The sequence below is a fragment of the Nonomuraea sp. NPDC048901 genome (assembly GCF_040649695.1).
In the GTDB taxonomy this organism is placed as follows: domain Bacteria; phylum Actinomycetota; class Actinomycetes; order Streptosporangiales; family Streptosporangiaceae; genus Nonomuraea.
The window spans coordinates 113065-166806 of sequence record NZ_JBEZFW010000023.1 but is presented as its reverse complement, the minus strand read 5'-3'; the positions used below and the strand labels follow the sequence as shown (position 1 = coordinate 166806).

61 protein-coding genes, 2 tRNA genes and 1 pseudogene (2 of these 64 cut by a window edge) are annotated in these 53742 nt (G+C 67.9%); 34 read left to right on the top strand and 30 right to left on the bottom strand.

Annotated features, from left to right (window positions below; genetic code table 11):
• Window positions 1-108, top strand: partial view of a MauE/DoxX family redox-associated membrane protein gene (locus tag AB0C30_RS49840; protein ID WP_357957664.1) — the final stretch only. 684 nt of this gene lie to the left of the window's left edge; 108 of the gene's 792 nt are visible here — the last part of the coding sequence; the start codon falls outside the window, past its left edge; the stop codon is at window positions 106-108.
• A gap of 99 nt (window positions 109-207) precedes the next feature.
• Here AB0C30_RS49840 and AB0C30_RS49835 read toward each other — a convergent pair whose 3' ends face one another.
• Window positions 208-1389, bottom strand: coding sequence for an ATP-binding protein (locus tag AB0C30_RS49835; RefSeq protein ID WP_357957662.1), 1182 nt, complete (start codon window positions 1387-1389; stop codon window positions 208-210).
• A gap of 218 nt (window positions 1390-1607) precedes the next feature.
• On the opposite strand from AB0C30_RS49835, the gene AB0C30_RS49830 reads away from it, so the two are divergent.
• The 3 genes from AB0C30_RS49830 to AB0C30_RS49820 are packed head-to-tail and all read left to right on the top strand — an operon-like array spanning window position 1608 to window position 3813.
• Window positions 1608-2093 carry a SigE family RNA polymerase sigma factor gene (locus AB0C30_RS49830; RefSeq protein WP_357957660.1) on the top strand — a complete coding sequence of 162 codons (486 nt, stop codon included), beginning with the start codon at window positions 1608-1610 and terminating at the stop codon, window positions 2091-2093.
• A complete protein-coding gene (locus tag AB0C30_RS49825) occupies window positions 2090-3325 on the top strand; it encodes a hypothetical protein (RefSeq protein ID WP_357957659.1) in 1236 nt (411 codons plus the stop codon). Before AB0C30_RS49830 ends, AB0C30_RS49825 begins: the two co-directional genes overlap by 4 nt.
• An 11-nt stretch (window positions 3326-3336) precedes the next feature.
• Window positions 3337-3813, top strand: coding sequence for a MaoC family dehydratase (locus AB0C30_RS49820; RefSeq protein WP_357957657.1), 477 nt, complete (start codon window positions 3337-3339; stop codon window positions 3811-3813).
• On the opposite strand, the gene AB0C30_RS49815 is transcribed toward AB0C30_RS49820, so the two are convergent.
• From AB0C30_RS49815 to AB0C30_RS49785, 7 genes are all read right to left on the bottom strand, one after another.
• A complete protein-coding gene (locus tag AB0C30_RS49815) occupies window positions 3794-4027 on the bottom strand; it encodes a hypothetical protein (RefSeq protein ID WP_357957655.1) in 234 nt (77 codons plus the stop codon). The two genes, AB0C30_RS49820 and AB0C30_RS49815, sit on opposite strands and share 20 nt — an antisense overlap.
• Window positions 4024-5601 carry a radical SAM protein gene (locus AB0C30_RS49810; RefSeq protein WP_357957653.1) on the bottom strand — a complete coding sequence of 526 codons (1578 nt, stop codon included), beginning with the start codon at window positions 5599-5601 and terminating at the stop codon, window positions 4024-4026. The genes AB0C30_RS49815 and AB0C30_RS49810 overlap by 4 nt, the downstream gene beginning before the upstream one ends.
• Window positions 5598-6329 carry a prolipoprotein diacylglyceryl transferase family protein gene (locus tag AB0C30_RS49805; protein WP_357957652.1) on the bottom strand — a complete coding sequence of 244 codons (732 nt, stop codon included), beginning with the start codon at window positions 6327-6329 and terminating at the stop codon, window positions 5598-5600. The genes AB0C30_RS49810 and AB0C30_RS49805 overlap by 4 nt, the downstream gene beginning before the upstream one ends.
• Window position 6330: 1 nt before the next feature.
• Window positions 6331-6621, bottom strand: a complete 291-nt coding sequence (locus AB0C30_RS49800) for a hypothetical protein (protein ID WP_357957650.1) — start codon at window positions 6619-6621, stop codon at window positions 6331-6333.
• Window positions 6622-6946: 325 nt separating this feature from the next.
• Window positions 6947-7219: a hypothetical protein gene (locus tag AB0C30_RS49795; RefSeq protein WP_357957648.1), complete on the bottom strand. Its 273-nt coding sequence runs from the start codon at window positions 7217-7219 to the stop codon at window positions 6947-6949.
• A gap of 52 nt (window positions 7220-7271) precedes the next feature.
• The gene (locus AB0C30_RS49790; RefSeq protein ID WP_357957646.1) at window positions 7272-7898 is read right to left on the bottom strand and encodes a response regulator transcription factor; all 627 of its coding nucleotides are present in this window, start codon (window positions 7896-7898) and stop codon (window positions 7272-7274) included.
• Window positions 7895-9109: a histidine kinase gene (locus AB0C30_RS49785; protein WP_357957644.1), complete on the bottom strand. Its 1215-nt coding sequence runs from the start codon at window positions 9107-9109 to the stop codon at window positions 7895-7897. Before AB0C30_RS49785 ends, AB0C30_RS49790 begins: the two co-directional genes overlap by 4 nt.
• Before the next feature lie 133 nt (window positions 9110-9242).
• Here AB0C30_RS49785 and AB0C30_RS49780 point away from each other — a divergent pair, with 133 nt between their 5' ends.
• The 3 genes from AB0C30_RS49780 to AB0C30_RS49770 all read left to right on the top strand — a co-directional run bounded on the left by AB0C30_RS49780 (window position 9243) and on the right by AB0C30_RS49770 (window position 10339).
• Window positions 9243-9788: a hypothetical protein gene (locus tag AB0C30_RS49780; RefSeq protein ID WP_357957642.1), complete on the top strand. Its 546-nt coding sequence runs from the start codon at window positions 9243-9245 to the stop codon at window positions 9786-9788.
• A 57-nt stretch (window positions 9789-9845) separates the two neighbouring features.
• Window positions 9846-9918: transfer RNA gene (locus AB0C30_RS49775), tRNA-Arg, on the top strand.
• Between the two features lie 73 nt (window positions 9919-9991).
• Complete coding sequence (locus AB0C30_RS49770; protein ID WP_357957685.1) at window positions 9992-10339, top strand: ATP-binding protein; 348 nt, start codon at window positions 9992-9994, stop codon at window positions 10337-10339.
• Window positions 10340-10480: 141 nt separating this feature from the next.
• Here AB0C30_RS49770 and AB0C30_RS49765 read toward each other — a convergent pair whose 3' ends face one another.
• On the bottom strand, window positions 10481-11122 hold the full coding sequence (locus AB0C30_RS49765) for a TetR/AcrR family transcriptional regulator (protein WP_357957640.1): 642 nt from the start codon (window positions 11120-11122) through the stop codon (window positions 10481-10483).
• Window positions 11123-11196: 74 nt separating this feature from the next.
• Between AB0C30_RS49765 and AB0C30_RS49760 the strand changes: the two genes are divergently transcribed.
• From AB0C30_RS49760 to AB0C30_RS49750, 3 genes are all read left to right on the top strand, one after another.
• Complete coding sequence (locus tag AB0C30_RS49760) at window positions 11197-11880, top strand: carboxymuconolactone decarboxylase family protein (RefSeq protein ID WP_357957638.1); 684 nt, start codon at window positions 11197-11199, stop codon at window positions 11878-11880.
• 240 nt (window positions 11881-12120) lie between these two features.
• On the top strand, window positions 12121-12612 hold the full coding sequence (locus AB0C30_RS49755; RefSeq protein ID WP_357957636.1) for a hypothetical protein: 492 nt from the start codon (window positions 12121-12123) through the stop codon (window positions 12610-12612).
• Window positions 12613-12969: 357 nt separating this feature from the next.
• Window positions 12970-13341, top strand: coding sequence for an MmcQ/YjbR family DNA-binding protein (locus AB0C30_RS49750; RefSeq protein ID WP_357957684.1), 372 nt, complete (start codon window positions 12970-12972; stop codon window positions 13339-13341).
• Window positions 13342-13508: 167 nt separating this feature from the next.
• Here AB0C30_RS49750 and AB0C30_RS49745 read toward each other — a convergent pair whose 3' ends face one another.
• Together AB0C30_RS49745 and AB0C30_RS49740 are read right to left on the bottom strand one after the other, a co-directional pair.
• Complete coding sequence (locus AB0C30_RS49745; RefSeq protein WP_357957635.1) at window positions 13509-14228, bottom strand: SDR family NAD(P)-dependent oxidoreductase; 720 nt, start codon at window positions 14226-14228, stop codon at window positions 13509-13511.
• Window positions 14229-14305: 77 nt separating this feature from the next.
• Window positions 14306-15304: an NADPH:quinone oxidoreductase family protein gene (locus AB0C30_RS49740; RefSeq protein ID WP_357957634.1), complete on the bottom strand. Its 999-nt coding sequence runs from the start codon at window positions 15302-15304 to the stop codon at window positions 14306-14308.
• A gap of 124 nt (window positions 15305-15428) precedes the next feature.
• On the opposite strand from AB0C30_RS49740, the gene AB0C30_RS49735 reads away from it, so the two are divergent.
• The 7 genes from AB0C30_RS49735 (at window position 15429) to AB0C30_RS49705 (ending at window position 25964) form a co-directional block, all read left to right on the top strand.
• A complete protein-coding gene (locus tag AB0C30_RS49735) occupies window positions 15429-16061 on the top strand; it encodes a TetR/AcrR family transcriptional regulator (protein ID WP_357957632.1) in 633 nt (210 codons plus the stop codon).
• Entirely contained in the window at window positions 16061-16624 is a 564-nt protein-coding gene (locus AB0C30_RS49730) for a YdeI/OmpD-associated family protein (RefSeq protein ID WP_357957630.1), read from the top strand. The genes AB0C30_RS49735 and AB0C30_RS49730 overlap by 1 nt, the downstream gene beginning before the upstream one ends.
• A 388-nt stretch (window positions 16625-17012) precedes the next feature.
• Complete coding sequence (locus tag AB0C30_RS49725; RefSeq protein WP_357957629.1) at window positions 17013-17996, top strand: sugar ABC transporter permease; 984 nt, start codon at window positions 17013-17015, stop codon at window positions 17994-17996.
• On the top strand, window positions 17980-18849 hold the full coding sequence (locus tag AB0C30_RS49720; RefSeq protein ID WP_357957627.1) for a carbohydrate ABC transporter permease: 870 nt from the start codon (window positions 17980-17982) through the stop codon (window positions 18847-18849). Before AB0C30_RS49725 ends, AB0C30_RS49720 begins: the two co-directional genes overlap by 17 nt.
• Before the next feature lie 35 nt (window positions 18850-18884).
• The gene (locus AB0C30_RS49715) at window positions 18885-20162 is read left to right on the top strand and encodes an extracellular solute-binding protein (RefSeq protein WP_357957625.1); all 1278 of its coding nucleotides are present in this window, start codon (window positions 18885-18887) and stop codon (window positions 20160-20162) included.
• Window positions 20163-20231: 69 nt separating this feature from the next.
• Window positions 20232-21512 (top strand): Gfo/Idh/MocA family oxidoreductase, encoded by a 1281-nt coding sequence (locus tag AB0C30_RS49710; RefSeq protein ID WP_357957623.1) that lies wholly within the window; start codon window positions 20232-20234, stop codon window positions 21510-21512.
• Between the two features lie 330 nt (window positions 21513-21842).
• The gene (locus AB0C30_RS49705) at window positions 21843-25964 is read left to right on the top strand and encodes a bifunctional nitrate reductase/sulfite reductase flavoprotein subunit alpha (protein ID WP_357957621.1); all 4122 of its coding nucleotides are present in this window, start codon (window positions 21843-21845) and stop codon (window positions 25962-25964) included.
• A 117-nt stretch (window positions 25965-26081) separates the two neighbouring features.
• Here AB0C30_RS49705 and AB0C30_RS49700 read toward each other — a convergent pair whose 3' ends face one another.
• The 4 genes from AB0C30_RS49700 to AB0C30_RS49685 all read right to left on the bottom strand — a co-directional run bounded on the left by AB0C30_RS49700 (window position 26082) and on the right by AB0C30_RS49685 (window position 29242).
• A complete protein-coding gene (locus tag AB0C30_RS49700) occupies window positions 26082-27113 on the bottom strand; it encodes an ABC transporter ATP-binding protein (protein ID WP_357957619.1) in 1032 nt (343 codons plus the stop codon).
• Between the two features lie 28 nt (window positions 27114-27141).
• Window positions 27142-27903, bottom strand: coding sequence for an ABC transporter permease (locus tag AB0C30_RS49695; protein WP_357957682.1), 762 nt, complete (start codon window positions 27901-27903; stop codon window positions 27142-27144).
• 108 nt (window positions 27904-28011) lie between these two features.
• Window positions 28012-28818: a molybdate ABC transporter substrate-binding protein gene (gene modA, locus AB0C30_RS49690; RefSeq protein WP_357957617.1), complete on the bottom strand. Its 807-nt coding sequence runs from the start codon at window positions 28816-28818 to the stop codon at window positions 28012-28014.
• A 10-nt stretch (window positions 28819-28828) separates the two neighbouring features.
• Complete coding sequence (locus tag AB0C30_RS49685; protein ID WP_357957616.1) at window positions 28829-29242, bottom strand: helix-turn-helix transcriptional regulator; 414 nt, start codon at window positions 29240-29242, stop codon at window positions 28829-28831.
• A 320-nt stretch (window positions 29243-29562) separates the two neighbouring features.
• Between AB0C30_RS49685 and AB0C30_RS49680 the strand changes: the two genes are divergently transcribed.
• From AB0C30_RS49680 to AB0C30_RS49665, 4 genes and pseudogenes are all read left to right on the top strand, one after another.
• Window positions 29563-29895: a YnfA family protein gene (locus tag AB0C30_RS49680; RefSeq protein ID WP_357957614.1), complete on the top strand. Its 333-nt coding sequence runs from the start codon at window positions 29563-29565 to the stop codon at window positions 29893-29895.
• A 350-nt stretch (window positions 29896-30245) separates the two neighbouring features.
• Window positions 30246-30500, top strand: a complete 255-nt coding sequence (locus AB0C30_RS49675) for a GntR family transcriptional regulator (RefSeq protein WP_357957612.1) — start codon at window positions 30246-30248, stop codon at window positions 30498-30500.
• A 393-nt stretch (window positions 30501-30893) separates the two neighbouring features.
• A pseudogene (locus tag AB0C30_RS49670) lies at window positions 30894-31097 on the top strand (ATP-binding protein); the annotation flags it as partial.
• A 120-nt stretch (window positions 31098-31217) separates the two neighbouring features.
• On the top strand, window positions 31218-32192 hold the full coding sequence (locus AB0C30_RS49665; protein WP_357957680.1) for a type II CAAX endopeptidase family protein: 975 nt from the start codon (window positions 31218-31220) through the stop codon (window positions 32190-32192).
• Window positions 32193-32270: 78 nt separating this feature from the next.
• Here AB0C30_RS49665 and AB0C30_RS49660 read toward each other — a convergent pair whose 3' ends face one another.
• Together AB0C30_RS49660 and AB0C30_RS49655 are read right to left on the bottom strand one after the other, a co-directional pair.
• The gene (locus AB0C30_RS49660; protein ID WP_357957610.1) at window positions 32271-33230 is read right to left on the bottom strand and encodes a CU044_5270 family protein; all 960 of its coding nucleotides are present in this window, start codon (window positions 33228-33230) and stop codon (window positions 32271-32273) included.
• A complete protein-coding gene (locus AB0C30_RS49655; protein WP_357957608.1) occupies window positions 33230-33916 on the bottom strand; it encodes an RNA polymerase sigma factor in 687 nt (228 codons plus the stop codon). Before AB0C30_RS49655 ends, AB0C30_RS49660 begins: the two co-directional genes overlap by 1 nt.
• An 88-nt stretch (window positions 33917-34004) precedes the next feature.
• Between AB0C30_RS49655 and AB0C30_RS49650 the strand changes: the two genes are divergently transcribed.
• Window positions 34005-34661, top strand: coding sequence for a response regulator transcription factor (locus AB0C30_RS49650; RefSeq protein ID WP_357957606.1), 657 nt, complete (start codon window positions 34005-34007; stop codon window positions 34659-34661).
• A 16-nt stretch (window positions 34662-34677) separates the two neighbouring features.
• Here AB0C30_RS49650 and AB0C30_RS49645 read toward each other — a convergent pair whose 3' ends face one another.
• Together AB0C30_RS49645 and AB0C30_RS49640 are read right to left on the bottom strand one after the other, a co-directional pair.
• Window positions 34678-35421, bottom strand: a complete 744-nt coding sequence (locus AB0C30_RS49645) for an ABC transporter permease subunit (RefSeq protein WP_357957604.1) — start codon at window positions 35419-35421, stop codon at window positions 34678-34680.
• The gene (locus AB0C30_RS49640; RefSeq protein WP_357957602.1) at window positions 35418-36302 is read right to left on the bottom strand and encodes an ATP-binding cassette domain-containing protein; all 885 of its coding nucleotides are present in this window, start codon (window positions 36300-36302) and stop codon (window positions 35418-35420) included. The genes AB0C30_RS49645 and AB0C30_RS49640 overlap by 4 nt, the downstream gene beginning before the upstream one ends.
• 130 nt (window positions 36303-36432) lie before the next feature.
• Between AB0C30_RS49640 and AB0C30_RS49635 the strand changes: the two genes are divergently transcribed.
• Window positions 36433-38010 carry a histidine kinase gene (locus AB0C30_RS49635; RefSeq protein WP_357957600.1) on the top strand — a complete coding sequence of 526 codons (1578 nt, stop codon included), beginning with the start codon at window positions 36433-36435 and terminating at the stop codon, window positions 38008-38010.
• Between the two features lie 37 nt (window positions 38011-38047).
• On the opposite strand, the gene AB0C30_RS49630 is transcribed toward AB0C30_RS49635, so the two are convergent.
• Window positions 38048-38248 carry a hypothetical protein gene (locus tag AB0C30_RS49630; protein ID WP_357957598.1) on the bottom strand — a complete coding sequence of 67 codons (201 nt, stop codon included), beginning with the start codon at window positions 38246-38248 and terminating at the stop codon, window positions 38048-38050.
• Between the two features lie 136 nt (window positions 38249-38384).
• Here AB0C30_RS49630 and AB0C30_RS49625 point away from each other — a divergent pair, with 136 nt between their 5' ends.
• Genes AB0C30_RS49625 through AB0C30_RS49615 form a run of 3 tightly spaced genes read left to right on the top strand, consistent with a single transcriptional unit; the run spans window position 38385 to window position 39728 of the window.
• Complete coding sequence (locus tag AB0C30_RS49625; protein WP_357957596.1) at window positions 38385-38756, top strand: DUF4267 domain-containing protein; 372 nt, start codon at window positions 38385-38387, stop codon at window positions 38754-38756.
• Between the two features lie 19 nt (window positions 38757-38775).
• A complete protein-coding gene (locus AB0C30_RS49620) occupies window positions 38776-39282 on the top strand; it encodes a cupin domain-containing protein (protein ID WP_357957594.1) in 507 nt (168 codons plus the stop codon).
• A gap of 32 nt (window positions 39283-39314) precedes the next feature.
• The gene (locus AB0C30_RS49615; protein ID WP_357957592.1) at window positions 39315-39728 is read left to right on the top strand and encodes a DUF2871 domain-containing protein; all 414 of its coding nucleotides are present in this window, start codon (window positions 39315-39317) and stop codon (window positions 39726-39728) included.
• 11 nt (window positions 39729-39739) lie between these two features.
• Here AB0C30_RS49615 and AB0C30_RS49610 read toward each other — a convergent pair whose 3' ends face one another.
• The 6 genes from AB0C30_RS49610 to AB0C30_RS49585 all read right to left on the bottom strand — a co-directional run bounded on the left by AB0C30_RS49610 (window position 39740) and on the right by AB0C30_RS49585 (window position 44509).
• Complete coding sequence (locus AB0C30_RS49610) at window positions 39740-40393, bottom strand: HNH endonuclease family protein (protein WP_357957590.1); 654 nt, start codon at window positions 40391-40393, stop codon at window positions 39740-39742.
• A gap of 132 nt (window positions 40394-40525) precedes the next feature.
• Window positions 40526-40942, bottom strand: coding sequence for a hypothetical protein (locus AB0C30_RS49605; protein WP_357957588.1), 417 nt, complete (start codon window positions 40940-40942; stop codon window positions 40526-40528).
• 162 nt (window positions 40943-41104) lie between these two features.
• Window positions 41105-43216: a transglycosylase domain-containing protein gene (locus AB0C30_RS49600; protein WP_357957586.1), complete on the bottom strand. Its 2112-nt coding sequence runs from the start codon at window positions 43214-43216 to the stop codon at window positions 41105-41107.
• 125 nt (window positions 43217-43341) lie between these two features.
• Window positions 43342-43413, bottom strand: a tRNA-Cys gene (locus tag AB0C30_RS49595).
• A gap of 14 nt (window positions 43414-43427) precedes the next feature.
• Entirely contained in the window at window positions 43428-43805 is a 378-nt protein-coding gene (locus AB0C30_RS49590) for a DUF4180 domain-containing protein (protein ID WP_357957584.1), read from the bottom strand.
• 314 nt (window positions 43806-44119) lie between these two features.
• On the bottom strand, window positions 44120-44509 hold the full coding sequence (locus AB0C30_RS49585; protein ID WP_357957583.1) for a hypothetical protein: 390 nt from the start codon (window positions 44507-44509) through the stop codon (window positions 44120-44122).
• Between the two features lie 145 nt (window positions 44510-44654).
• On the opposite strand from AB0C30_RS49585, the gene AB0C30_RS49580 reads away from it, so the two are divergent.
• From AB0C30_RS49580 to AB0C30_RS49560, 5 genes are all read left to right on the top strand, one after another.
• Entirely contained in the window at window positions 44655-45893 is a 1239-nt protein-coding gene (locus AB0C30_RS49580; protein ID WP_357957582.1) for a cytochrome P450, read from the top strand.
• 258 nt (window positions 45894-46151) lie between these two features.
• The gene (locus tag AB0C30_RS49575; protein ID WP_357957580.1) at window positions 46152-46598 is read left to right on the top strand and encodes a hypothetical protein; all 447 of its coding nucleotides are present in this window, start codon (window positions 46152-46154) and stop codon (window positions 46596-46598) included.
• Between the two features lie 156 nt (window positions 46599-46754).
• The gene (locus AB0C30_RS49570; protein ID WP_357957578.1) at window positions 46755-47825 is read left to right on the top strand and encodes a DUF6745 domain-containing protein; all 1071 of its coding nucleotides are present in this window, start codon (window positions 46755-46757) and stop codon (window positions 47823-47825) included.
• A gap of 10 nt (window positions 47826-47835) precedes the next feature.
• Entirely contained in the window at window positions 47836-48273 is a 438-nt protein-coding gene (locus tag AB0C30_RS49565) for a hypothetical protein (protein WP_357957576.1), read from the top strand.
• Between the two features lie 96 nt (window positions 48274-48369).
• A complete protein-coding gene (locus AB0C30_RS49560) occupies window positions 48370-49161 on the top strand; it encodes an SDR family oxidoreductase (protein WP_357957574.1) in 792 nt (263 codons plus the stop codon).
• 7 nt (window positions 49162-49168) lie between these two features.
• On the opposite strand, the gene AB0C30_RS49555 is transcribed toward AB0C30_RS49560, so the two are convergent.
• The gene (locus tag AB0C30_RS49555) at window positions 49169-50068 is read right to left on the bottom strand and encodes a hypothetical protein (RefSeq protein ID WP_357957572.1); all 900 of its coding nucleotides are present in this window, start codon (window positions 50066-50068) and stop codon (window positions 49169-49171) included.
• Window positions 50069-50310: 242 nt separating this feature from the next.
• Here AB0C30_RS49555 and AB0C30_RS49550 point away from each other — a divergent pair, with 242 nt between their 5' ends.
• Window positions 50311-51417, top strand: coding sequence for a hypothetical protein (locus AB0C30_RS49550; protein WP_357957570.1), 1107 nt, complete (start codon window positions 50311-50313; stop codon window positions 51415-51417).
• Between the two features lie 13 nt (window positions 51418-51430).
• Here AB0C30_RS49550 and AB0C30_RS49545 read toward each other — a convergent pair whose 3' ends face one another.
• The gene (locus AB0C30_RS49545) at window positions 51431-51763 is read right to left on the bottom strand and encodes a helix-turn-helix domain-containing protein (protein WP_357957568.1); all 333 of its coding nucleotides are present in this window, start codon (window positions 51761-51763) and stop codon (window positions 51431-51433) included.
• A gap of 97 nt (window positions 51764-51860) precedes the next feature.
• Here AB0C30_RS49545 and AB0C30_RS49540 point away from each other — a divergent pair, with 97 nt between their 5' ends.
• Window positions 51861-52436, top strand: a complete 576-nt coding sequence (locus AB0C30_RS49540) for an NAD(P)H-dependent oxidoreductase (protein WP_357957566.1) — start codon at window positions 51861-51863, stop codon at window positions 52434-52436.
• Between the two features lie 58 nt (window positions 52437-52494).
• On the opposite strand, the gene AB0C30_RS49535 is transcribed toward AB0C30_RS49540, so the two are convergent.
• The gene (locus AB0C30_RS49535; RefSeq protein ID WP_357957564.1) at window positions 52495-52734 is read right to left on the bottom strand and encodes a hypothetical protein; all 240 of its coding nucleotides are present in this window, start codon (window positions 52732-52734) and stop codon (window positions 52495-52497) included.
• A gap of 220 nt (window positions 52735-52954) precedes the next feature.
• Window positions 52955-53464, bottom strand: coding sequence for a VOC family protein (locus AB0C30_RS49530; RefSeq protein WP_357957562.1), 510 nt, complete (start codon window positions 53462-53464; stop codon window positions 52955-52957).
• 61 nt (window positions 53465-53525) lie between these two features.
• Between AB0C30_RS49530 and AB0C30_RS49525 the strand changes: the two genes are divergently transcribed.
• A protein-coding gene (locus AB0C30_RS49525) for a MarR family transcriptional regulator (protein ID WP_357957560.1) crosses the window boundary here: on the top strand, window positions 53526-53742 show its 5' portion. It continues 233 nt past the right edge of the window; 217 of the gene's 450 nt are visible here — the first part of the coding sequence; the start codon lies at window positions 53526-53528; its stop codon lies beyond the right edge, outside the window.

The window sequence follows — 53742 nt, the reverse complement described above, 5'->3', positions numbered from 1 at the left end:
GTCGTGTTCGCGGTCTATCTCAGCGGGCGGCGTCCGGCTGTACGGGTGGCCGTGGTCGAACACCAGGGTAGCGGCGCTCTGCCGGTTTATACGCCTGTATCGGCCTGACGCTAGACAGCGCTATAGAACCCTCGACAACAAGATATGACTCTATTGGGCTATCTAGCTTCCCCACTAGACAGCCCAATAGAGGACTAGGGGTGTCGCCTAGATCGGTTGGGCACGCAGGAACCTCCCGAAATGCGGCACGGTGAACGCGATCAGGCCGCGCTCAGCGCTGTAGATCAGCCCCTTCTTGATGAGGCTGTCGCGGGCGGGTGACAGGCTGGACGGCTTGCGCCCCAGCGCGTCGGCCACGTCCGCGGTGGCGACCGGCTCGTCGCCGATCTGCGCCATGGCGTGCATGTAGTCGCGCTCCGCCGGGGTGGCCCGTTCGTAGCGGCTGCCGAAGAAGCCCACCGCAAGCTCCTCCTCGGCCTCGGGCGCGGACACCTTGACGTCGTCGAGGGTGATCGGGCTGCGCGGCGCCAGATCCCAGGCGACCTTGCCGTAAGCCTGGACGAAGTAGGGATAACCGTCGGCGGCCTCGTAAAGGGCGTCGAGGGCGTCCTGCGTGAACTCGACCTCTTCCTCCCGCGCCGGCAGCATCAGCGCGAGGTCGGCCGCCTCGCGGTCGAGCTTGTCGATGCGGGCGTAGCGGAAGAGCCGCTCGGAGTAGCTCTTGCTGGCCGACAGCACGCTCGGCAGGTGCGGCAGGCCCGCGCCGACCACGATCAGCGGCCCACCGGACTGCGAGAGCTCATGGCAGGCGGCGCACAGCGCCGAGACGTCGGCGGGCTGCACGTCCTGCATCTCGTCGATGAAGAGCGCGATGCCGACGCCCAGGTCGGTGGCCACGCTCGCGGCGTCGACGAACAGCTCGGTAAGGTCGATCTCGAGGTCGCCGGAGTCGGCCCGGCCACGGCTGGCCGGCACCTCGATCCCGGGTGACCAGTGCGAGGTGCCCTTGGCGGCGGCCGGATCGCGCATCGCGAACGCCTTGAGCACGCCCAGGAACTCCTCGATGCGCTCCGGCGCGCGATGCCGGGGAGCCAGCTCGCGGATCGCCATGTGCAGCGCGGCCGAGACGGGACGGCGGATCGACTGGTCGGGCCGGGCCTCGATCTTGCCCGTGCCCCACAGCCGCTGCATCGCCATGGACTTGAACGTGTTGAGGAGCACGGTCTTGCCGACGCCGCGCAGACCGGTGACGACCATGCTGCGCTCGGGACGGCCACGGGCCACCCGCTCCAGCACGACCTCGAACTGCTGCAGCTCGCGGTCGCGCCCGGCGAGCTCCGGCGGGCGCTGTCCGGCTCCGGGGGCGTAAGGATTGCGCACGGGGTCCACGCTCTCGGACTTTATTGCGGGATATAGCGGCCGTCTTAGATTTGGGAAGAAAGCGCTACGGCGTGTCCGAGCAGGGGCCGTCGCCAGTATTGTCATCGGACGCACCCCCTCCCACCAGGCCGAACCCTTGTTCGAGTCGGTCCCTAGAACTGTAGCGCGCACTCGAACACGTGCGCGATGGTTTCGAGTAAAGATCTTTGCAACAGAGCGAGCTGCTCGTGCGTCCCGGTGATGTGGAGTTCGAGGATTTCGTCCGAGCCAGGGGCGCGGCGCTGGTCAGGTACGGCTATGTGCTCACCGGCAACGCCGAGGACGCCGCGGATCTCGTCCAGGAGGCGCTGCTCAAGCTGAGCGACAACTGGGGCCGGGTCCGCAACAAGGACAGCCCCGAGGCGTACGTACGCACGACCATGGCCCGCCAGCACATCAGCTGGTGGCGTCGGCGGCGCAGAGAGCAGCCGACCGACGACGTCCCCGAAGGCGTCCACTACGACACGCATTCCTTCGGCGAGCTCTGGAAGGAGCTCGCGACGCTGCCCAGGAAGCAGCGGACCGTGCTGGTCCTGCGCTACTACGAGGACCTGCCGGATGAGGAGATCGCCGCGATCCTCGGCATCTCACGTGGAACTGTGCGCAGCCAGGCGTTCCGGGCGCTCGCCACGCTCCGGGTCCGGCCCGCTGTGCTGGAGAGGGGACGGGCATGAGGACAGAGGACGAATTGAGCGGCGCGCTGCGCGATGCGGCGTACCAGGCTCCCGAGCTCGACCTGCTGGCCGGGGTCGGCGCGCGCAGGCGGCGGCGGACCAGGCGGCGTGCGCAACTGTTCGCGGCGGTCGCGGTGGTCGCGGTGGTGGGCACGAGTACGGTCGTCGCCCAGGGCACCTTCTCCAGCGGGGGCGGAGAAGAGGCGGCCGTCACGTCGACCACGACCAGGCCCGAACCTGAGAAGACCATAACCGTGACTCCGAGACCGCAGACCCAGGCCAAGGGAACGCCGGTCGGGAAGCTCTGGCCGCAGGCGGTCTTCCAGATGCCGGCGAAGAACGCCGACGGCTGGCGCTACCGCCCGATCACCGGCATCAACGCCACCGAGGTGCTGCTCATGGCGGCGCCCTCGTCCGGAAAGCTCGGCAAGATCGAGGTGTACGACACCAAGGCCGGTAAGTCCCGGGTGGTAACAGAGATCCCCCGGACTCGGGGGTTGGAACAATACTTCCTGCAAACCGCCTCGACCGATGGTACGAACGTCGTCTGGTTCTCCAGCGGGTCGAAGGGCGGGAACGCGGTCACCGAGCTCTGGTGGGCCCCGCTGTCCGGCGGCAAGGCCAAGCTGGCCGTAACGTTGACCGGCGGTGACGAGGCCGTTGAGGCTATCGGCGTGGACGGTGAGAGCGTCGTCTGGTCGCCGCGGAAGGGCGGCGTCTACCGGAAGCCGTTCGCCAACGGTGCTCCCAACCGCGTGCCCAAGTCTGATGGGCTGCAGCTGATCAGCTGGCCATGGGCGGGCGACGCGAGCACTGACGACGAAGAGTTCGAGACGCCCGGCCGCAACCAGTCCAAGGTCGTCAACCTGGCCGATGGGACCGTGACCAAGGTTGTGATCAAGGACGGGATGAAGGACCTGCGGTGCGGACCGGTCTGGTGCCGTGGCCGCCAGGGCACCACTTCTGTCGTCCAGCACGTCGACGGGACCGGAGTCAAGAAGCTCCCGAAGGGGTTCAGGATGTACGCCATCCTCGATCGCTTCCTGCGATCGGCCGATACCGTGTACGACCTGAACACCGGCGAGCTGGCGCGCATCGAAACCACCGGTGGCTGGAGCAGCGACGGCATCTCGTCGGAGCCCAGCACGATCCTCTACGGGGGCACTACAAAGGGGGGCAACCCCGACAAGTACTGGGTGCTCAACTTGGCAGCCGTCCCGCCCGCGCAATAGCGTTCGGAGCCATGCGGACCTTCGCGAACGTACAGGAACTCAAGGCGGCCGTCGGCGAGAAGTTCGGCCCGACCGAGTGGCGCACAGTCACTCAGGAGCAGGTCAATCTCTTCGCCGACGCGACCGACGACCACCAGTGGATCCACGTCGACGTGGAGCGGGCCAAGGAAGGACCGTTCGGCGGCACGATCGCGCACGGCTACCTGAGCCTGTCACTGCTGCCGTCGTTCATGATGGAGCTGGTACGCGTCGAGAGCATCCAGATGGGCGTCAACTACGGCCTGAACAAGGTACGTTTCCCCAGGCCGGTGCCGGTCGGTGCGCGGGTCAGGGCGCTGGGGGAGCTGAGCGACGTCAAGGGCACGCCGGCCGGCTACCTGGCCAACCTGAAGATGACGATCGAGGTCGAGGGCGAGAAGCGCCCGGCGTGCATCGCCGAGACGCTCAGCCTGTACATCCCCGTGGAGCTCACAGCAGGGAGTGGATGATCGCCGCCGCCGCGACGAGCACCAGCAACCCGAGGTAGGCCAGGACGAGCCGGGTGTCCTTGAGCAAGCACTTGCTGTGGGTCAGCCCGACCCGCCGCGCATTCCAGTACCCGGCGAACCCGAGGGCCGCGAACCCCAGCACCGCCCACGGCCCCAGCAGCCAGGCCAGCAGCGCGACGGTCGCGTACACGCACAACCGGAGCGGATCCTTCACGTGATCACCTTGAGCTGGGATGTGGTCGCGGCCAGTCGTTGCCCCGAGAGCTGGGATGTGGCGGCGACCGCCGACAGCCGTTGTCCCGAGAGCTGGGGCCACGCCTGAACCGCGCAGAACGGCGCGCACTGGTCCTGCTCGGCCCGCGTGCCGACGTGCACGCAGCACTGCGTGAGCCGCTCTTCGATCATGGTTGAGATGTCCATGAACGGCTTGACCGTCACCCGCACCACCCGCTCGCCGAGCAGTTTGCGAAGCCTCTTTCGTCGGCCGGGCAGCGCCGAGGAGGCCAGGGTGAGCAGTGTGGACACGCCGAGGTCGCAGTTCTCGCAGATGTCGCGCCACAGGTCGCCGATCTGCGGGTGTGACAACGACGACTGCTCCGACAGCAGTCCGAGCAGCGATTCCTGTACGGCCAGCCGCAGCTCGCGGGGGATCTCGGTGTCGGCGATGCGATTGGAGACCAGGCCCAGGTTCGCCTTGAGCCGGTCATGGCCGATCAGCGCGACCAGCGAACGCCACTGCTGCGAGTCGTCGCGGATCAGGTAGCCGACCGAGCAGCAGTGCGGGTGTGAGCAGGGCAGCGCGGTGAGGTCGCGCCAGGTCACCAGGCCGTCGGTCTGCGGGCCGAGTCGCTTGAGCACGCCGGTGTGGGTGAGGCGGTTCATCGGGTCGATCGGCCCCGACCTGCCCGAGCCGAACTGCGGCTGCAGGGACACCCCGCCGACGAACGGCGTGTCGAGCGCCAGCCGTACGACGTCGCCGATCTCCCCGTCGTTGACGCCCAGTGCGGCGGTCATCACCAGCGTGGTGAAGATCTCCCGCTCCGACAGCCGTTGTACGGCCTGCGCCTTGAGCTGCCTGAGGTCACCGCCCCGGTGGTGCTTCGACGCCTCGGCCGAACCGCCGTCGTACTGGAGGTAGACCTCCACCCGCTCGCGGTGCTCGGTGAGCAGGTCGAGCAGGGCGTCGTCCCTGGCGATGAGGACGCCGTTGGTGTTGATCAGGATGCGGGTGACAGGGCGCTGGTGGAGCTCGGCGAGCAGTTGGGCGAGCTCGGGGTGAAGGGTGGGCTCGCCGCCGCTCAACATGAGGACGTCGAGCTTGCCGTTCTCGCGGGACAGGCGCTGGTCGACGTTCGCCAGGATGTCGGTGATGGGGACGATTCCGGCCAGATCGGGGGAGCTGTCGGCGAAGCAGGTGGGGCAGCGCAGGTTGCAGGCTTCGACGATGTCTTCGAGCAGGATGCAGGTGTGCTGGGTCTGCATCTCGGGCAGCCCTTGGAGGTAGGCCGCAGGGATGGGGTCGAAATTCCACGAAATATCCGGCATGTGGAGCTTTGTGGGAGCGGTCCACTCTTCCAGATAGGTCAGGATTTCTGGGTCTTCGTCGTACAAAGTCCTGATCAGGCCGTGTTCGCGGCAGCCGCGCTCCAGCCATACGCGCTCGTCGCGGACGGTCAGGTAGCCGCTCAGCCGTTCGACCCGCTCCAGGTCCTGGCCGTGGCAGTGGGGACAGAAGGCGTTGACGTACCTGAGGATGCGGTCACCCCGCAGGCCCATTCCGGTGCTCATGTCATGACCTTCCGCTTGAAGAGGGGATCGTAGTGGCCGCGCCGCCAGCCGTACCGCAGCCTCAGGGCGAGCAGCAGCAGGCCGGGGATCAGGAACCACTGCGGCCTGGTGAGCTCGAGCCAGACGGTCTCGTTGGCGCGGGTGAACTCGACGAGGAAGCGGAAGACGGCGTACGCGGCCAGGTACAGCGTGAACAGCTCGCCCGGCTCGGTGAGCCGCCTGCGCGCCCAGAGCAGCGCGGCGAACACGGCGAGCTGGAAGACGATCTCATAGACGAACGACGGGTGCATGGCCTGGCCGCTCAGGCAGCCGGGGCACTCGGGCGTCGTCGGGGGAGCGTGTACGCCCCAGGGCAACTCGGTCGGACGGCCCGGCGCCTCGGTCAGATGGCAGCCGATCCGGCCCACCGCCATGCCCAGCGCCACCGCCGGGGCGAACAGGTCGCCGGTCCGCTGCTTGTAGCCGATGATCCTCTTGGCGATCAGTACGCCTATGTAGGCGCCGGTCAAGCCGCCGAGGATGCTCCGCGAGCCGTACAGCCAGAGGTCGGAGAGGTTCAGCGTCTCCAGCCAGCCCGCCAGCCGCATGCCGATCGCGCCGCCGACCAGCGCACCGGTCACGGCCACCAGCGACTGCTCGTTGAGCGCGCCGCGGCGGCGGGCCTCGTGCACGAAGACCACGGACGCGACGAGCACTCCCAGGCCGACGAAGATCTCGTGGAGCGGCATGTCAGGCGTACAGATCTGGGCTGATGCCGGTGCAGATCCCGGCGGACAAGATCGACCATAACGCCCAGCCGACAAGGAACCCCAGGCCCAGACCGGTGGCCCACGGCTTGCGCAGGAACTGCAGCCCGGCCCCCGCCCCGAGACCGAAGAGGGCGAGGAAGATCGTGCAGGAGATGATGATGGGGTAGTTAGTGCCGTTCTGGTCGAGGGTGCTGACGAAGATCAGGATGCCGAGGATGGCGTTGACGATGCTGTAGGCGACCAGCCCTGCGAACGCTAGTCCGATGATCACCCCGACGGACTTGCCCTGGGGCCTGCTGTTGGACTTGCCGTTGGGCGGCGGCTTTGGCCCGCCGGGGGACGGCGGGATGCTGGTCTGTCTGGACGGCGGGGGAGCGGATTGTCCGGACGGCGGGATGCTGATTTGTTCGGACGGCGGGGGAGCGGATTGTCCGGGAGACGGTTCGACGCTCCCCTCCACTCGCGTCGGGGCGCTCCCTCCCTGAGGAGGCGTCCCCTCGTCACGATCGCCCGGTGCGGGCGCGGTCATGTGAACATGCCCGGATCCAGCGTTGGCCCGGTCCGTGTGTACATGCCCGGACTCGATGGTGGCCCGGTCATGCGTACATGCCCGGATTCAGTCCCGTGCAATAGCCGGCCGAGACGATGGAGGCGAGCGCCCACCCGATCATCAGCCCCAGCCCCAGCCCCAGCGCCCACGGCCTACGCAGCACCACGAGCACGATCCCCGCGCCGATCCCGACCACGGCCAGGAGCCCCGCGGCGACCCCGATCGCGACCGTCGACGACATGCTCACGACGATGAGTCCGACGATCACATTGAGGATCCAGTAACCAAAGGCCCCGGCGAACGCCAAGCCAACGATCAAGCCCGTCGGCCGTGGCGGCGGGGGAGGAGGAGACATGGTCACGACCTTCAGACTAGCGGGGGCCTTCTGAGTAATAAATCGCTGCTTGGACCCGGCTTTTGAGACCCAGTTTGTTCAACACCCGGCTCACATGCGTCTTCGTGGTCGCCTCTGCCATGTCGAGCTCCCTGGCGATCTCGGCATTGGACAGCCCGCGACCGATCCCGGCCAACACCTCCTGCTCCCGCGGCGTCAATCCCTCCACCTGTTGCTCCTTGCGTACGGGCTGCTCGGCAAAGGCAGAGATCAACCGCCGCGTGACCGTAGGCGAGATCAGCCCATCCCCCTTGGCCACCAGCCGTACGGCCGTGACCAGCGACTCCGCGTCGGTGTTCTTCAACAGGAACCCCGCCGCCCCCGCTCGCAACGCCCCGAACACATACTCATCCACATCGAACGTCGTCAAGATCAACACATCGGCCACCCCGGCGAGCTCCCTGGTCGCCGAGATGCCGTCGAGCTTCGGCATCCGCACGTCCATCAACACCACGTCGGGCCGGGTCTCGCGGGCCAACTCCACCGCCTGCTCCCCATCGGCCGCCTCCCCGACGACCTCGATGTCCCGGGCCCCACCGAGAATCAGCACCAGCCCCGCCCTGACAGCCGCATGATCGTCCGCGACCAGTACCTTGATCGTCATCCCGCCTCCCACTGTCCCTTCCTGTCCTTCGGCATGGGCAGCACGGCCTTGACCCGCCACAAACCCCCGTCCACCCCGGCCTCGAACGACCCCCCGACCAACACGGCCCGCTCTCTCATCCCCACCAGCCCTGCCCCCGCCCCGGGAACCAGCCCAGCCCCGGCCCCAGGAAAAACCTCCGCCGCGAGAGGCAGAGCGGGACGTCCATCCACAGGGTTACTCACAGGCTTATCCACAGGGTTGTCCACAGCGACCGTCACTTGCCCCGACTCATAAACGACCTTGACCACAGCCGACCGCCCGCCATGTTTGAGCGCATTGGTCAGCGCCTCTTGCAAGATCCGATAGCCGGCCAGATCCACCGCCGGAGACAGCTCCCGCGACTCCCCCTCGACGCGGAAATCAGCCGCCATCCCCGCCCGCCGCGACCGTTCGACCAGACTCTCCGCATCAGCCAGCCGCGGCCGGGAGGTTTCGGCCTCATCCCCCTCCTGCCGCAACAGCCCGATCATGGTCCGCATCTCGGCCAGCCCTTTCAGACTGTTCTCCCGAACGGACTCCATGATCTTCCGTACGGCCGCCGCACTCAGATCCGTACGCGACAACGCGCCCGTCGACTGGATGGCGATCGCACTGAAGTGGTTGGCGATCATGTCATGCAGTTCCCGAGCCATCCGCGTACGCTCCGTCGCGATGGCCGCCTCCCGGTCAAGCTCCGCCAGCCGCGCCACCTGCTCCGCCCTGGCACGCTCGGCCGCGGCCTGCTCACGCTGCTGGCGTAACACCATCGCCGTGGTAACCGGCGTAACCAGCACGAGCCCCGCCTGAATCCCGTTGACCGCCAGCGCCCGCCAGTCACCCGACAGGACCCCCGTGACGCCCCCGGCCAACACCGACAGCACAGTGGCGGCCCCCAGCAGCCACCGCGAAAAAGACGCCGGTCCGTACAGCGCCGCCGCATACACGTTGTCGGTAAATATCAGAACAGTCGGCAACGACGGCCCCACGACCAGATCAACACCGATCCCCACGGTCCCGAGGGCCAGCCCCACCAACGGCGCCCGCTGGCGTACCACCACCCCCAGGCACACGAGCGCCAGCGGCACCGCGAGCCACCCCTCGGGCACCTCGCGATGAGTGTAGGCTCCGCCCACGATCAGGAGCAGGCCCCCGACGAAGGCCAGCCCGGCCCACGACGCCTCGCGTTGCATGCCCCCATCCCACCACCGTCCAGACCCGGCTCACTCCTTCGTGGGTCTGCCTGTGGATAAACACTTCGATGTATCCACAGGCTCGTCTTCACTGACGATGCGCCGGCCAGAGGAGCCCTCAAGGATGGGATACGTGATTGTCGCCATCCTGATCGGCTGCGAAGTCGGCTTCTGGCTCCTGCTCGGACTCGGCCTCGCGAGCCGCTACCTCTGGAACCGCCGCCGACTCAGCACCGCCCTCCTCGTCTGCGTACCGCTCCTGGACCTGATCCTCCTGGCGGCGTCCGTCATGGACATGCGCAGTGGCGCCACGGCCGACCTGAGGCACGGCATAGCGGCCGCGTACCTGGCGTACTCCATCGTCTTCGGCCACAGCACGATCCGCTGGGCCGACGCCAAGTTCCGCCACCGCTTCGCCGACGGCCCACCTCCCTGGAAGCCACCTGCGGGCGGCATGGCCCGCGCCCGCTACGAGTGGGTCTTCTGGCTCCGCATCGTCCTCGCGTACGCCATCGCCTGCGCCCTCCTGCTCGGCCTGGTCTGGCTCGTCAACGAACCGTCCCGCACGGACGCACTGATCGATTTCATGCGCGACATGCTGAAGGTGCCAGTGATCGCCCTGCTCTGGCCCCTGAGCTACACCCTTTGGCCGAAGAAGGTGGAATCTAGTGGGGCGTGAGGGCGGTATCTGGTTCGAGGCACGGCTCTGGACCCGCTATGCTGGCTTACGCAGCGAGCGGCCGTAGCTCAATGGATAGAGCATCTGACTACGGATCAGAAGGTTGGGGTTTCGAGTACCTCCGGCCGCACAGCAGGTCGAAGGCCCTTCGGGATGATCCCGGAGGGCTTTTTCGATCTCGTACAGCAGCGTTTTACCGCAACATCTTCAATCGGCCGGTCCGAGGCGACCGCACGCGTCTGCGCCAGGCCCTGGACAACCTGCTGGCCAACGTACGCACGCACACCCCGGCCGGTACGGCGGCGACCGTGATGGTCCGGGTAGAGGGTGATGACGCGGTCATCGAGGTGCGCGACGAAGGTCCCGGGCTGAGTGCTGCGCAGGCAGCGCGCGCCTTCGAACGCTTCTACCGCGCCGACCCCACCCGCCGGTCCGGTACGGGCCTCGGGCTCGCCATCGTCGCGGCTGTCGCCGCCGCCCACGATGGGCACGCCCGCGCCCTGCCGTCCGACTCGGGCGCCGCGTTCGATCTTCGACTGCCGCGCGGGTGACCACCGGCGTGGGGTGGCACGCTGAGATCGGGCGTCTCAACGTTTCCGGTGAGATCGAGAAGCTCGGCCGTGGCATCGAGGTAGTTGAAGCGCAGGGCGGCGCCTGCTCGACGCCCGGAGTTCGGGCCGCGGCTGTTCCGGTCACCGCCCAGTGGCGAGTGTGAGGCCGACGAGCTTGGTCAGGAAACGATCGATCTGCTCCTCCAGCGGCGGCCATGGCAGATCGGGCTGATTGACCCGCATCGACACGGCCCCGTGGACCGCCGCCCTCAAGTCCAGTGAGACCACTGCGGCGTCGTCGGCCGGGGCGAGCCCGGCGTCGATACACCGCTGCACCGCGGCGGTGGTGCGCTCGGCCAGCTCCTGCTTGAAGGACATGGCCGCCCGCTGGTTGAGCGTGCTCTCGTGCAACACCTTGTACAGGCCGGGGTGCCGTTGGACCCACCTGCCCAGCAGCAGGACGCGGGCACGCAGCTTGCCCGCCGGATCGGTGGCACCGGTCTCAGCCTGATCGACGGCCTCCAAGAGTTCGCGATGGAACTTCTCCAGGGCGGCCAGGACGAGCGCGTCCCGGTCGGCGAAGTGAATGTACACAGAGGTCGCCGCGACGCCGACCTCCCGGGCCACCGCGCGCATGGACACGGCCTGGTCGTCGCCGTGTTCGTCCAGCAGTCGCAGGGCGGCGCCGACGATGTCGTCGCGTAGCCGCTCGCCCTGGCCGCGCGGGTTGCGGCCCCGCCTGCCGCCAGAAGGGCCGGCCGGAGCGGAGGGGGTCGTGTCCATGGTGGCCCATTGTAGGCGAACGACTTTAGCGCTACAGTCGTAGCACTACAGTCGTTCATATAAGAGGATTTCTCATGGATAACCAGGTCAAGGCACTGGACTCGGTGTTCGCCGAGATGAGCGCCGCCACCGACCGCCTGCTCTGGGACGAGAGCACGGAGCTGACCACGCGCGAGAAGGTCCTGCTGTGCCTCACAGCCGACGTCTGCCAGCAGACCCTCGGCCTGCCCTTCCAACAGCACGTGACGATGGCGGCAGACTGCGGTTTGTCGGCCGACGACCTGCGCGAAATGCTCCGCTTCGTCGCCTACGACAGCGGTTATCCCGCCGCCCTGACAGCGCTCGCTCGCCTGACCGACCTGGAACGGGAGCACGCCCTGCCCGCCCCCGCCGGCCAGGGCCACGAGGTGAACGCCAACGGCACGGGCAGCCCGCTCCCCGAGCCGATGCGGCAGGCCGTGGCCGCCCTTGACGCGCCGTTCGGCATCTACATGGACCTGCAGTCGCGGATGCGCGCCGACATGCGGCTGCTGTCGGTCCGTGAGCGCGCGTTCATCACGATGACCGTCGACGTGCTCTTCCAGACCCTGCAAGAGAGCTTCCGCGCCCACCTGACGCGCGCACTCGCCGCCGGCGCCACACCGGAGGAGGCCCGTGCCGTCGTACGGTTCTCCGCGCAGTTCGGCATGACCAAGGCATGGCGCGCCATGCACGTGCTCGACGCCCTGCTCGCCGAACTCGGCGCCGCCCAAGTCTGAAGCGGGAGGTCGTGGGGAGGGCTGTACAGCAGCGCCGTACAGCACCTGCCCAAGTCGCGTCGTCTGGCTTGCTGACGAGGAACCTCAGTGTGAGGTCGATGCCCTCCACCTCACCAAGCCAGCCGGCGGCCATGTCGCGCTGACGGCTCGATCTTGTAGGTCGCGAGCGGTTACAGAGAGCCCACGAGCGGGCCACGCGACAACGCACATTACTTCGCGAGATCCGGAAGTTCGCGAAGTATGACCACCTGCCGAGACAGCTTGCCAAAACGATCCTGGGCGCAGCGATCGAGGCCGCCGCTGCTATCGGTTGCCAATGTCGAGGAATTCATCGCACGAGCGAGCGCCCGAATGAGAGTGGAATGCCCGTGTAGCGAGAAGTACGACGACCGCATATGCCCTGATCAGGCGACGTTCATTGAAACGGAAGCCGTGCAGGAGGTAGCTCGCCGACTCGACTTGTCGGACCAGGCGAATTCCTTCCTGGCCGCGCAACACAGAAGGTACAGCGCCGATGGGGGTCTGTCCGGCTGCATTATTCCTGGGATGGTTGCGGTCGGTGCGGCAGGGATTGCCGTCCTCTTCCTTTACCTGCAACAGGTCATCACGACAGTCGTCCTGAGTTCATGGGGCCTGTTCCTTCTCGGGCGGCAGGCCACCGGCGATCCAGTGAAATGGACGGCGCTGACCCTCTTCATCGCGGGGTCGATATTAGACCTCGTGTGGGGGTGAAGTGCTGCACAGCGTGCCCGTTCTGTCCCTCGTACCTGCTGGGTGATCGCGTGAATGTCCTCTCGGATGAACCCCTACCTGACCTTCAACGGCAACAACGCCCGCGAGGCAATGGAGTTTTACGCGAACGTGTTCGGCGGCGACCTCGACTTCAACCCTGGCCGAGTTCGGCGCTGCGAACTCACCGAAGGCCGATCAGATCTTCCACGCAATACTGGAGACCGACGCCGGCTACCCGATCACGGGCGGCGACGTCACCAGCGATGATGAATGCCGGCCTTTGGCGGGCTACCCGGTGAGTCTCAGCGGCGACGGGCACCGGCCGCGGAGCTAGAGGATGGCAGGTGTGAGTATGTGATGGTGCACAGCTCCCGGCGTGACCGGTTGATCGCGGCGTGCGGCGCCCAGCCAGGATCGGTCGAGGATTACCCGTTCGGCGACGAGGTGGCGGTGTTCAAAGTCGCCGGCAAGATGTTCGCGCTGGTCGTGCTGGGCTCGCTCCCCGGCAGCATCAGCCTCAAATGCGACCCGGACCTCGCGGTCGATCTGCGTGGCCGGTATGCGGCGATCACCGCGGGCTACCACCTCAACAAGCGGCACTGGAACACGATCACGCTCGACGGTTCCGTGCCCGACGACGAACTTCTCGACCTGGTCGATCACTCCTACGACCTGGTCGTGGCCCGCCTGACCAGGGCTGAACGGGACAAGCTGACACCTGACCGGTAGTCCGCCGGAACACTGACGGCTACTCGTTGGCGAGCTCCCTGATCCACTCCTCCGCGAGGGTGATGGCCTGGCCGGGGCCGAGCACTTCCTCTTGCTTGCCAGGGAGGGCTTGCGAGGGCCGACGAGGGAGGGCTTGCGAGGTCTTGCGAGGGAGGGCTTACGAGGGCTTACGAGCTGACGGGTGCTAGTTGCGCGAACTGGCGCTCGAGCACCTTGGCCGCGCCATCGCGCCAGAGGGCAGCCATGGGCGCCGAGGCAGGGTCGGGGAATATTTCCTCCTCCCCATTGTCGATCGCGTCGAAGACGGCCAGCGCGACCGATTCCGGGGATGCCTTCGGTATGTCGAAGCCGCGGATCATATCGGTATCCACCGGGCCGGGCAGGACGGCGTGCACCCTAACCCCCTGCGCGGCCACGTGAGCGCGAAGCGACTGGGTCAAGGAGAACGCGGCCGCCTTCGAGACGGAGTAGGCCGGGATTATGAACGGCAAGGCAGCGAGAGAGTTCACCGAGAGGATGTTGACGATGGCCCCGCGGGAGCTGGTCACCGCCGGGAGGAAGGCCTGGGTCACGGCGTAGGTCCCGAAGAGGTTTACGGCCAGATGACGTTCGAGTACGGCCGGGTCGGTCAGGTCGTCGGGCAGCGCGATGCCGGCGTTGTTGATCAACATGTCCAGTGACTCAACCTGATCGGCAGCCGCTTGGATCTGCGCCGGGCTGGTGATGTCCAGGCTCAGGGGCGTCACCCGGTCGTCTGGGTGGGCCAGCGGCCGGCGGGTGCCGGCATACACCCGCCTGGCGCCCCTGGCCAGGGCTTCGGCTGCGAGCGCCTGCCCGAGGCCACGGTTGGCCCCGGTCACCAAGACCGTCTTGTCTTTCATGGTCATGCCTGTTGCTCCTGTCATTTCGGTGTGATCGGGCGCGAGCCTGCCATCGGCAGAAGCCGCCTGGCGTCACGGTCTGTTCAGGGCAGCAGTGCCAGCTTGCCCACGGTGGCCCGCGCTTCCAGTTCTGCGAGTGCTTTCGGCCCCTCGGCCAACTCATAGACGGTGGGCTGGCCGGGGCCGAGCACGCCGGCCGCGAGAAGGCCGGACATCTCGCCCATGACTTCGCCGAAGATCTGTGGTGCGGTCTGGATCAGGGTGCCGATGTTCAGGCCGATGAGGTGGATCTGGTGTTTGTAGACCAGTTCCCAGTTGGTGATCGCGGCTTCGCCGCCGGCCAGGCCATAGACGACGACCCGGCCGGTGACCCGTTTGGTCGCGGCCAGGCTGGCGTCGAGGGTGGCGCCGCCGACCGACTCCAGGACCAGGTCGGCGCCCGCGCCGCCGGTCAGTCTCAGGACCTCGGCGGCGATGTCGGTGTCGCGGGAGTCGATGACGTGGTCCGCGCCTTGCGTTCGTACCACCTCATGCTTGCCTGGCGAGGCCGTGGCGATCACCGTCGCGCCGTAATGTTTGGCCATCTTCACCGCGGCCTGGCCGGTTCCGCCGGCCGCGGCGTGGATCAGCACGGTCTGCCCGGCAGCGATACGGCCCAGCGGCTTGAGCGCCGCCAGCGCGGTCGGCCAGTTCACGACCAGGCCGAGCGCCTGCTCGTCGGCCCAGCCCGCCGGCACGGGCACCGCGCCGGCCGCGGGCAGCACCATGTACTCGGCGAAGGCGCCGCCTGCGACGTCGACGCCGATGACGTGGGCGCCGGGCTCCAGTCCGGTCACCCCCTCACCGACGGCGGTGACTTCACCGGCGCCCTCGATGCCCGCCAGATACGGCGGCCGCGGGCCGCCCGCGAACGTGCCGCGGGCCTGCGAGATGTCGACGAAGTTGACGCCGGCGGCGGTGACCCGGATCAGGACCTCGCCCGGGCCTGGGCTCGGTACCGGCGCGTCGGTGATCAGCCGCAGGTCCTGCGGGCCGTTCAGTGACGTCTGCTCCAGGGCGCGCATGGTCGCGGGAATGCTCATGACGATCGGCTCCCTCTTCATTTGTCGAACGGATTTATTTATCGAACGACAAACAAATCGTGGCACGCCCGTACGACGCAGGTCAAGGTAAACTTGATCGAACGACAAACAAGTACGGAGGCACATGCCGATGGCTGCTCGCGGCAGGCCGCGCACGTTCGACCCGGACGCCGCCCTGCGCCAAGCGCTGGACCTGTTCTGGGAACGGGGCTACGAGGGCACCTCGCTCAACGACCTGGCCCAGGCAATGGGCATCGCCTCGGCCAGCATCTACGCCTGCTTCGGCAGCAAGGAGGAGCTGTTCCGCAAGGTCATGGCCCTCTACGGCACGACCTCGGGCGAGCCGCCCAGGCGCGCGCTACGCGAACAACCGACCGCACGCGCCGCGATCCACGCCATGCTGCGCGCCACCGCCGATGAGATCACCCGCCCCGACACCCCGCACTACTGCATGCTCATCCTCGCCGCACCGACCGGCGCCGTGGAAAACCACGCGGTCCGAGAATTCCTCGCCGACCGCCGGCACGACCAGCTCACCACCGTCAAAGACCGGCTCACTCGCGGCGTCACCGACGGCGACCTCACCGCACCACCCACCAGCCTCGACGCCATCGCCCGCTACTACACCACCGTGGTTCAGGGCCTCTCCATACAAGCCCGCGACGGCGCCACCCGCGCCGAACTGGAAACGGTCATCACCTGCGCGATGGCCGCCTGGGATATCCTCACGTCCGCGCCATCACAGCAGGTGATCTAGTGGAAACTCGCTCGTTCCCGTCGGCCGCGGCATTCGAAGCATGGCTGGCCGTCAGCCATACCTCCTCGTCCGGAATCTGGCTCAAACTCGACAAGAAGGTGGCGGGCGGCCAGTCGCTGACCTATGCCGAGGCGCTTGACGTGGCACTGTGCTTCGGTTGGATCGACGGGCAAAAGGCCAAGTTCGACGATGACCACTGGCTGCAGCGCTTCACTCCCCGCAGGCCGAGGAGCAAATGGTCGAAGGTCAACCGCGACAAGGTCACCGCGCTGATCGACCAGGGCCGGATGAGGCCGGCGGGCCTGCTGGAGATCCAACGCGCGAAAGAGGACGGCCGCTGGGACGCCGCATATGACGGACCGCGGACCGCCACCGTACCCGACGATTTGGCGCGTGCCCTGGCTCAGAATCCCGCCGCGCAGGAATTCTTCGCAACGCTGGACAGCCGCAATCGTTACGCGGTGCTGTACCGCGTGCAGGACGCCAAGAAACCCGAAACCCGGGCACGTCGTATCGAGCAGTACGTCACGATGCTGGCCGAGCAGAAGAAGATCCACCCCTGAGGCTGCCCAGCAACGGTTGCCACGGCGAGTTGCTGCCCGAGCGAGGGGAAGAAGCGCGGCCCTGTCGCCGCCTTCTGGAGACCGCTCTGAGGGGGAGCCTCGTCTGAGTGAGCCGCTGCATGACCGGGTGAGTCGCGCCTCCACGACCAAGGAGCTGAGCGGCTCCTAGTGGGCCGAACAGTGCAACCGGTTGTAGTCAGCGGAAAATTTTAGCTGGGAAGCTAATTGCTCGGATAGCGCCTTGAGCTGGCAAAACATAGATCACGATATATCGGTAACATCTACGTAACGCCTGCAAAGGGTTGACGAAACTTTTGGCGCACCTATAGGAAAGCGCTATCCGATCCCGCCGTGCCCGGACGGCCAGGAATGAGGGACACATGCGTCTATGTCCGATTCGATCGCGGTAACCCCGGAACGGGCGCTCGCTCCCCGGCGAGCCCACGCCAAGCCGCCGGGTGCGAGGCGCACCAAGCGGGTGAACAACCACAAACGGCGAGAGGCCCGTACGGCCTACCTCTTCCTGGCACCATGGTTCCTCGGCCTGTTCGTGATCACGGTCGGCCCGATCCTGGCGTCGCTGTACCTGTCGTTCACCGACTTCAACATGCTGGAAACGGCCAAGTGGATCGGGCTCGACAACTACGCGAAGATGTTCACCGAGGACACGCGGTTCCTCACCTCGCTGAAGGTGACCACGATCTACGTGGTCGTGTCGGTGCCCTTGCAGCTGGCCTTCGCGCTCGGGCTGGCGCTGGCGCTCGACCGGGGGCTGCGTGGTCTGTCGTTCTACCGTTCGATCTACTACCTGCCGTCCCTGCTCGGTGGCAGCGTGGCGATCGCGATCCTCTGGCGCAAGCTCTTCGGTAGTGACGGCCTGGTCAACGCCGTACTGGACGTCTTCGGCATCCAGGGCGCCGGTTGGGTATCCGATCCCGACACCGCGCTGGGGACGCTGATCCTCCTGCATGTGTGGACGTTCGGCGCGCCCATGGTGATCTTCCTGGCGGGGCTGCGGCAGATTCCGCAGAGCTACTACGAGGCGGCCCAGGTGGACGGGGCCGGCAAGCTCCGTCAGTTCCGCTCGATCACGCTGCCCCTGCTCACGCCGATCATCTTCTTCAACCTCGTACTCGAAGTGATCAAGTCGTTCCAGTCCTTCACCCAGTCGTTCATCGTCAGCAGCGGTACGGGCGGACCGGTCGACTCCACGCTCTTCTACACGCTCTACCTCTACCTGAAGGGCTTCAAGAGCTACGACATGGGCTATGCGGCAGCCATGGCCTGGGTCCTCCTGCTCATCATCGCCGGACTGACCGGCGTCAACTTCCTCGCGTCGAAGTATTGGGTCTTCTATGGCGACACCAAGTAAGGCCGTCCCGCTGCTGTTCCGCCCGCTTCCGCGGGGCAGCCGGCTGCTCAAGCACATCCTGCTGATCGGCTTCGGCCTGGTCATGCTCTATCCGCTGCTCTGGATGGTGTCCAGCTCACTCAAGCCCGAGGAGCTCATCTTCCGCGAGCCCGGCCTGTGGCCGAGCACCTTCACGCTGGAGAACTACAGCGACGGCTGGACCTCGCTCAAGCACTCCTTCGGGTTCTACCTGTGGAACTCCGCGGTCATCACCGGCCTGTCGGTGGCGGCCAACCTGATCGCCTGCTCGCTGGCCGCGTACGCATTCGCCCGGCTGAACTTCCCGCTGAAGAAGCTCTGGTTCGCGGTCATGCTCGGCTCGATCATGCTGCCGCATCATGTGACGGTCGTGCCGCAGTACATCGTGTTCTCCAAGCTGGACTGGATCAACACGATCTGGCCGCTGATCGTGCCCAAGTTCCTGGCCACGGACGCGTTCTTCATCTTCCTCATGGTCCAGTTCATCCGGACCCTGCCGAGGGAGCTGGACGAGGCCGCCTCCATCGACGGCGCGGGCTACTGGCGGGTCTTCCTCCAGGTGATCCTTCCGCTCTGCACCCCGGCGCTCGCCACGACCGGCATCTTCACCTTCATCTGGACGTGGAACGACTTCTTCAGCCAGAACCTGTACCTGACGAACTCCGACAACCTCACGGTCGCCGTCGCGCTGCGCCAGTTCCTGGACTCCAGCGGTGAGTCCTCGTGGGGGCCGATGTTCGCGATGTCGATCGTGTCGCTGGGGCCGATCTTCGGATTCTTCCTGGCCGGCCAGAAATACCTGATCCGTGGCATGGCGACCACCGGACTCAAGTAACACCCCCCCGCAACTCTTCACCAGGAGGTAGAGCTGTGAGTTTCAGCTCGCGCAAGAAGATTTGGACGGTTGCCCTGCTCGCGGCCACCGTGATGACGTCGGCCGGCGCCTGCGGCGGCGGCGACAAGGCGGACAGTGGCAAGGTCGAACTCCGCTTCTCGTACTGGGGCAGCGACTCCCGGCAGAAGCTCACCGAGCAGGTGATCAAGAAGTTCGAGGAGAAGAACCCGACCATCAACGTCGAGGGTGACTTCTCCGACTTCAACAACTACTACGAGAAACTCGCCACCAAGGTGGCGGCGAACGACGCCCCCGACGTCATGAGCATCGAGATCCGCGGCCTGGGCGAGTACGCCGGGCGTGGCGCCCTGGCCGACCTGGCGGGCAAGGTGGTCACGACCGACCTCGACCAGCAGGCGCTCGCCGCCGGGAACATCGACAGCAAGCAGTACGCCATTCCCTCCGGCGTCAACGCCTTCTCCATGCTCGTCAACAAGGCGACGATCGAGAAGGCCAAGCAGAAGGTGCCCGACGACAAGTCCTGGACCTGGGACGACTGGATCAACCTGGCCAAGCAGATCAGCGCGAGCGGTGGCGGCATCACGGGAGCCGAGTACAACTACAACCCCGCCTGGCTGCAGATCTTCGCGGCCCAGCGCGGCGAGAAGCTGTACGACGGTAAGAAGCTGGGCGTCTCGCCTGACACGCTGAAGGCCTGGTGGGCCATCCACCAGCAGCTCATCCAGACCAAGGGCTCGCCTGACGCGGCGAAGAGCTCCGAGCTGATCGCGGGCGGGGTCGAACAGTCGCCGCTGGGCACCAACGCCGGTGCGACGGGCATGTGGTGGAGCAACCAGCTCGGCGGCCTGACCAAGGCGTCGGGCCAGGAGCTGACCCTGCTGCGCATGCCCAAGGTGAAGGGGGCGACCACCAGCGGTATGTTCTTGCAGCCGTCGATGTTCTACACCGTCGCCGCCAAGTCCGAGCATCCGGCGGAAGCCGCCAAGTTCATCGACTTCATGGTCAATGACCCGGACGCGGCCTCGATCCTGCTGAGCGACCGCGGCCTGCCGACCAACGCCAAGGTGCTCGCCGCCGTCAAGGACAAGCTGCCGGCCGTCGACCAGAAGACGCTGGGCTTCATCGACGAGGTCAGGAGCGAGCTGAGCCCGATCGCCGCTCCGCCGAAGGGCGCCCTCCAGGTGGACGACATCCTCAAGCGCGTCACCGAGGAGGTCGTCTTCGCCAAGACGACACCGGACGCCGCCGCGCAGAAGTTCCTGACCGAAGCCAACGCCGCCCTCGCCGGCTGAGGTCGGTACGGGCAGGGCCGGGGCCGTCAGTGGCTCCGGCCCATCATTTTCGCTACTCGGGGAGAGAAGTTGAGCACCAGGTACGCCTTCGTCGGCCTTGGTCACCGCGTCCGGATGTACATCGACGCCCTGCTGGGCGACTGGCGGGACACCGGTACGATCGTCGGCCTCTGCGACACCAACCGGACCCGCATGGACTACTACGCCGAGCGCATCGGCGACGACGTGCCCCGCTTCCATCCGGACGAGTTCGGCAAGCTGCTGGAGCTGGCCGACGCCGTCGTGGTCACCACGGTGGACGTGACACACGCCCAGTACGTCATCGCCGCCCTCGACGCGGGGCTCGACGTCATCGTGGAGAAGCCGCTCACCGTCGACGCCGAAGGCTGCGAGGCCATCGCCGCCGCCGCCGAGCGCAACCCGGGCAAACTGGTGGTCACCTTCAACTACCGCTACTCGCCCCGCAACTCGGCGGTGAAGAAGCTGATCAGCGAAGGCGCGATCGGCGAGATCACCTCCGTCCACTTTGACTGGGCACTGGACACCATCCACGGCGCCGACTACTTCCGCCGCTGGCACCGCGAGCGGGCCAACTCCGGCGGTCTGCTCGTGCACAAGTCCACCCACCACTTCGACCTGGTCAACTGGTGGCTCGCGGCCGCACCCGAGCTCGTCTTCGCCCAGACGGACCTGCGCTTCTACGGCCAGGCCCTGCCCCGGGGTCCGCGCCCCGCCCGCGGCCAGGGCGCGCCCGGCCTCGGCACCGACCCCTTCATCCTGGACATCTCCACCGATCAGCACCTCAAGCGCCTCTACCTGGACGCCGAGCACGAAGACGGCTACATCCGCGACCAGGACGTCTTCGGGCCGGGCGTGACGATCGACGACAACATGTCGGTCCTGGTCCGCTACGCGAACCGGGCCATGCTCACGTACTCCCTCACCGCGCACGCCCCGTACGAGGGCTACCGCGTGGTCTTCAACGGCACGGAGGGCCGGATCGAGCTGGAGGTGTGCGAGCGATCTTGGACGCCGCCGCACGCCGCGATCGACCCGAGCGCCGCCACCAAGCAACACGCGGCCGGTGCCTGGGAGAAGCTCATCCTGCACCGGCACTGGCAGGAGGCGGAGGAGATCACCATCGAGCAGGGGGAGGGCGGTCACGGCGGCGGCGACCGGCTGCTCCTGAACGACATCTTCCGCGGCCCGAGCGAGGACCCGCTGGGCCGCCCCGCCGGGTACCGCGACGGCATCCGCAGCGTACTGGTGGGAGCCGCGGCCACCCGCTCGGCGACCACCGGCCGCGCCGTCCACCTGACCGACGACGGCACCCGCCTGGCCGACGCCTGACCGACGGTCGGTCACCCGGTCGGCCCGGAAGCCATCCGCAGGCTGGCGTACCACCTGCTTGGCGACCTCCGAGGTCAGAAGCCCTCTGTGATCATCACAGGGGGCTTCTTGCTAATACCGGCGCGGAGTGCTCGGCTGGGATCGAACCGAAGTAGCGGGTGCGTGGCGGGCAGGGATCGGTGGTGATCTGAATGTAACCGGCCGCAGTCGGCTGATGTGACGTCCCTGTAACGCCAGCTTCTTACCTTTTGCGTGTTGGATCTGCCCGCTGCGGCTGCGACGCGCCCACTGCCCGGGACAGCGTTCAGGCCCTGTAGAGGAGAAGGGCCGATGACGGCGACGGACCGGGTGAAGACCGTCTGTTCCTATTGCGGCGTCGGCTGCGGCATCGTGCTCGACGTCACGCGTGGCGCCGATGGGCGGCGGAGGGTGGTCAAGGCTTCGGGAGACAAGAGCCATCCGGCCAACGCCGGGCGTCTGTGTACCAAGGGAGCCACCAGCGCGGCGATGCTCGCGGCTCCCGGCCGGCTGGAGCGGGCGCTCGTCCGGCCGGATCGGGGTGCGGAGCCGGCGGAGGCCGGTGTCGACGCGGCGATCACGGCGACCGCCCAGCGGCTGCGCGCGATCCTGGACGAGCACGGGCCCGACGCGCTGTCGTTCTACGTGTCCGGGCAGCTGACGCTGGAGGCCCAGTACCTGGCGAACAAGCTGGCCAAGGGGTTCGTCGGCACCAACCAGATCGAGTCGAACTCACGGCTGTGCATGGCCAGCGCGGGCAGCGGCTACAAGCTGTCGCTGGGCTCGGACGGCCCGCCCGGCTCGTACGAGGACTTCGAGCGCGCCGAGGTGTTCTTCGTCATCGGCGCGAACATGGCCGACTGCCACCCCATCCTGTTCCTGCGGATGATGCACCGGGTCAAGGCCGGCGCCAAGCTGATCGTGGTGGACCCGCGCCGCACGGCCACGGCCGACAAGGCCGACCTGTTCCTACAGGTACGGCCGGGCACGGATCTGGCCCTGCTCAACGGGCTGCTGCACCTCCTGGTCGAGGACGGCCACATCGACCAGGAGTTCATCGCTGAGCACACCAACGGCTGGGCGGCCATGCCGGGCTTCCTGCTCGACTACCCGCCCGCCGCGGTCGCGGAGATCACCGGGATACCCGAGGCCGACCTGCGTCGGGCGGCTCAGTGGATCGGCGAAGCCGGCGAGTGGATGAGCTGCTGGACGATGGGGCTCAACCAGAGCACTCACGGCACCTGGAACACCAACGCGCTGTGCAACCTGCACCTGGCCACGGGCGCGATCTGCCGTCCCGGTAGCGGCCCGTTCTCGCTGACCGGCCAGCCCAATGCGATGGGTGGGCGCGAGATGGGCTACATGGGGCCCGGCCTGCCCGGGCAACGGTCGGCGCTGGTGGAGGAGGATCGCCGGTTCGTCGAGGAGTTGTGGGGGATCGCGCCCGGCACGCTTCGGACCGAGGTCGGGCAGGGCACGGTCGAGATGTTCTCGCGGATGGCCGAAGGCGAGATCAAGGCGTGCTGGATCATCTGTACCAATCCGATCGCCAGCGTCGCCAACCGCAAGACCGTGATCGCCGGTCTGGAGGCGGCCGAGTTCGTCGTCACCCAGGACGTGTTCGCGGCCACCGAGACCAACGCCTATGCCGACGTCGTCCTCCCGGCCGCCCTGTGGGCCGAGTCCGAAGGCGTGATGATCAACTCTGAGCGCAACCTCACCCTGCTCCAGCAGGCCGTCGAGCCGGTGGGGGAGGCGCTGCCGGATTGGCGGATCATCGCCAGGGTCGCCTGCGAGATGGGGTTCGAGGCCGACTTCTCCTATGAGAGCGCGGAGGAGGTGTTCGAGGAGATCAAGCGGGCGGGCAATCCCGCGACCGGCTACGACCTGCGCGGCGTCACCTACGAGCGGCTGCGGGAGACGCCGGTGCAGTGGCCGAGCCCGCCCGGTTCTGGCGCGCGCAATCCGATCCGCTATCTCAATGACGGTCTCAGCCAGGCGCCGCTCGTACGGGAGGACGGCAGCCGCCCGCGCCTGGCCTTCGCCACCGCCGACGGTCGTGCCGTCTTCTTCCCGCGCCCGCACCTGCCCGCCGCCGAGCTGCCCGACGACGACTTCCCGTACGTACTCAACACCGGTCGGTTGGGGCACCAGTGGCACACCCTGACCAAGACCGGCAAGGTCGCCAAGCTGAACAAGCTCAACCCGGGCCCGTTCGTCGAGATCAACCCGCGGGACGCCGCTGAGCTCGGCATCGGCGAGGGCGACCTGGTGGCCATCTCTTCCCGGCGCGGCCGGGCCGTGCTGCCCGCGGTCGTGACGGACCGGGTGATGCCGGGCAACAGCTTCGCGCCGTTCCACTGGAACGACCTGTTCGGCGAGTACCTCAGCGTCAACGCCGTCACCAGCGACGCCGTGGATCCGATCTCGTTCCAGCCCGAGTTGAAGGTGTGCGCGGTCTCCCTGGCCAGGGTGGTCACAGACGACGCTCCCTCGCGAGTACCTGAGCCGGCCGCAGTGCCCGAGCCGGCCGCAGCGCCCGGTCCGGTCGCGGCGCTGGCCGGGTTGTTCGGGCTGGGCGAGCTGGCCCCGCCGGTGCTCGCAGGTCACGAGCGCCAGTATCTGGCCGGGTTCCTGGCCGGTCTGAGCGATGCGCCGCCCGCCGGCACGGCCGTACCGATCTTGCCGAGCCACGCCCCCATCGACCCGAGCCATGCTCTGTGGATCAACGGTGCGCTGGCCGGCGCCTTCTCTCGTGTCGCGGCTCCTGCCCTCGTACCGGAGGCGCCCGAGGCGCCGGTGCGCGAGCTCATCGTCCTGTGGGCCTCGCAGACCGGAAACGCCGAGGAGTTCGCCGCCGCCAGCGCTCGCCGCCTGGCCGACACGGGCCGCAAGGCGCGGCTCGTCGACATGGCCGATTGCACCCCGGCCACTCTTCCCGCGGAGGCGGACCTGCTGGTCATCTCCAGTACGTTCGGCGACGGCGAAGCGCCCGACAACGGTGCCGCCTTCTGGGAGGCGCTCGCCGAGCCCGGGGCACCGCGGCTCGACGGCGTGCGGTATGCGGTGCTGGCCTTCGGCGACTCCAGCTACGACGACTTCTGCGGTCACGGACGCCAGCTCGACCGGCGTCTGGAGGAGCTCGGCGCGGTACGCCTGGCGCCGCGCGCCGATTGCGAGCCCGACGACCAGGAGCGCGCGCTGAGCTGGCTCGACCAGGTGCTCACCACGCTCATCGAGACGACGCCCCCCTCGCTCACCGAGACCAAGCCCGCCTCACCGTCCGTACCCGTCGAGTCTCCCGCGCCCACGCCGGGGCCCAGCAAGACGGCGCCCTTTACCGCGACGCTGTCGGGCAACCGGCTGCTCAGCCTGCCCGGCTCGGCCAAAGAGGTCCGTCAGTTCACCTTCGAGACCGGCGGCGAACTGGCCTACCAGGCCGGGGACGCGCTCGGCGTCATGCCCGTCAACAGCGCTGATCTGGTCATGGAATGGCTGGCCGTGACCGGTCTCAGCCCGGTCGACAACGTGGAGCTCACCGGCCTCGGCTCGCTTCCTCTCGGCGAGGCGCTGCACCGCCATCTGGACCTCACCAAGATCACCTCGGGGTTGCTCAAGTTCGTCGCCGAACGTACTCGCGACCGCGATCTGTCCCGGTTGCTGCGTCCAGGCAACAAGGGCGAGCTGGCCAAGTGGACCTGGAGCCGCCAGGCCATCGACGTCATCGCCGAACTCCCGGTACGCGCCGACGCCCAGGAATGGATCGGCGTGCTCAAACGGCTCCAGCCGCGCCTGTACTCCATCTCCTCCAGCCCGCTGACCAGCCCTGACGAGATACGGCTGACCATCTCGGTGGTCCGCTTCGACAATCTGCGTGGCCGCCCGCGCAGCGGCGCGTGCTCGGCCTACCTGGCCGACAACCCGGAGCGGACCCAGGTGCCGGTGTACGTCCAGCACACCTCCCACTTCCGCCCGCCCTCGAACCCGGGCACCCCGATGGTGATGATCGGCCCCGGCACCGGCGTCGCCCCCTTCCTCGGCTTCCTCGACGAACGCCGCGCCCTCGGCCACCACGGCCGGAACTGGCTCTTCTTCGGTGAGCAGCGCCGGACCACCGACTTCTACTACCGCGACGAACTCACCCAAATGCACGACGACGGGCTGCTGACCCGCCTCGACCTGGCCTTCTCCCGCGACCAGCGCGCCAAGGTCTACGTTCAGGACCGCATGCGCGAGCACGGTGCCCAGCTCTGGGCCTGGCTGCAGGACGGGGCCCACGTATATGTGTGCGGCGACGCCGGCCGGATGGCCAAGGACGTCGACCAGACTCTGCACGACATCACGGCCCGCTATGGCGGCCTCTCTCCTGATGACGCGACCGCGTACGTCAAGCAGCTGGCCGCGAGCAAGCGCTACGTGCGCGACGTGTATTGACGACGGGCACCGAGCCCTTGCTACCAGCCTGGTTGAGTGTCGCGACACTCCGCTCGATGCCGCAGCGGGAGACCACAGTGAGATTCGAGTCATGCCGGTCGTCCGGCGCGGGCGGGTTCATGCGGGGTAGGCGTGGGTCTCGGTGGCCTTGGCCGAGGCCCAGATCTGCTGGCCCGGGGTCAGGTCGAGGTCGGCGACGGCGGCGGTGGTGATGTCGGCGAAGGCGATGATGGGGCCGTCGAGGTGTACGCGTACGTTGTCGCCGTGGCGTTCGATGCCCTCGATGCGGGCTTGCCACAGGTTGCGCGGACTGCCGTCGGGGCGGGTCCGGTAGAGGGCGACGGCGGAGGGCGGGAAGGCGACGAACGCGGGCCCGTCGAGGTGTTCGTAGGTGCGCAGCAACAGCTCGCCGACCTTGACCCGGGATCCGTCGGCCACGCCGCGGTACAGGTTGAGCCCGACCAGGCGGGCCACGTAGTCGGTACGGGGGCGGCGGGCCACCTCGGCCGGACTGCCCTGCTGGACGATGGCGCCGTTCTCGATCACGATCAGCCGGTCGGCCAGCACCATCGCGTCGAGGGGATCGTGGGTGACCAGCACGGTCGCGCCGTCGAAGTCGGCCAGGTGGCGGCGCAGCTGGGAGCGGACCTCCAGCCGGGTGTGGGCGTCGAGCGCGGCCAGCGGCTCATCCAGCAGCAGCAGATCGGGCTGTACGGCCAGCGCCCGCGCCAGTGCCACCCGCTGAGCCTGTCCGCCGGACAGCTGCCGTGGCTTGGCGGCGGCGCGCTCGGTCAGGCCGACGCGTTCGAGCAGGGCGGCGGCGGTACGGCGGGCCTCGGCCTTGGGCACGCCATGGCAGCGCGGCCCGAACGCGACGTTGTCCAGCGCCGTCAGGTGCGGGAAGAGCAGGTAGTCCTGGAAGACCATGCCGATCGGGCGTTCCTCGGCGGGCAGGGTGTGCAGCGGCCTGTCGCGCAGGACGATCTCCCCGTCGGACAGGCGGGTGAGCCCGGCCAGGGCGCGCAGGGCGGTGGTCTTGCCCGCGCCGTTGGGGCCGAGCAGCGCCACGACCTCGCCCGGAGCGACCTCCAGGGTGAGGTCGAGGGTGAAGGCGGGCCGGGTGACCACCAGCCGGGCGTACAGAGTCATGACACACTCACCCACCGGTCACGCTGGATCACGGCGCGCTCACCCACCGATCCCGCAGGCTGGTCAGGATGATCACCGAGACGGCCAGCAGGACGAGGCTGAGCACAATGGCCGCCTCCGGCTCGGTCTCCAGCGCCAGATAGACCGCCAGCGGCATGGTGCGGGTGGTGCCGGGGAAGTTGCCCGCGAACGTGATCGTCGCGCCGAACTCGCCCAACGCCCGCGCCCAGCACAACACCGCCCCGGCCACGACACCCGGCATGACCATCGGCAGCGTCACCCGCCGGAACACGATCCACCGCGAGGCGCCGAGCGTGGCCGCGGCCTCCTCGAAACGCCGGTCGGCACCACGCAACGCCCCCTCCACGCTGATCACCAGGAAGGGCATCGCCACGAACGCCTCGGCGATGATCACCCCAGCGGTGGTGAACGGCAGCGTGATGCCGAACGTGGTATCCAGCCACTGCCCGACCAGCCCGCGCCGCCCCAGTACGAGCAGCAGCGCGACACCGCCGACCACCGGCGGCAGCACCAGCGGGACGGTGACCAGGGCTCGGACCAGCCGCCGCCCGGGAAACGACACCCGGGCCAGCAGCCAGGCCAGCGGCACACCGAGCAGCAGGCACACAGCGGTGGCGATGGTGGCGCACACCAGCGACAGCCGCAACGCCTCCAGCACCTGCGGCTCGGCCAGCCGCTGCAGCAGCGTGGACCAGGGGGCGCGGATCAGCAGCCCGGCCAGCGGCAGTACGAGGAAGACCAGACCCGCGACGGCGGGCACGACCAGCATCCACGGCAGGCGCCCGGAGACCTCGCGCCCCGCGGCCGGCCGACTGCCGGGCCCGCGTGGCGAGCTCGACAGGTCGACCTGCTCCGGCACGGAAGAGTTCATGAGTGATCAGGGGGCCTCGAAGCCGGCCTTGGTCAGCACGTCCCTGCCCTGCGGCGACAGCACCAGATCCACGAACTGCTTGGCCAGGTCACCGGCCGGCGCCTTGGCCAGTGTGGCGATCGGATAGTCGTTGATCGCCTTGTCCGCCTCAGGGAACTCCAGCCCCTGCACCTTGCCCGCCGAGGCGATCACATCGGTCTTGTACACCAGCGCCGCGTCCACCTCGCCCAACTCGACCTTGGTCAGCGTGGCCTTGACGTCCTGCTCCAGCGTCACAGGCTTGACCTTCAACCCGGCCGCGTCCAGCGCCTTGACCGCCGCCGCCCCGCACGGCACCTGCTCGGCGCACAACGCCACCTTCACCTTGCTGTCGGCCAGGTCCGTCAACTCATCCACCTTGGCCGGATTGTCCTTCGGCACGGCGATCTCCAGCTTGTTACGCACGAACGTGGTCGGCGCACTGGCCAGCGACGCGTCGGTCACCGTCTTCATCGTGGCCGGACTCGCCGCGGCGAACACATCCGCGGGCGCCCCCTGAACGATCTGCTGGGCCAGCGTCGCGCTGGAGCCGAAGTTGAACTTCACCGTCGTGCCCGGATGCGCGGCCTCGAAGGTCTTGCCGAGCTCGGTGAACGTCCCGGTCAGCGACGCCGCCGCGAACACCGTCACCTCCTTGGCCCCGTTCGCGGCGGCGGACGACACCGATGCTGTGGAGGAGGTGTCCGGTTGCCCGGAGCCGCAACCGGACAGGCCCGCCAGCGCGAGGGCGACGGGCAGGGCGATCGCCCATCGGGAAAGACGCCTGAACACCAAGGAGGGCTCCTCACAAATAACTGGCCACGCGCTCGTGACCGGGAATCTCCACGACGACGTTGGTGGACTTGATCACGGCGACCGCCACCACCCCCACCTCCAGGCCCAACTCATCCGCGGCCTGACGGCTCATCAGCGAAACCACCCGAAACGGCCCGGCGGCGATCTCCACCTGCGCCATCACCGAATCGCGGATCACCTCGGTCACGATCCCGCGAAAGCGGTTACGCGCCGAGGAGCGACTACCGCCGTCGCTCTCCTCGATCTGCGAGCGAGCGAAGGCGGCCAGATCGGCGCCGTTGACCCGCCGGTGACCGTGCTCATCCCGCTCGGCGCCCAGCCGACCCGCGTCCACCCACCGGCGAACGGTGTCGGCGCTGACCCCGAGCAGTGCCGCGGCCTCGCTGATCCGAAACGTCGTCACAAGCCTCACGATACCTTCCGCATATTCAAGCCTGAATACCCGTCTTCCACCGCAGCAGCGGCCTACTCTACGGCTACGCCATCGCATCCACGAGGATCGGGCCTTGGTTCCTCCCACCGCTGGGCCGTCGCATCCGCGCTCGCTGCCGCCTTGCCGGCCACGCTCACGCCCGCCACCACAGCCACGGCCGCGGTCGCTGCCGGTCCATCCTCCGCCAAACAGAGCGCCGTCGGCACAGTCGTCCTCATGGCGACCGGGATGCGGACGCTGACCAGCCCCGACACTGACCCGCTCCGGCCCGGCCTGGTGCAATGGCTGCTATGACGATCGCCCGTTCTCTGCTGTTGTTCGGTCTGGCCGCGCTGTTCGAGATCGGCGGCGCCTGGTTGATCTGGCAAGGCGTGCGCGAGCAACGCGGCCTGATCTGGGTCGGCGCGGGCGTGATCGCGCTCGGACTGTACGGTTTCGTCGCCACCTTTCAACCCGACGCCCACTTCGGACGCATCCTGGCCGCCTATGGTGGCGTGTTCGTGGCCGGCTCGCTGATCTGGGGCATGATCGCCGACGGCTTCCGTCCCGACCGCTGGGACGTCATCGGCGCGCTGATCTGCTTGGCGGGCGTCCTGGTGATCATGTACGCGCCCCGCGGCTGACCCGTACGGCACAAATGGCCTGCGCTTCGCTCCGGGCGTTCTTCCAGGGGCGCCTGCGGCGCACAACGGGCTTCGCAGTCGGCGCTTCGCGCTTCCGGGGGCTTCAGGCATAGCTCCCAGTCGGGCCAACGGCCCGACCCCTGCAGGACCTCGCTACGCTCGGACGCCCTCCTCAGGCGCAGGCTTCGCCTGCGCGTTCTCCGCTGGCCTCAAAGGCAAGAGATATCGCTTTCCGTTGATGTGCAGGAAGCATGGAGTGGCCTCAGGGGTCTCCCGGGCATCTGTCCCAGGCGAGGTCCAGGGAAGCCGTCGAGCCGCGATGGTAGCTCAGAGTTGCCTACAGTTACATCGTGATCGAGTTCCGTGAGGATCAGCCGAGATGGCAGCAGGCCGCACAGGTGATCCGCGAACGCATCACGGCAGGTGTCTACCGCCCCGGCTCACGCGTGGCAAGCGAGAACGATCTCATGCAGGAGTTCGGCATCGCCCGGATGACCGCCCACAAGACGATGAGAGCCCTTCGCGAAGAGGGGGCTATCTACACCGTCCGCGGCATGGGCAGCTTCGTCAGCCTGCCCGACGCCAGCAGCCCCTCCCAGGCGTAGGCCATGGCGCCGAGCCGACAGCCCAGCGTCGCGATGGCGAACTCATACCGTGCGGCCCACCAGACAGCGCGCCGGAGACACCTAATCAGTACAGAAACGAGCCTGATTGGGAAAGCTGTGACGTACTAACCCTGTTTTCCGCATGCGAGTGATCTTCAGCCAGAGGTCTCGTGGATCGATGCCGAAGAGGTCCAGGAGGCGGAGTTGGAGGTCGGTGGGTGGGATGGCCGAGGGTGACTGGCCGGTGACCGGGATCAGCGGGAAGTCGGCCAGCGCGTCGAGGATGAGGCTGCCGGTGGGGATGGCAGGACGTCCGGCGTAGAATCTGTCGATCCAAGCTGAGGGCTCTGTTTCTGCGCGAACCTCCGCGTACTCGGTGGGGACGTCTCCGACGTGGAAGTGAAGCAGTCCCAGCGCGAGCTGCCGAAGACGATCCGGGAGACCCTGTCGGCCTTCGCCAACACCCACGGCGGAGTGCTCATCCTCGGCCTGAGCGAGAGTACAGGATTCACAGCGACCGGTGTCCATGATGCTTCGAAGCTGTCCAACGACCTAGCCTCGCTCTGCTCCACGGACATGGAACCCGCTCTGCGGCCGTTGATCCGCGGCTCGAGGCGCCTGTATGCCCAGGTGGGGCGGCTGCGTTCTCCCCAGGTACCCCTAGCTATACCCCCATTGGGGCGTACATGGGAGCGACCGGGAGGGCCCCTGACTGATGTGCTGATCACTGTCAGTCAAGCGCATCTCTCAGGAGAAAATGAAATGACAGTCGACAGTCGGCGGGGCAGCGAGCATTACGCGAGTCAGACCGGGCTACGGGGTTTCATCCGGCGTCGTCCGCTGCTCAGTTTCTTCGTGCTGGCGAATCTGATGAGCTGGGCCGCCTGGACGCCCTACATTCTCTCGGCGACTGGCCTGGGGATCTTAGATTTCACCTTCCCTTCGGTGCTCGGGACCACGCAGTTCGCCGGTGTTCTCCCCGGCGCCTATCTCGGACCCATTTTCGCCGCGTTCATCGTGACCGCGGTCGCGGACGGCAAGGCGGGTCTTCGTCGGTGGGTCGGGCGGATGATGAAGTGGCGGGTCAGCTGGATCTGGTACTTCGGGGCCGCCGCCGGTGTTCCCGCCGCCATCATCATCAGCGGTTTCGCGGTGTCCAACGAAGACATCCACATGCCGCCCGTCGCCGTGCTGGTGGCCTATCTGCCCAGTCTGCTGCTCCAGATGGTCACCACCGGACTGGCGGAAGAGCCCGGCTGGCGTGACTTCGCCCTGCCCCGCCTGCAGCGCAAGTTCGGCCCGCTGGTCGGCACCCTCATCCTCGGTCCGCTGTGGGGCTTCTGGCACGTGCCGCTGTTCCTGAGCGAGTGGGGCGGGTGGCCGAACGTCACCTGGCTCACGGTCGCCGAGTTCATCGCCTTCGCCTGCCTGTTCAGCGTGATCGTCACCTGGGTGTTCAACCGGACCGGCCAGAGCCTGCCGCTGGTCATGGTGCTGCACGTCAGCGTCAACAACTTCATGTCGCTCGCCTACGCGGACATGTTCCCGTCGCTCGCCAACGCGCAGCAGACGTCCCACGTCACCCTGCTCGCGAGCGGCACGGCAGCGATCATCATTCTCGTCGCGACCCGCGGCCGCCTTGGCTACCGCAAGACCGAGGAAGCCGTGCCGGAGGCCACTCATCAGAGCTGAACGATCACACTGCGGAAGCGAGGGCGTGGGGCCGGGAATCGGTCCCGCGCCCGCTGTGCGTCTTCACCTCGGGCCCGGTTACGGAACGTCCCCCGCATCGTCCACGATGCCGACCGCCACCTGAGCCACCGAGAAGACCACCTCGCCCTTGGGCAGCTTGCCGTACGGGGACCGCGCATCCGCTCCGCCGATGTAGACGCGGCGCCCCCCGAGCAGGGCGAAGGTGTTCGGGTCGATGATGATTTCCTGGCGAATCCCCTCGTCGGTGTCATCCGTGTAGATGGCCAAGCCTTCTCTGCCCAGCAGATCGCGTACCTTCTCCACGCCGACCCCGTCCAACTTCGACAGGACGGTGTAGAAGGCGGCGCGCAGGCGAGCCGCTGGAGCGCCTTCTTGCAGGATCATCAGGACCTGATGGGAGACCGCCCGCGCCTCAGGCAGCTGCGTCACCCGCGCACTGTCCTTTTTCAGGCGTTCCAGTAGAGCGGTCGGATCCAAGGGGAGTGAGCGTAGGTACGCGGGATCGAACCGTACACGGGGATCCTCCCCGCCTTTGCGCCTTGCGATCGTCTTGCTGCCTTGCTCCCGCATGGCCCTTTCCTTGCCGTCCCCCCGGGCCCACATTTCCGCGGTGGACCGGGAGTTGGTCGAGGCGATCTTGGGTGTGCGGTAGAAGTCCCTCTTGGTGTAGATCCACTGATCGGCTCGCGGGTAGACGTCCGTCTGGTGCGCCGCCGCCGCCGTCGCGCGCTTGGCCAGGGTCTCCGCGTTCGCCACGGGCAGCCATGCCGGGGCAGTGGCGGTTCCTCCCTTCCCCGGGTCATCCGTACGGACGGACTGCACCACCGTGACGCCGGCCGCGATCGTGACGCCGAGGACGCCGACGGCGGCCACGCGCAGCGCCATACGGGGGAGTCGCCGCCTCGGTCGCTCCTGAGCCATCGAGGCCAGCATCCGCCGCCGGGCGCCGTGGAGATCGCGTTCTTCGCTCTGCCGCACCTGCGACCGCAGGTCGCGGACCATGTCCAAATCGTTCATCAGACCTCCTCGGTGACGTCGGTCGGGTTGCTGCCGCCCAGCGCGTGGGCGATCTTGCGGCGGGCGCGGGACAGCCGGGACCGTACGGTGCCGATGGGCACACCCAGCGCCTGCGCCGTTTCCTCATAGCTGAGATCGCCCCAGGCGATCAGCAGCAGTACGTCGCGCTCGCCTCGACCCAGCTTGGCCAGGGCGGCCGCGAGCCGTTCCCGGGTCGCCGAGGCGGAGACCCGAGCGACCACCCGCTCGTCGAAGGCCACCGCCACGGGGTCCTCGCCGGTTCGGGCGAGGGCCCGGTAGCCGCGCACCTCTGCCCTGCGGTGGGTGCCGATGATGTTCGTGGTGATGCCGTACAGCCACGGCAGGGCGTCCGAGCGGTCGAAGGCGTACTTGCGCCGCTTCTCGAACGCCCTGGTGAACGTCTCGGCCACCACGTCCTCCGCATGGTCCGGACCCAGACGCCGGACGACGTAGCGGTGCAGTACGGCGGCATGCCGGTTGAACAACTCGGCGAAACGCTCCGGCTCGCGCAGCGACGCTTCGATGATCGCCGAGTCCTCCATCGGGGCCAGCACGTCGAAGGCCGCCGGATCCTCTGCCAGGTCGCCTCTTCGTGGCTGAGCGGATGTCGCCATGCGGAGCGTCAGGCCCGCCGGGGTCGGATCCTCATATGGAATGGGTGTCACAGCCGTACTTATCCGGATACAGGAGAATGGTTCCAATCAACGCCGAACCTTAGGCCGTGGGGAGCGACGCGGCGGTAGCGTCTGAGGCGTGATCAAGGTGCTGCTCGCCGACGACGAGGTCCTGGTCCGGGTGGGCGTACGAGCCATCTTGGCCGCCGCCCCGGACATCGAGGTGGTCGCGGAGGCGGGCAACGGGCGGGAGGCGCTCGAACTCGCCCGTACGCACCGACCGGACGTGGCCCTGCTCGATATCCGGATGCCGCTGCTGGACGGGCTGAGCGCGGCGGCGGAGCTGCGCCGGGCGGCCCCCGATGTCGCGGTGGTGATGCTGACGACGTTCTCCGAAGACGGGTACATCATCAGGGCGCTGGACGGCGGGGCGAGCGGTTTTCTGCTCAAGTCGGGTGATCCGTACGAGCTGATGGCGGCGATACGGGCCGTGCACGGGGGTGCGGCGTTTCTCTCGCCGCGGATCGCCCATCGGGTGATTCAGCAGGTCAGCGGCGGCCGGATGAGCCGGCAGTCGGCGGCCAAGGAGCGGATCGCGGTGCTCACGCCGCGCGAGCGGGAGGTGCTGGCGCTGGTCGGCGCCGGGTTGTCCAACGCGGAGATCGGCGGGCGGCTGTTCCTGGTGGAGGGGACGGTCAAGGCGTATGTGAGTGCCGTGCTGGGCCGCCTGGAGGTGAAGAACCGCGTCCAGGCGGCCGTGCTGGCGTACGAGGCCGGGCTGGTCCCGCGCGACTGACGGGGTGAGCCGCTGGTCAAGCGTCGCGTTTGCGCATCACCCACATCCCAGCGGCGACCACCGCGGCGGCCCACGCGGTGAGTACGAGGCCGGATGCCGCCTCCCCCGCGATGAAGCGCTCCCCGACGGGGGCGGGCGTGTAGTAGGCGAGCGTGTTGAGGAACTCGGCGTCCAGCGAGGTGGCGAGCCCCTGCAACCCGATCGGGAGCACGAACAGCAGGGCGAACAGCATCGTGATGGCCCCGGCCGATCTGCGGATCAGCGTGCCGAGTCCGAGAGCCAGTACGGCGATGAGCGCCAGGTACGCCGCGATGGCCAGGATTCGCCCGGTCACCTGTCCGGCGTCGAATTCCCAGTACTTCTCCAGCTGCGGAGCGCTGGCCGCCACGCCGAGGACGGCGATGAGCCCGCCGGCGACGAATATCGCAGCGCCCACGACGGCCGTCTTGGCCAGCACCAGCCGGGTGCGGGAGGGCGTGCAGGCCAGCGTCACCACGATGCTGCGGGTGGCGTACTCGCTGGTCACCGCCAGTATGCCGAGCGATCCGAAGATGAGCTGCACCCAGTCCAGGCCTTCGATGACCGACGACACCGGTTCGACCGGTAGGCCATGTTTGCGCAGAAAGACGGCCGTGTCCTTCGCCTCCAGCACCGCCACCAGCAGCATCGTCAGGAGCGCGCCGCCGGCGAACCACCAGGTGGAGCGGACGGAGCGGAGCTTCAGCCACTCGGCGGCGGCCGCGCGGGTCAGGGCGTTCATGCGTGGGCTCCGAACTCGGTGCTGTCGGCGGTCAGCCGCATGTACGACTCCTCCAGCGAGGACTCGACGGCGCGCAGTTCGTACAGCGGCAACCCCAGCTCGTACGCCTGCCGGCCGATCTGCTCGGTGGTGTGGCCGCTGACGGTCAGCTCGTCCGGGCCGGTCCAGCGCGCGGCGGGCAGGACGTCGGCCAGCGGTCGCAGTCGCGGTCCGCGTACCCGCACCTCCGAGCCGGCGAGCAGGCGCTCCATCGGCTCGTCGGCGATCAGCCGGCCCTTGCCGAGGACGATCAGCCGGTCGGCGGTGCGCTCCATCTCGCTCATCAGATGGGAGGAGACGAAGACCGTGCGGCCCTCGGCGGCCAGCGATCTGAGCAATGTGCGGATCCAGCGGACCCCATCGGGGTCGAGGCCGTTGACCGGCTCGTCCAGCATCAGCACCTCGGGATCGCCGAGCAGCGCGCCCGCGATGCCGAGCCGCTGACTCATGCCCAGGGAGTACGTCCCGGCGCGGCGGCGGGCCGCCTCCGTCATCCCGGTGAGGGCGAGGACCTCCTCGACCCTGGATAAGGGCAGGCCCTGGCTCACGGTCATGGCGCGCAGGTGGTCCCGGCCGCTGCGGGCAGGGTGGACGGCCTTGGCGTCCAGCAGGGCGCCGATGGTACGCAGCGGACGGTCGAGGTCCGCGTAGGGGCGGCCGCCGATCAGGGCGGTGCCGGAGGTGGGGGAGTCCAGGCCCATGATCATGCGCATGGTGGTCGACTTTCCGGCGCCGTTCGGGCCGAGGAAGCCGGTGACCGTGCCGGGGGTGAGCTCCAGGGTGAGATCGTCGACGGCGGTCTTGTCGCCGTAACGTTTGGTCAGTCCGTGCAGAGTGATCATCAGGCTCCTTTGCCGACAGGGGTCTCGACCATAGGGATCCGGAGATGGCCGGGATCATGCACGATCGGCAGCGGGTGCCCCTTACTTTCGTCAGGTGTGGCGGCGTGCGGCACGGCGTAGCGTGACCGCCATGAATTGGTCGTTCCGGGACATCGTCATGAAGACGTTCCCGGCCGATCTGCTGCTCTGGCTGGCGGTCACCGTGCCGGTGTTCCTGGCGAACGAGTCGCCCGAGGTGGGGCAGCCTCCCGGTCTTCCACTGCCCTGGGCGAGGATCGCCGCCGTACCGCTGCTGGCGCTGGCCGTGGCCGTGGGCCGGCGGTGGCCGGTCGTGGCCGCGGCCGTGCCGGTGGGGCTGGCTCTGGCGGTGACACCGGAGCTGTACACCGACACCTTCATGATTCCCCAGCTGTTGCTGGCGTTCCTGCTGGGGCGGCGCACCGCCGGTATGCGTCCCGGGCTGCTGTTCTTCGCCGGGGTGTGCCTGGCGGGGCTGGTGGCGGTGAATCTCACTCCCGGCCTCACGCTGTCGGACTGGCTGTCGCTGGTCACCACTGCGGTGACGAACATCCTGCTGCCCTGGCTGGCCGGCCGGTACGTCCGCCAGCACGACGGCCTCGTCCGCACCGGATGGGAACTCGCCGAGCGGCTGGAGCGGGAGCAGAGCCTGATCGGCGAGCGGATGCGACTGGTGGAGCGGTCCCGGATCGCCGGGGACATGCACGACTCGCTGGGGCACGAGCTGAGCCTGATCGCGCTGAGCGCCGCCGCGCTTCAGGTACATCCGGGGCTGGACGAGTCCGCCCGCCAGGCGGCCGCCGAGCTGCGCGGGTCCGCTGCGAGGTCCACCGAACGGCTGCGCGAGATCATCGGGGTACTGCGGGAGGACGGCGAGAGCGCGCCCGTGCTGCCGTCCGGCGACACCGTGACCGCGCTGGTCGAGCGGGCCGCCGCGTCGGGGATGGCGGTGACGCTCCACGGCGAGCTGGAGCCGCTGCCGCCGATGGCCGACCGGGCGGTCTACCGGGTGGTTCAGGAGGCACTGACCAACGCCACCAAGCACGCGCCGGGCGCCGCGGTCACCGTACGGCTGGGCACGGACCACGCGTCCGGCGAAGCGGAGGTCACCGTGGTCAACGCGGCGCCCCCGGCCGGGCCACTGCCGGCGGTCCTCCCGGGGGAACCGTCCGGTGGCTTCGGGCTGGTCAGTCTGGACGAGCGGGTCCGGCTGGCCGGGGGCAGGCTGCGGGCGCGGCCCGCCGACGGCGGCTTCGCCGTCACCGCCCGGCTGCCGCTCACCGCGGGGGTCGCGGCCACGCCACCCGACTCGCAGCGGGAGCTCGCCCTGGCCCGCCGCAAGGTACGGCGCAGAATGATCGACGCGATCTGGCTGCCGATCGCGGCGGCCGCCGCCCTGATGCTGGTGACCTCCGGCTACGACCTCTACACCGCGCGCCGCTCGGTGCTGGACGCCGGGGTGTACGCGGAGCTGCGCGTCGGCCAGAGCCTGGCGTCGCTCGGGTCACGGTTGCCCGCGTACCAGGTGAACGACCGCGGACGGCCGAGGGGCGCGCCTGCGGATCCGCAGGGCGCTGACGAGTGCCGCTTCTACCGGATCAGGGCGAACTCGCCGTCGCCGGCGTACCGGCTGTGCTTCACCGGCGGTCGGCTGTCGCACAAAGACGAGGTGCCGACAGTACGGCGGTGACGGCCGTGGCCTGTGGCGGGGATGAAGTACGGCTGAATCAGCCCCTGGCCAGCGCGAAGACCGACAGCTTGAGCTGGGGGTAGAAGTCGGTCGGCAGGTCTCCGGCTTCTTGCCGGCCGAGTTTGCGGTAGAGGGCGGCAGGAGCGGACCCCCGATTCCTCGCCGCGTACGCCGACGCGGTCGAGGCGATGATCCGGCGCGCACGAGGATGGGCGATGCTGCGCGGCCTGATGCTCACGATCAACCCCGCCCCTCTGGTTCCAGGTGACCGCGACTGGTTCCAGCTGACCGAATTCCTAGCGCCGCTAGCGCAACTGTCGCAGCTATGTTAGCGTCACTCTTGCAACTAGCAGCGCTAGAAATTGGAGTGGATCGTGCTTACCCCCATCGCTTACGGACTCGCTGTCGTGCTCGACCTTTTCATCCTCTTCATCGGTCTGCAGTTCCTGCGGGCGCCGCAGGCCGCCGCCGCCGGCTATGGCGTGCCCGCCAAGAAGGACGGGGACGCCGTCTACCTGACCATCAAGGGCCAGCGCGACGCCGTCTACGGCCTCGTCGGCCTGGCCCTGCTCTTCTTCGTGGGGGTCCGCGCCGAGGCATGGTTGATGCTGGTCGTGGCCCTCATTCCGCTCACCGACACCGTCATCGTCCTGCGTAACGGCGGCACCAAGGCGGTGGCGTTCGGCATCCACTTCGCCACCGCCGTGGTCGTCCTCATCTGCGCCGTCCTGCTGTTCCTCGCCTGAGCCTTAAGGAGCCACCGAAATGTCGCTCATCGTGCCCAACTCCGACAAAAACGAGAACAAGTCCGTCATCGTGCGCTCCGGGGACGCCGAAGTGATCGGCCAGGCCCCCACCACCATCCGACTGCTGGCCGACAGCAGTTCAACCGGTGGCGCGCTGTCGACCCAGCGGGTCACGCTCGCGAACGGCGCGGACGGCGCCAAACCGCACCGCCACGGCGCCTCCGCCGAGCTGTTCTACATGCTCGACGGCACCGCGCAGTTGCTGTCCGGTGAGCAGGTCGTCACCGCCGAGCGTGGGGACCTCGTGATCGTGCCGGCCGGTCTTCCCCATGCCTTCGCCGCGGCGCCGGGAGAGGACGCCGACATCCTCATCGTCATCACTCCGGGCGTCGAGCGGTTCGAGTATTTCCGCCACCTGGAGCGCATCGCGTACGGCAAGGTGCCGCCGGAGAGCCTCCTTGACGTGCAGGAGCTCTACGACACCTACTTCCTCACCAGCACGACCTGGAACGACGCCAGGTCCTGAAGCGCCGCCAGCCCTCCAGAAAGGCGTTAATCATGAAAAAGCTCCTCCATGCGGCGCACATCTACATGATCATTGGCGTGATCAGTGGTCTGTACTATCGCGAGCTCACCAAGTTGACCGACTTCACGGGAGACACCCAGCTCGGCGTGGTGCACACGCACCTGCTCGTGCTCGGCATGTTCTTCTACCTCATCGTGCTGGCGTTGGAGAAGCTGTTCACCTTGTCGGCCAGCAGGCTTTTCAACTGGTCCTTCTGGGTCTACAACGCCGGTCTCGCGTTAACCGTCCTGATGATGATCATCCACGGCACCCAGACCGTCCTGGGCGCTCAGACCAGTGCGATGATCTCCGGCCTCGCCGGACTGGGGCACATCGTGCTGACCGTGGGTTTGGTCCTTTTCTTCATCAACCTCGGCAAGCGGATCCCTGCCAAAGACGAATCCTGATCATGGGCCGCTCAGCAGGTGCGGAGCATGTTGAGCAGGGCCACCTTCTCCTTTCGGGTCACGAGGAGCCGGTAGTGATGCTTCACGGTGATCCACGAGGTCGCGTACCGGCACCAGTAGGCGCGGCGCGGCGGACGCCAGCTCTGCGGTCCTTGGCCGCCCTTGGCGATGTTGGCGGAGTGGCTGATCACCACCAGCTCGGGGCGGGTGAGGTCGTTGGCGAAGGCGCGGCGCCGCGCCTGGCTCCACTTGCTCGCCCCGGAGCGCCAGGCGTAGGACAACGGCACGACATGGTCGACGTCGACCAATCTCTCGCTTTTCAGCCGCTTGCCGTCGTACGGGCTGTACCAGACGCCCTTGACCGGATGGCAGGCGGCGTTCTTACGTACGCGTCGCCCGTCGCGGGCCAGGACCACCTCTCGTGCGTCGCACCTGCCCTTGTGGTGCGCCCACCGGGGCAGGAACCGCCGGTGGCTGTAACCACGGATGGATAACGGCTTGGCGACCTTCAACCGGGCCAGCATGCGGCGGCCCGCTGTCCCGCCCTCGGCCTGCGACCGTTCGCGCACGTCGGCGGCCGCCGGTGGCGTGGCCGTGGTGGCGGTGATCGGGATGGCCAGAAGGGTGAGTACGGCGACTCCCACTGTCCGCCTCAAAAAGATCATGCTTCTACCCTTACCAGCTACTTCCGCTGACCGCGATTCTCACGACAGGGATGCTGCGGGTCCATGGTGCTGACGGACCGTGTGGGAGGAGTCGCCGGTGCGGCGGGGTCACCGCTCGTTACGTTGCCCGGCTTAGTAGATGCGGTACTTGCGGCCGCAGTTGTCGAACTTGCCCGCCCAGCAGGTGAACGTGTACACCTTCTTGATCCCACGCCCGCTCCAGCGGCCGACGACCTCACCGTCCCACGACTGGTTGAACTTGTGCCAGCTGCCGTTCTTGTAGTACTCGAACCACACCCAGCCCTTCTTGCCGCCGACGTTGTCCACCCCGTGCCACGTCGTGAAGATCTTGCCGCCGCTCTTCCACGTCCTGCCGAACGTGTACGCCTTGCGGTCACTGGAGAAGAATTTGCCCCAGTTCACCGTGAAGGTGGTCGCGCTCGCGGTGGTGGTCGTGGTCTGGGTGGTCGCCTGGGCGGCCGGGCTGAGAGCGATACCGGTGAAGGCCATCGAGCCGGCCAGAGCCGCGATCGCAAAGGTCTTACGCATTGGGTTCCTCCCCCTTGTCGGTGCTGCCGGGTTCGTCCGGCAGGACAGACATTAGGGAGACGGCTAGCGATCAACTGTGCAGAAATCCGCACATCCAAGGTGATCAGCACCACACGCGTACGGGACATCCAACCAGCGGTTTCGCGCGAACGCCCGCCGGCTTCAGGGGTCAGGCGTGCTGTCATCGTCAGCTGACGTCGGCGCGGTTCGGCAACCCTGGGAGCACCCCTCGAATCGAGCGGTGTCGATGGGGGAGAACGACGTCGGGGGCACGCCCGCCAACGCGCCGATCATCGTGTCCTTCCAGATCGGCCCGGGAAGGGTGGCACCCGCCACCGCCCCGTAGTAGCGCCCGCCGATCGTCACCCCGGTCAGCTTGTGGTCCTGGGAGCCGCGCGGGTCCCCGATGCTCACCGCCGCCGCCAGGTCCGGGGTGAACCCGGCGAACCACGCCGACGCGTAGTCGTCAGTGGTGCCGGTCTTGCCCGCCGCGTCGCGCCCGATGCCCCCGACGTCGCGCATCGTGCCCTTGGTGAGTACGCCGGACAGCACGTCGGCCGTCGCGTCGGCGATGGCGGGGTCGAGCGCCTGACGGCACTTCGGCCGGTACCGGGTGGCCTTGCCGTCGCGGTCGGTGACCCGGGTGATGGCCGTCGGCGCGCAGTACTTGCCGCGTGCCGCTATCGCCGCGTACGCCGTGGCCACGGTCACCGGGTCCATCTCATTGATGCCGAGCGTGAACGTCTCGTACTCCTGCAGCTTCCGCCCGTCCGAGCGGCGGATGCCCAGCGACTTGGCCGTGGTGACCGTCTCGCAGAGCCCGGCCCGCCGCTCGAGTTCCATGAAGAAGGTGTTCACCGAGGCCCAGGTGCCGGTCCGCAGCGTCTTCCACCCCGGGGAGCCTTCGTCGTTGGTGACCGTGTGCGTCGGGTCGCCGATGTTCTCGCCCTTGCAGTTCTTGAACGTCGAATAGCCCGGGGCCCGGTATCCGGCGCCCGCGCTCAGGCCGTCGTCGAGCTTCATGCCGTTCTTCAGCGCGCTGATCAGGGTGAAGGTCTTGAACGTGGAGCCGGCCTGGAACCCGGCGCCGCCGCCGTGCACGGCGTCCGCGACGAGGTTGTAGGAGATCTCGTTCCTGGCGCGGTCGCCGCCGTACGGCCTGCTCGCGGCCATGGCCTTGATCGCTCCGGTGCCCGGCTGGACCAGGGCCTCGGCGGCGACGGGGTCGTCGGAGGCGTACACGTACTTCCTGATCGCCCGATCTGCGGCCCGCTGCATGGCGGGGTCGATCGTGGTCCTGATCGTCAGGCCGCCGCGGTTGAGCATCGCCAGGCGCGCCGCGGCGGTCTTGCCGAAGTCGGGGTTGCTGAGGATCTCCTGCCGGACATACAGGCAGAAGTACGGATATTTGCTGGATTCGCAGCCACCGGGGAGCTTGGTGCCCTTGTAGCCGAGTTTGGTGGCCTTCGCCGCGGCCGCCTCGGCTGGAGTGATCTTGCCCAGCTCGGCCATCCGGTTCAGCACGACGTTACGGCGGTTCAGCAGCCTCTCGCGGTGCTTCCTGCCGATGTTCGGGTCGGTGGCGTTCGGGTCCTGTACGGCTCCCGCCAGCGTCGCCGCCTGTGGCAGGGTGAGCCGGTCGGCCTTGACGCCGAAGAACCGCTTGGCCGCCGCCTCGACGCCGTAGGCCCCGGCTCCGAAGTACGCGATGTTCAGATATTTCCCGAGGATCTGGTCTTTGGTGTACTTCTCCTCGACCCCCATGGCGTACCGCAGCTCGTTCAGCTTGCGCGCGTAGCTGGCCGCAAGGGCCGCGTTCCGCTCCGCGTCGGTGTCGGCGGAGTTGAGCAGCACCTGCTTGACGTACTGCTGGGTGATGCTGGACCCGCCCTGGCTCACCTTGCCCGCCCGCAGGTTCTTGGCCAGCGCCCGTACGGTGCCCTCGATGTCGATCGCGCCGTGCTCGTAGAAGCGGTAGTCCTCGATCGAGACGATCGCCGTCTTCATGACCTCGGCGATCTGGTCGAAGCCGACGACCTCCCGATACTCCTCGTAGAAGCGCGCGATCTCGCCCCCCTTGGCGTCCTGCACGATCGTGACCTCGGCCGGCGGCGGCTCGACGAGGGCGACCGGCTTGAGCTCCGCCTCGCCCACCGCCGACGCGAATCCGAGCGCCGCACCCCCCACGGCCGGCACCGCGATCCCCGCCACGAGCACACCCGCGGCCACCCCGGCCGCGGTGAGCCGTACGATCTTCGTCCCCCGACGCGCCATCAGAGCCCCTCTTGGTCAGCAGAGGGCAGGAGCAAATCAGAACCGATCGGATGATGTCTAATAGCGCTATGCGGTCGGAATCAATATCTGATTCGATATGATCCCTGGTCAAAAGGCGTTTTGAGAGGCCGTGACCGGATTCGAACCGGCGTTCACCGCTTTGCAGGCGGTTCCCTGAACCACTCGGGCACACGGCCAAGCAGACGAACGGTCAGGCGCCGGCTCGCCGGGCCAGACGCTCGTCGAGGTGCTCCAGGCTGGTCAGGAACCAGACGTGGTCACCCTGGTTCGTCTCATGAACGAAGTCGCGCAAGGCCGAGCTCGCCGCCGTGTGCCGGGAGATGTCCCCCGTGATCACCAGAAGCAGCCGGTACGTCGTGAACTTCTGCATGATGTCACCCGCGACCCGCGTCCGGAGTTGGAAGAAGGCGTCGTCGAGCCGTTCCGCCGGAATGACGATCACCTCGGCGCGCTGCCCCCACGCCTCGCCCACCAGATCGGTGGCGGCGCGTTCGTCCTTAATCGGTTCGCCATTAGGGGCGCACGAGAGAACACGGAATCCCTGAATAAGGGAAAGCGTTTCAGGCATGACGATAACCACTCTCTCAAAAAGGGAAGAAAGCTAAAGATGCGCGCGCGACGTCATTTGACGGCACGGCGAGAAACCGCCGTTGGGGCGATGTGCGAGGGAGGGTTGCGCGTCAGGCGCGACAACAACGACAACAGGACGAAGCGGCCGGATCGCAGGCGGAGCAGGCCATCATGGCTGCTGCCTTCCTGTCCATCGTCCGGCTCCTGACCTTCGTCTCCAGGCGGTCGGTGAATTCACGCCTGTTCGTCATTTCCAAAACGACAATAGCGACGGATATCCGCGGCGTCAATCGCCGTGACTCGCGAGAAGGATCAGCGCCTGCTTTCGAGGACCGACTTCGCGTTCGCCATGTCGTCGGTGGCGATGACGATCCGTACACCGCCGAAGGTCGTGTAGGCGAGGTCGATGTTGACGTTGGCGTCGGCGAGCTGCCGGGTCAGCTCGCCAAGGGCGCCCGGATGGTCGTCCATCTCCGCCACGAGTACGGAGCGCTCATCGGCGATCCCCATCCCGGCGCCTTCGAACGCCTGGCGGCATCTGGTGGCGGCCTCGTCATCGACGAGCACGTGTACGACGCCCTTGCCCTCTCCGGTGAAAGCCGCGAGACCCTGGATGTTCACGCCCGCCTCGCCGGTGACCCTGCCGAGTCGGGCCAGCTCACCCGGTTGATCATTGAGGATCACAACAATATCTGTTGGCATCGTCCGATGATCCTCTCACTAGACCCCAAATGCGACAAAGCGCATGTGAGGCGACATTAATGAGGAAATTTCCCACTAAACGGCAACGTATTGAGCCTTTGGGCAAAGCTTGTCCGGCGCATATCCCACCCGCGACCATAGGCACGTGGACCCACAGGGCTTCTACCGCGACCCGTACCCCGTCTACACCGAGGCTCGCCGGACGCAAGGGCTTACCTTCGTACCCGAGCTCGACGCCTGGCTGGTGAGCCGGCGCGAAGACGTACGCGAGGTGCTGGGCAATCCAGAGCAGTTCTCGTCGGCGGGCGCGCTGCGACCCGACTACCTGCCGAGCAAGGCCGCGCTCTCGGTGCTGAGCCAGGGGTTCGGCGGCGTGCGGACGGTGCTCGGCGCCGACGGCGACGCGCACCGGCGCCTGCGCCGCCCCCTCAGCAGAGGGCTGTCGTCCGCCAAGGTAGCCGCCGCGCTCCCGTTCGTCACCGAGCGGGCCGAGGCGCTCATCGGCTCCTTCGCCGGCGACGGTCAGGTCGAGTGGATGGACGCGTACGCCCGGCCGCTGCCCGCCGCCGTGATCGGCCATCTGGTCGGCCTGGACCCCGCCGACGCGCCTGGCGCGATTCGCGGGGCGCAGGGAGCGGAGAGGCTGGTGTTCACCGAGCTGACGGAGACCGAGCAGGTCGAGGTCGCGGAAGAGATCGTGAACATGCAGCGGCTGCTCGACGGCTACGCTCGCGCGCGGAGGAGGGCTCCGCGCGACGACCTGTTCACGGAGATGGTCCGCGACCTGGCCCCCGGCTCCGACGACCTCACGCTCGATCAGCGCAAGGAGATCGTGTCCAATGTCCAGAACCTGCTGCTGGCCGGCCACCTGACGACGACCGCGCTGCTCGGCACCGTGGTGCTCAACCTGCTGCGTGATCGCCGCCAGTGGGAACTGCTCTGCGAGCAGCCGCGGCTCATCGCCGCGGCCATCGAGGAGGCACTCCGGTTCGAGGCGCCGGTCCAGGGCTTCCGGCGTACGGTCACCACCACCGTGACGCTGAGCGGCACTGAGCTGCACGAGGGCGACGTGGTCTTCGTGTCCTTCGCCTCAGCCGGCCGCGACGCCGACGCCGATGCCGCTGCGCAGGCGGACGGTGACGTGCGGGCGGACGGTGACGTGCGGGCGGACGAGTTCGACATCGGCCGGGAAGCCTTCCGCCACCTGTCCTTCGGACATGGTCCGCACGGGTGCCCGGGCTCGCAACTCGCCAAGGAGCAGGTCCGGATATCCCTGGAAATCTTGATCCGCGAACTCCCCGGCCTGCGCCTGGCCCACACCGACATCACGATGGCCCCCACCCTCATCCACCGCTCTCCCGAGACGCTCTTCCTCGCCTGGTGAGAAGGCGCCCGAACTCCGGTTCCGAAGTCACGTTGAGTTACGGTTCGCGCTTCGGACGAGTAGGCGTCGCGGGGTTGCTCGAACGAGAGAATCCCCAGCTCATGATCCCTTTTCGGAAGAGTGTCGTGCCGTGGAATGGCGCTTCGCGGCGATTACCATGTGTGATGATCGCTTTATCCTCGCACGCCATGGCTGCCCCCTGCGGACAGTGTCTCTCCGAGGTCATGACCGCTGAGGACTTTGACCTAAGGAGCACGCATGTCCATCGTAAGATTCACGACCCTTGCCACTGCCCTGGCATTCGGAGCCGCCCTCACGACAGGGGTCGGTGCGCATGCCGACGCCCGCCCTGTCGTCAAGCAGACGGTAGCCAAGGCACTTTCGGGGTCGACGACTCAGCGGATCGCTTCCGGGAGCACGGCGCCGGGAATCGGCTGGCAGCTCTACATAAACAACTCGCCCGGCCTCTACATCGACGTGGACACCACGTCCGCGGGCTTCAGGGGTACTCCCGTCTACACGGTCTCGGTCGGCGGCACGGATCACCAGTTCGAGCTGACGGGCACCAGCACCGTTTACCGCCCCACCGCGACCGGATTCCGCGTCTATATCCGTTGGAGCGAGAGGGACATCCCCCCGCTCACCGTCGCCGACGCGGAGACTTACGGGTGGTACGTCAACTGGATCGGCGTCGACAACCCGTAAGTACTGCCACGGCCACACCTCCGCTTGTCCAGTCGGCTGGGCAAGCGGAGGGACGGGGGGCGGTCAGCAGCGATACATCCGCAGTAGACAGCCGTCACCCGGATCTGTCACCATTTCCACCATGATCGTAGGAAAGGACGACGCCACCTTCATCTGGTGAGCGCTCCCGAGCAGCGGGAAGCTGCCGCAATCCGCGAAGAATGGCTGGGCTCGACGCTGTCGACCATGCCCGCCGACCGTCCGGCCAAAGAGGCCGCCATCTCCGAGCTGTACCACTTGATCGGGCTCGCCCCACCGCGTTTCCACTGGGTCCCGTCACCGCTCGCGGCTCTGGAGACCGTTCCGCCGGGTCTACGGCCTTCGGAAGCCGCCCGGCACATGTCCGAATGGCCGCTGCCGCCTCGGCTCTCCGCGCTGATGAGAGAGCTGTGCCTCGAACTCGACATCCGAGTCAGATGGGAGCCGATGGACCGGCTGATTCGGCGGGAGGTGGTCGGCCCGCTCGCGCGTTCCACCCAAGATTCGCTCCTCGTGCCTGTCCGGGCGGTGCATGACTCGCGCGAACGCCGGATGAATGGCTGGTACGGCGTGCAGTGCGTCTCCTGGATCGCCCATTACGACGCCCTCCGTCGAGCGGCCGGTGTGGTCTTCGCGACCGAGCGGGTCAGGCGGCTCGATCTGTGGGCGGCAGCGGCCCGGTCAGGCGGCTGGTGGTGGCCTCGTGAAGGCGTGTGCGTCATCTCCGAACGGCCCGTCGCCCTGCACACGGAGGTGTGGAGCGACGACGGCGAAGTCCGGCTGCACTGTGCCGACGGCCCGGCGGTGCGTTACGCCGACGGGTGGGATGTGTACGCCTGGCACGGCACCCAGGTGCCCCCCTGGGTGATCACGAGTCCGGACGTCCAGCGGATCGCCCAGGAGGCCAACGTCGAGGTCAGGCGGTGCGCGATCGAGCGCATCGGCTGGAGCTCGTACATCGAACAGGCCGGCCTGCGGTTGGTCGCGGCCGCGCCGGACCCCGGCAACCCCGGGTCGGAACTGCGGCTGTACGACATGCGCAAGGAGACCAAGGTGCTCCTCGCGGTCAACGGGTCCGTCGAACGCGACGGGCACCGCCGCCGGTACGGGCTGACCGTGCCGGGGTTCCTGAACGACCCGCTCGACGCCGCCGGCTGGACCTACGGGCTGTCCGCCGAGCAGTACTCCCTTCTCGTACGCCGAACCTGAGGTGATCTCCATGACTGTGACTCTCGCTTCTCTCTCCCAGCAGACCGGACTCGCCGTGCTCGACCACCTCGAGCAGACGGTGAGCATCCCTGTCGTCGACGGGCTCCAAGCCCAGGGCGACCTCATCGTCATCCCGCTCTCCGTCGTCGCGTCGTCCGTACGGCCATGGAACCCGGCCATGTGGACGGACGTACCGCCCGAAGGGGTCGAACTCCTGCGTGGCGCGGCCGGCGGCAACCCGCACACACTTGTCGCCGACCCGGGCACCTGCCGCTGGACGGTTGACGTGATGGACTCCGACCGGCTGGCGATCGGCATCTTCGAGACCTCCGCCGTCGCCTACCTGCTCCATCCCGAACACGGAGCAACGGGCTGCACGCCGGGCACGTACGTCATCCGGCGGCAGCGCGAGCACGAGGGCCGGAGGAGCCGCCTCGTGGCGGACTGATCCACGTCGACACCCCTGCGGCGCGTGCGAACCCGGTGCGCCGCAGGCGGTGCCCGATGATGAAGGGGCACGTGTGGACAGTCTGCGGGAGGTTCGGTGGAACTCGGGTTGAGGGACAAGGTCGCCGTCATCACCGGTGGCAGCTCCGGGATCGGCCTGGCCGTGGCACAGGGGCTCGCGGCAGAGGGCGCGCATCTCGTACTCGCCGCCCGTGTCGGCGACCGCCTGGAGGAGGCGGCGCGCGGCATCCGCGAAGCCCACGGTGTGCGCGTGGTGCCCGTCCCGTGTGACGTGGCGACCGCGGACGGCACGGCGACGCTGATCGAGGCGGCCGAAGAGAGCTTCGGGGGCGCGGACATCCTGGTCAACAACGCCGGAGCCGGATCCAACGAGACCATACTCGAGGCCCCGGACGAGAAGTGGCAGGCGTACTGGGACCTGCACGTCATGGCGGCGGTACGCCTGGCCCGCGGACTCGTGCCCGGCATGCGGCGGCGCGGTGGCGGGGTGATCCTGCACAACGCGTCGATCTGCGCCGTCCAGCCGCTCTGGTACGAACCCATCTACAACGTGACCAAGGCCGCGTTGATGATGTTCTCCAAGACGCTGTCGACGGAGGTCATCGACCACAACATCCGGGTGAACTGCGTCAACCCCGGCCTGGTCCTCACCCCCGACTGGGTGAAGACCGCCAAGCAGCTGACCGCGGACAGCGGCGGGGACTGGCAGGGGCACCTCGACGAGGTCGCGCGGGAGCACGCGCCGATCAAGCGGTTCGCCACCCCGGAGGAGGTGGCGGACTTCATGGTCTTCCTGTGTTCGGAGCGGGCCGGCTATTCGGTGGGCTCCACGTACTTCGTCGACGGCGGGATGCTCAAGACGGTGTGAGCCGGGGTCAGGTGAAGTGCGCCTCGGCTCGCAGCCTGCCGGAGGCGTCCTGGACGCTCAGCTGCCCCGACTCCGGCGAGCCGGTGACGACGAACGGCTCACCCTCGAAGACGGGACGCCGCAGGCGGTAGGTCAGGCCGGTGATCCGCCGCCCCAGGGCGTGCCGCCGGGGCAGCTCGGCCATGAGAACGGCGAGCAGCGGACCGTGCACGACGAGGCCGGGGTAGCGCTCGACGTCGGTGCAGTAGCGCTGGTCGTAGTGGATGCGGTGGGCGTTGGCGGTGAGCGCGCTGAAACGGAACAGCAGCGGCGGAGTGGCGGTAACCGCAAGCCGCCACGCGGCATCAGCAGCCGCGGGCCCAGCGCTGGCGTCAGCGCTAGCCGAGGCGGGGGCGGAGGCAGCGGCCGGGGCTGGCTCTCCCGGTTGCGGAAGCGCCCCGCCGGGAGCCGCCCCCTCGGTCGGCGGGTCCGAGCGGTAGACCAGGTCCTGCTCGTCGACCAGCCGCAACTCCCCACTCTGCCGGTACTCGTACCGCACCGTCACGAACAGCAGCTCTCCCGTCCGCCCCTCCTTCGGCGTGACGGCCGTCAGCTCAGCGGTCCGTACGGCGGGCCGCCCCATCTCCAGCCCCCGCCGCGCCCGCATCCGCCCACCCGCGATCATCCGCCGCCGATGCGGGATGGGCGGCAGGAAGTGACCCTCGGCCGGATGGCCGTCGAGGCCGAGGGCGGCCTGCGGCGGCCACTCCAGGAAGTACAGCCACTGCCACGGCAACGGCAGCGCCTCACCGGCGGTCGGCGGCGCGTCGAGAACCGCCGCCAGGGCCGCCGCGGGCTGGGGTGAGATGACGTCTTCGCTGGTCACGGGCTTGGGCTGCCAGTCGCGTAGGTAATCCAAGAGCGCCATTCGCCTACCACCCCTTGAGCGCGCGACCGGGCCACCACGGCAGCGGTTCGCCCGGCACCTCATCGGTACGAGGCTATCGGCGAGGCGGGCGGCGAACGGCAGGTGGTAGCCCCAATGGCCCGGGCGGTCGGCAGGTGGTGACCCGAACTGGCTCGGACGGGCGGCAGGTGTGACCCCAACTGGCGGAAGAGCCGTCCCGACCGCCCCAGGGACGGTTAGTGTCACTCCGGACACGAGGAGTGATGATGACCATGCTGGCGCGGGCCGTAGAGCTCAAGGCCGAGCTGATCCACTTTGCCACCTCAGGCAGGTTCGAGCGCGAGCTGAGCGGGGTGCTCGACCGGTTCTACGCCGACGACCCGCCCACCGACGAGGCCGCGGCCTTCCTGCCCATCGACTACTTCGCCCACCAGCACCCGCTGACCGGTGGCGACACGGTCATCGACCGGTTCCTGCGCGAGCGGCCCGACCTGGCCAGGGCCGAGGTCGAGCTGCTGTCGAGCTGGAAGGAGGTGGTCGAGGGGGTGTACGAGGTGCGGGTGGTCGACGGGGCGGCCGTGCTGCTGTTCAACCTCGTGGACGAGCTGGTCTACCGGGTGTTCTCCAACCTGGGTGAGGCGGCGTTCGAGGAGCTCCGCCCAGGGATGTACGTGGTGGGCAGGCTGCTGCCGCTCGGCCTCGACTGGCTGATCAGCGGCACGCCCGCGGTCCACGACGCCGCCGCGCGTGACACGCTCCTGCCGGTGGCCGCGCACATCGCGCTGGAGCATCCCGACTGGGTGTTCCGCAACCCGGTGCTGCTGGCGCGGGCCAGGGAGCTGCAGAGCGAGCAGCGCCGGTGCTTCATCAGTCACTTCGGGACCGACCTGGTCGTGCTGCGGCCCGCCGAGCTGGCCGACCGCATCCGCGGCTACCTGGCCTACCAGTCGGGTCGTCTGGGCGGCGCGGCGCCGACCAGGGAGGAGCTGCCCGTACGGATGGACGGGGCCGAGACGGTGGCCCTGATCTTCGACGAGGTGGCGGGGCTCGGTTACTACGCCGACTTCGCCAAGCTGGAGGAGGTCTTCCAGGACCCCGGCCTGGTCGCCAGGCGGCCCTATCGCGAGCTGGTCAGCTCCTACCTCCGGGGCGACGCCGTCTCGCCGGTGCCGATCCGGCGGCTGGCCGAACGCGATCCCGAGAAGGCCGGCGCGGTCTTCGCCAGGCTGCTCAACAAGCGCGGCTTCGACTGGGAACGCAGCGGCGAACTGCTGCTGCGCACCCACAAGCCAGCACATTTCACCACCCGGCCGCTGCCCACGGTCATACCGGTCACCGGGGCCATCGCCGAACACGTGGGAGCCGCCTGACGGCACCCGAAGGTCAGGAGGCCTTCTCCTCCGGGAGGGGGATCCACTTGTGCGCCCAGACGACCAGCTCGTCTATGACCGGGCGCAGCTCCTCGCCCATCTCCGTCAGGTGGTATTCGACCCTGACCGGTGAGGTGGCGAGCACTCGCCGCTCGATGAGCCCGGCCGCCTCCAGCTCCCGCAGGCGCCGGGCGAGCATCGTGTCGTTGACCCCGGGGATGGCCGCTTTGAGCGCGGCGTAGCGGTGCGCACCTTTGAAGATCATTTGCAGCACGGCGCCCGACCATCGGGCGCCGATCAGTTCGAGGGCGGTGTGGAACCTGACGCACACCGAATCAATGCTCACGTCGTAGATCTTACCCAACCGCCGCTCCATTTGCTAAGAAATATGTAGTTACTCAATAATGTTGAGCAGCTAGCCGTCTGAGACTGAGGAGCGCCACATGTCCAAGCCCGTACTGCAGGTGATCGTCGCCAGCACCCGCCCCGGCCGCGTGGGCAGGACGATCGGGGAGTGGTTCTACGAGCGGGCCGTGGCCGGCGGCGACTTCGACGTCGAGCTGATCGACCTGGCCGAGGTCGGCCTGCCCTTCCTGGACGAGCCGAACCACCCCAGGCTCAAGCAGTACGAGCACGCGCACACCAAGGAGTGGAGCGCCATCGTCGAGCGCGGAGACGCCTACGTCTTCGTGACGCCCGAGTACAACCACAGCTTCAACGCCGTCCTCAAGAACGCCCTCGACTTCCTGCACCAGGAGTGGCAGCACAAGGCGGCCGGCTTCGTGAGCTACGGCGGCCTCTCCGGCGGCACCCGCGCGGTCAACAGCCTGCGCCAGGTGGTCAGTACCCTGAAGATGATCCCGGTGGTCGAGGCCGTCAACCTGCCGTTCGTGCCGCAGTTCGTCGAGGACGGCACGGTCAAGCCCAACGACGTGATGACCGCCGCCGCCGACGCCATGCTGGCCGAACTCGCCAAGCTCACGAGCGCCCTGCGCCCCATGCGCCTCTCAGTCGCCTGACCCGCCTGCCTGCCGGGACCATGCGGCAGGCGGTTTCTGGCGGGTTATTCGGATTATTTCAGGACTCGTCGTCGTTGTCGATCAGGTTGTCGAGCACGCGGGTCACGGCGTCACCCAGTGGGCGGAACGCCTGGCTGAGCGCGTTCGCGAGCGGGCCGAAGATCTCCGTCACCTCGTGGATCAGGTCTTCGGACTTGCTCTCGGGAGGCGCCCAGCGCATCGCGTCGGCGCTCAACGTCTCCCATTCGTCGACGACACCGTCGATGGCGTCGAGAACATGATCGGGATCGCTCGGCATGGCCCTCCTCCAAAGCGCGGGAGTGGGATAAGGCCACGGTACATCCAGTGCGAAATGTGACGCCAGGACGTCAGGCGGGGGATGGAGACGCTAGGACGTCGGACCGGGGATGGAGACCCCAGGACGTCGGACCTGGGATAGAGACGCCAGGACGTCAGGCGGGGATAGACGGGACGTCAGGCGGGGATAGGCGGGACGTCAGGCGGGGATAGGCGGGACGTCAGGCGGGGATGGAGACGCCTACGCCGCCGCGCGTCTGGCCGCCGTACCTCTCCTTGTCGGCCGCGATGTTGAGCGGCCGGATGCCGCTGCGCGCGGTCAGCACCTCTTCGGTGAGGAGCGAGGCGGGCACCAGCCACGAGACCTCGAACTCCAGGCCGTCCGGGTCGTGCGCGTACAGGGCCTTCGTGGTGGAGTGGTCGGAGGCCCCGGCAAGCGCGCCCAGCTCGCTCAGCTTGGCCGCGATGCGCTCCAGCTCGTCGAGCGTGTCCACCTCCCAGGCCAGGTGGTAGAGACCCACGGTGGACCGGCCGGCGGTGGACTGACCCGCCTGCTCGCCGATCTGGAACAGGCCGAGGTCGTGGTCGTTGGTCGAGCCGGCCGCCTGCAGGAAGGCGGCGCCGGGCATGCCCATGACCACCTCGAAGCCGAGGGCCTCCCGGTAGAAGGCGACGCTGCGCTCGACGTCGCGTACGTACAGGACCGCGTGGTTGAGCCGTTGAACCGGCATGGTGAACCCCTCTCGGCGGAAGCTACCTTCGAGTATATGAGAGTTCAACTAAAATGGGCGCATGACCCGATGGCTGGATGATGACGAGCAGCGCACCTGGCGCGACTTCCTGGCCGCGACCCAGTTGGTCAACGAGGCGCTCGACCGCCAGCTCCAGCGTGACGCGGGCATGCCGCACACGTATTACATGATCTTGGTGGCCCTCTCGGAGGCGCCGGAGCGTTCGATGCGGATGAGCGAGCTGGCCAACAGGGCGCAGAGCTCGCAGAGCCGGCTCT

Excerpts from the sequence above, each read along its gene's own strand:
- AB0C30_RS49825 (WP_357957659.1), top strand. The coding sequence starts at position 2,090 with ATGAGGACAGAGGACGAATTGAGCGGCGCGCTGCGCGATGCGGCGTAC.
- AB0C30_RS49820 (WP_357957657.1), top strand. The coding sequence starts at position 3,337 with ATGCGGACCTTCGCGAACGTACAGGAACTCAAGGCGGCCGTCGGCGAG.
- AB0C30_RS49810 (WP_357957653.1), bottom strand. The coding sequence starts at position 5,601 with ATGAGCACCGGAATGGGCCTGCGGGGTGACCGCATCCTCAGGTACGTC.
- AB0C30_RS49805 (WP_357957652.1), bottom strand. The coding sequence starts at position 6,329 with ATGCCGCTCCACGAGATCTTCGTCGGCCTGGGAGTGCTCGTCGCGTCC.
- AB0C30_RS49790 (WP_357957646.1), bottom strand. The coding sequence starts at position 7,898 with ATGACGATCAAGGTACTGGTCGCGGACGATCATGCGGCTGTCAGGGCG.
- AB0C30_RS49785 (WP_357957644.1), bottom strand. The coding sequence starts at position 9,109 with ATGCAACGCGAGGCGTCGTGGGCCGGGCTGGCCTTCGTCGGGGGCCTG.
- AB0C30_RS49765 (WP_357957640.1), bottom strand. The coding sequence starts at position 11,122 with ATGGACACGACCCCCTCCGCTCCGGCCGGCCCTTCTGGCGGCAGGCGG.
- AB0C30_RS49760 (WP_357957638.1), top strand. The coding sequence starts at position 11,197 with ATGGATAACCAGGTCAAGGCACTGGACTCGGTGTTCGCCGAGATGAGC.
- AB0C30_RS49755 (WP_357957636.1), top strand. The coding sequence starts at position 12,121 with ATGACCACCTGCCGAGACAGCTTGCCAAAACGATCCTGGGCGCAGCGA.
- AB0C30_RS49750 (WP_357957684.1), top strand. The coding sequence starts at position 12,970 with ATGGTGCACAGCTCCCGGCGTGACCGGTTGATCGCGGCGTGCGGCGCC.
- AB0C30_RS49745 (WP_357957635.1), bottom strand. The coding sequence starts at position 14,228 with ATGACCATGAAAGACAAGACGGTCTTGGTGACCGGGGCCAACCGTGGC.
- AB0C30_RS49740 (WP_357957634.1), bottom strand. The coding sequence starts at position 15,304 with ATGAGCATTCCCGCGACCATGCGCGCCCTGGAGCAGACGTCACTGAAC.
- AB0C30_RS49735 (WP_357957632.1), top strand. The coding sequence starts at position 15,429 with ATGCCGATGGCTGCTCGCGGCAGGCCGCGCACGTTCGACCCGGACGCC.
- AB0C30_RS49725 (WP_357957629.1), top strand. The coding sequence starts at position 17,013 with ATGTCCGATTCGATCGCGGTAACCCCGGAACGGGCGCTCGCTCCCCGG.
- AB0C30_RS49720 (WP_357957627.1), top strand. The coding sequence starts at position 17,980 with ATGGCGACACCAAGTAAGGCCGTCCCGCTGCTGTTCCGCCCGCTTCCG.
- AB0C30_RS49705 (WP_357957621.1), top strand. The coding sequence starts at position 21,843 with ATGACGGCGACGGACCGGGTGAAGACCGTCTGTTCCTATTGCGGCGTC.
- AB0C30_RS49700 (WP_357957619.1), bottom strand. The coding sequence starts at position 27,113 with ATGACTCTGTACGCCCGGCTGGTGGTCACCCGGCCCGCCTTCACCCTC.
- AB0C30_RS49695 (WP_357957682.1), bottom strand. The coding sequence starts at position 27,903 with ATGCTGGTCGTGCCCGCCGTCGCGGGTCTGGTCTTCCTCGTACTGCCG.
- AB0C30_RS49680 (WP_357957614.1), top strand. The coding sequence starts at position 29,563 with ATGACGATCGCCCGTTCTCTGCTGTTGTTCGGTCTGGCCGCGCTGTTC.
- AB0C30_RS49660 (WP_357957610.1), bottom strand. The coding sequence starts at position 33,230 with ATGAACGATTTGGACATGGTCCGCGACCTGCGGTCGCAGGTGCGGCAG.
- AB0C30_RS49645 (WP_357957604.1), bottom strand. The coding sequence starts at position 35,421 with ATGAACGCCCTGACCCGCGCGGCCGCCGCCGAGTGGCTGAAGCTCCGC.
- AB0C30_RS49640 (WP_357957602.1), bottom strand. The coding sequence starts at position 36,302 with ATGATCACTCTGCACGGACTGACCAAACGTTACGGCGACAAGACCGCC.
- AB0C30_RS49635 (WP_357957600.1), top strand. The coding sequence starts at position 36,433 with ATGAATTGGTCGTTCCGGGACATCGTCATGAAGACGTTCCCGGCCGAT.
- AB0C30_RS49620 (WP_357957594.1), top strand. The coding sequence starts at position 38,776 with ATGTCGCTCATCGTGCCCAACTCCGACAAAAACGAGAACAAGTCCGTC.
- AB0C30_RS49615 (WP_357957592.1), top strand. The coding sequence starts at position 39,315 with ATGAAAAAGCTCCTCCATGCGGCGCACATCTACATGATCATTGGCGTG.
- AB0C30_RS49610 (WP_357957590.1), bottom strand. The coding sequence starts at position 40,393 with ATGATCTTTTTGAGGCGGACAGTGGGAGTCGCCGTACTCACCCTTCTG.
- AB0C30_RS49605 (WP_357957588.1), bottom strand. The coding sequence starts at position 40,942 with ATGCGTAAGACCTTTGCGATCGCGGCTCTGGCCGGCTCGATGGCCTTC.
- AB0C30_RS49600 (WP_357957586.1), bottom strand. The coding sequence starts at position 43,216 with ATGGCGCGTCGGGGGACGAAGATCGTACGGCTCACCGCGGCCGGGGTG.
- AB0C30_RS49590 (WP_357957584.1), bottom strand. The coding sequence starts at position 43,805 with ATGCCTGAAACGCTTTCCCTTATTCAGGGATTCCGTGTTCTCTCGTGC.
- AB0C30_RS49585 (WP_357957583.1), bottom strand. The coding sequence starts at position 44,509 with ATGCCAACAGATATTGTTGTGATCCTCAATGATCAACCGGGTGAGCTG.
- AB0C30_RS49575 (WP_357957580.1), top strand. The coding sequence starts at position 46,152 with ATGTCCATCGTAAGATTCACGACCCTTGCCACTGCCCTGGCATTCGGA.
- AB0C30_RS49565 (WP_357957576.1), top strand. The coding sequence starts at position 47,836 with ATGACTGTGACTCTCGCTTCTCTCTCCCAGCAGACCGGACTCGCCGTG.
- AB0C30_RS49555 (WP_357957572.1), bottom strand. The coding sequence starts at position 50,068 with ATGGCGCTCTTGGATTACCTACGCGACTGGCAGCCCAAGCCCGTGACC.
- AB0C30_RS49550 (WP_357957570.1), top strand. The coding sequence starts at position 50,311 with ATGATGACCATGCTGGCGCGGGCCGTAGAGCTCAAGGCCGAGCTGATC.
- AB0C30_RS49540 (WP_357957566.1), top strand. The coding sequence starts at position 51,861 with ATGTCCAAGCCCGTACTGCAGGTGATCGTCGCCAGCACCCGCCCCGGC.
- AB0C30_RS49535 (WP_357957564.1), bottom strand. The coding sequence starts at position 52,734 with ATGCCGAGCGATCCCGATCATGTTCTCGACGCCATCGACGGTGTCGTC.
- AB0C30_RS49530 (WP_357957562.1), bottom strand. The coding sequence starts at position 53,464 with ATGCCGGTTCAACGGCTCAACCACGCGGTCCTGTACGTACGCGACGTC.